Below are 55,451 nucleotides of genomic sequence, written 5' to 3' on the forward strand. Positions count from 1 at the left end.
CGCCCCTGACGTGCTCCATGCCCTTTTCTTCGATGTAATCCGCCAGGTCGCCAGCAATGTAGGACGAGCCGTTATCGCTGAGCAGTCTGGGCTTGGCGACCACGGTTGCGCTGTCGCAGCCGGAGGCGGCGAGCGCCAGGTCGAGCGTGGCGGCCACGTCCTCGGCCTTCATCGTGGTGCACAGCTTCCAGGCGATGATGTAGCGGCTGTAGTCGTCCAGGATCGTGCTGAGATAAAACCAGCCCCACCCCAGCACCTTGAGGTAGGTGAAGTCGGTCTGCCAGAGCTCGTTGGGGCGCGTTGTCTTATCCTTGAACTCATTGGCAGCCTTCATCACGATGTGCGCCGGTGCCGTGATCAGATCCTCCGCCTTCAGGATGCGGTAAACCGATGATTCAGAGACAAAATACTGTTTCTCATCGGTGTATTTAACCGCCAGCTCCCGGGGCGTCAGATCCTCATGCTCGAGCGCGAACTCGATAATGTCCGCCCGGGTTTCATCCGGAAGGCGGTTCCACACAGACCCGGGATGGGGTGCTGTATCGTCAAGCGCGTCCAGCCCGCCTTCAGACCAGCGGTCATACCAGCGATAATAGGTTGAGGTGGGAATGCCGAGCGTCGCCAGCGTCTGGCGCGCCGACAAATGCGAAGCTTCCACAGTGCGGATGATCTCCAGCTTTTCTGATGCGGCGTATCTCATGCCTCGTACTCCCCATCCCCGATCATGCTTTTTTTGAGCAGACGGTTTTCTAGGGTGAGGTCGGCAACGACTTCCTTGAGCGCCGCAGATTCCGAACGCAGTTCCTTGACCTCAGGCGATGTCGCCTGTCGGGCGGTATCCCCGGCCAAGCGTTGCTTGCCCGCTTCAAGGAATTCCTTCGACCACGTGTAATACAGGCTCTCACTGATGCCCTCACGACGGCAGAGCGCGGCAATACTCTCTTCGCCGCGCAGGCCCGCCAGCACGATCCTGATCTTCTCTTCGGCGGAATATTGTTTGCGCGTCTTGCGGCGGATGCCTTTGACCAGCTTGTCAGCCGCGTCCTTCGATGTTCCGGATTTCTTGTTCATCTTCGCTCCATATTGGCTGCGATGAACCAGAAAACCTCCGTTACGAAAACCTCAAATCTGTCCCATAGGCGCTGACGTCAGACAATTTTATCAACAAGTGCCTGAAGGTACTCCTTTTGATTCAGCACCATGTACTTTTCAGCCAACTCATCATCTAGGCTTGGGTGTACCTTGACAACAGCTTCAGACGCTTGACGGATATCTTGGTCAACTTCCTTCAATATTTCCCAGCGGCGTCGGTCAAATTGGCCATTGTCCTGATGATGCTCTTCTGACGAACCAGCAACTCTGCTTGCACTATCTCTAGTGATCGAATGACTGCTTGTAGTTGTATGGGTTTCCTGATCTTGGCTTTTCGATTTTAGTATTGCTGCAATAATCCAACCGACAGGACCAAGAATAAACCCCCAAAGAAAGCCCCGGATTCCATCGATTACCGCACCAACAGCACCAAATACTACCCAAATGATAATGATCAAAGTCATGACCGTACAGTATCCTTTATGTGATTTTTACAGTGAGGATTATGGGAGATTATACTTGCCAAATTTCCGCAAACAATGCAGTTCGCCATCTAAACTCTCCAACGATTACAGCTTCCTTCAAGCCTCTCCGATGGTGCCCTAAAGCGCAAGTCGAGTGTTGCTTGGTCGCGTGTCTATCAGGCATTGGATCAGTAACTACACTAGCTCGTTAGCCCGGAGGGCGTCGCATCGAAGATGCTCGGGGGGGGCAGTTGGAAATGGTTGGGACCCTCTGCAAAGCCAAACGCCTAGTCGCTTCCGACCTCGCACCCAAGCTGAGCCACAAATGCCGGGTTTTATCAGGCCGCTACTCGCCCTCATGGTAATATAGGTATTCGCAAATTGTTTTGTTGATCAGCCTAAGGAGCGATTCCCGGATAGCCTTGTCAGATGCCATATCGTTGTCGAATGCTCGAAGGGGCTTCCAACATCTATGCGGAATGTGTGGTAAACATGTGTGGTCAACCTGTGTGGTCGCCCCATGCCAAACTATTGATTTATATAAAAAAAGTATGGGTGGCGGAGACGAAGGGATTCGAACCCTCGAGACCCTTCCGGGCCTACTCCCTTAGCAGGGGAGCGCCTTCGACCACTCGGCCACGTCTCCGCTGGCCGGTGTATCCGGCTAGAAACCGGGGAACAAGGGGAATTTACGGGTTTGATGGCCCTTTTCTGATACGCCCTTGTTTGCAGCCTTGCGGATTGCCTTCGTCCTGCCGGGCAGGCAGGATCGCGTGAGCAGGAGGAACCTGATGAAGAATACACAAGTCATTCTGGCCAACCGCCCGGTTGGTGTCCCCAAGCCAGAGCATTTCGCGATCCGGGAGGTTGCCATTCCAGAGCTTGAGCAAGGGCAGGTTCTGATCCGGGTCAGCCATTGGTCCGTCGATCCGGCGATGCGGGGATGGGCCAATGACGTACCGAATTATTCGCCTCCCGTTGCGCTTGGCGACCCGATGCGCAGCTTTGCCGTGGGCGAGATCGTAGCCAGCCTGCACCCTGACTATGCCGAGGGCGATGTGGTAGAGGGGCTGTTGGGTTGGCAAACTCATGTCATCAGCGATGGCAGCACGATCGGCCACAAGATTACCGAAGCCGACCTGCCGCGCAGCTATGCGCTCGGGATTCTGGGGTTGAACGGGACAACCGCCTATTTTGGTTTGCTGGAATCTTGTGCCGCCAAGGCGGGGGATACGGTTGTGGTTTCAACAGCGGCGGGCGCTGTGGGATCGGCCGTAGGCCAGATCGCCAAGGTGATCGGCTGCCGCACCGTTGGCATCGCCGGAGGCCCTGAAAAGGTTCGCCAATGCCGCGAGGAATTTGGCTATGACGTGGCCATCGATTACAAGTCCGAGGACGTGGCCGAGGCGATCGCGGTGGCCTGCCCGGATGGGGTGGACTGCTATTTCGACAATACCTGCGGGCCGATTTCGGATGCGGTGATGACCAAGCTCGCGCAAGGCGCGCGGATAACGATTTGCGGAACGGCGGCGATCACGGAATGGGATCCACTGCCTGTTGGCCCCAGAATTCACCGAGAGCTTCTGGTTGCTCGGGCGCGGATGCAGGGCTTTCTGATCTTCGACTACAAGGACCGCCTGCACGAGGCCAGAACAGCTCTGGCGGGCTGGTTGAGAGATGGAAAGATCACCGTGCGGGAACATATTCTGGACGGACCAGAGGCCGCGTTGGATTCCATTGGGATGCTTTACCGGGGTGAAAACACGGGCAAACTGATCGTCAAGGTAGAATAATTCACTTTAGTTCGCGTTGAATTCCACTGGCAGGATGTCAGACCCGTAGGATCCAACATTGTCGATAGCCCAGGCTTCGCCGCCATAGGGATCATCGCCAATACGGCCAATGCCGAACTGTATTTCTTCGCTTGGGTTCTGCACGACCACTTGCACGGTATAGGCGCTTTGGGTGTTCACGTTTGACCGGACCGCCTCGTAGTTGGCGTCGCCGACCTCAGCCTCGTAATAGGCATTCGCGATCTCAAGCCGTTCAGCGGATACGTCACGATGTACGCTTTCACGCTGAATGAAGTTGTAGGACACCAGCGTTTCATCCGACCCGTCGTCATCTACCGAATTTGTGCTCCCTCCGTTCAGCCGGGTTGCGTCAATCATGACGCCATTAATGAACAGCCGCATCTGATCGGCTGCTTCCCAATTGCCGATCGTATGCAGATCGAACTCAAACATGGCGAATCCGGTGTCTGGATCGAAGCTGTAGGTATTCAGGACAACAGGGGAGCCACTCTGGTCGAAATACGGGCCGAGCATGTCAAACAGCAGTGGATCTTCATGTTCATCCGCGATTGTGATCCAGCCCTGATCACCATTGTTGAAATCGTTAAAGGCCAGTGCCACCAAGCCATCGTCACCGCCAGAGGTTCCGGTGTTGGGGTCATTCCCGCCGATCCCAGCAATAATGTCTGAGTTCAGCGAGTCACGAATGCTAAGAGCCAGGTTTTGCACCCCACCGCTGACGACTCCCGTCACCGCAAGGCCAAGCCCAACGGTCGCGCTGACAAGCGGCACCCAATCCGTGGTCACCGCTCCGTCTTCGCAAAGAACAAAGTCCTGCACAGGTTTCAGTCGCGTCATCGAAATGCACCGCCTAAGTGCCCCCGTGACATACCTAGATGGCAATCGCGCCCGAATTCCGGAGATTTTGAAGCGGTTTTGCCATAATTTGAGCGATATCAGGCGTTGAACAAGAAATGCAGAACGTCGCCATCCTTGACGGTATAGGCCTTGCCCTCGACGCGCATCTTGCCCGCTTCCTTGGCGCCGCTTTCCCCGTTGCAGGCGATGTAGTCGTCATAGGCAATGGTCTCAGCCCTGATAAAGCCACGCTCGAAATCGCCGTGGATGACGCCCGCGGCCTGCGGGGCTGCGGTGCCATGGCGGATGGTCCAGGCACGCGCCTCTTTGGGGCCGACGGTGAAATAGGTTTCCAGGTTCAGCAGGGCATAGCCCGCCCGGATCAGTCGGTCCAGACCGGCTTCTTCCAAGCCCATTTCGCCTAGAAACATTTCCGCTTCCTCGGCGTCGAGCTGGCTGATCTCTTCCTCAATCTGGGCCGAGATGATTACGGTCGCAGCCCCCTGTTCGCGGGCCATTTCCTCGACCTTGGCGGAAAACGCGTTGCCCTCAGCCGCCGAGCCTTCATCGACATTGCAGACATAAAGCACCGGCTTGGTGGTCAGCAGTTGCAGCATCTTCCAAGCCTTGGCGTCCTCGGCACTGACCTCGACCAGACGCGCTGGCTTGCCGTCTTCCAGCATCTTCTGCGCCTCGGCCAACAGCCGGTCCTGCTGCTGTGCTTCCTTGTCATTGCCTTTGAGCTTGCGCACCAGGTTGGCGCGGCGCTTCTCGATGCTTTCCAGATCGGCCAGCATCAGCTCGGTCTCGATGGTCTCGGCATCGGCAATCGGGTCGATCCGGCCATCGACATGGGTAATGTCGTCATCCTCGAAGCAGCGCAGAACCTGTGCGATGGCATCGGTTTCGCGGATATTGGCCAGGAACTGGTTGCCGAGGCCCTCGCCCTTCGACGCGCCCTTCACCAATCCCGCAATATCCACGAAGGTCATGCGCGCAGGGATGATCTGCTTGGACCCGGCAATCGCTGCCAGCTTGTCCAGCCGTGAGTCAGGCACGGCCACGTCGCCCACATTGGGCTCGATCGTGCAGAACGGGAAATTCGCCGCCTGCGCCGCTGCCGTTTTGGTCAGCGCATTAAACAGCGTGGACTTGCCCACGTTCGGCAGCCCGACAATACCCATCTTGAAGCCCATCTGGCCCTCCGCATCCTTGGTTCCGGCGCCTTCTATGCGGAAGCAGGCAGCGCTGCAACGGGCTCGTTGTCGCGAGGAGGTCAGGTATCTGATATGGCTTGCGTCGCCCCGGCAATTTCTATCGGCATCCCCTGCCCTTTATGCGGCGTAACCCACAGTTCCGAAGGGCGGCCCATTTCCTGGCCCTGCACCACGCGGAACGGCCCGGATTGGATGCCTGCATCGCGCAAATACCCAGCCAAGGCGGCAGCGGCAGCGCCGGTAGCGGGGTCTTCGTAAACGCCATGCCCGGCAAAAGCGTTCCGGGCATGGATCAGATCGGGCGCAATCCGGTGAAACAGCGTTACCGTCACGAAGCCGTGGCGCGACATGAACTCTGCGCCAGTGTCGAAATCATAGGCCATGTTGACCACGGTGTCGTCACGGGCCAGCGCCAATGCCAGGTGATCCGCCCCGCCATGCACGCGTGCAATCGGGATCAACGGGTCGAGATCATCCGCATCCAAGCCAAACAGGGCCATGACCTCTTGCTGCACATCAGGCTCTGACAGCGCATATCGGGTCGGAGGAGACACAAGCCGCGCGCCCCAGACCCCGTCCTGCTCATAAGCCTCGACCGAGATTTTGGTGTCATTCAGATGCAGCAGATAAACCGCGGCACCATGCGCCTGACCAAGCGCAGCACCAAGGGCAATCGTCGCATGGCCGCAGAACGGCACCTCCCCTTCCGGTGCGAAATAGCGCATCCGCCAGCCCGGCCCATCTGGTGCGGCAAACGCTGTTTCCGAATAGCCCACCTCTGCCGCGATCCGCTGCATGTCATCGTCGCGCGGCAGAGCGTCGGACAGCAGCACACCGGCCGGGTTCCCACCCTGCCCATTGCGAGTGAATGCGGATAATTTCTGAAGGGACATCGAACGCTCCTGGTGACATTGGTCCGCTTAAGCTGTGTCGCATTCAGGCCCGATGCAAATTCGAATGTATGACATCAGCCATTTCAGATGGTGATGTTCAGCAAGAGTCGTGGATTCAGGGCATTGATTTCCCCGCGGACATTCGCCAAACCGGGCCGGAAGACTTGCGAGGAACTGCCATGACCCGGATCGACGCCAAATTTGCCGCCCTGAAAGCCGAAGGGAAGAAGGCCTTCGTGGCCTACATCATGGCGGGGGATCCCGATTACGACACCTCGCTGGAGATCATGCAGGGCCTGCCCTCCGCCGGGGTGGATATCATCGAGCTTGGCCTGCCGTTCACCGACCCGATGGCCGATGGCCCGACCATCCAGCTTGCTGGCCAGCGCGCGCTGGAAGCCGGGCAAACCCTGCAAAAGACGCTGGATATGGCCGCCGAGTTCCGCAAATCTGACGATACGACCCCGATCGTGCTGATGGGATACTACAACCCGATCTACAGCCGGGGCGTGGATACGTTTTTGGTCGACGCCAAGGCCGCCGGGATCGACGGGCTGATCGTGGTGGACCTGCCGCCCGAAGAGGATGAGGAGCTGTGCATTCCTGCCCAGAAGGCGGGCCTCAACTTCATCCGCCTGGCAACCCCCACCACCGATGACAACCGCCTGCCCAAGGTGCTGCAGAACACGTCCGGCTTCGTTTATTACGTCTCAATTACCGGCATCACCGGCGCCGCTGCTGCCGAAGCCACCGATGTCGGCCCAGAAGTCGCGCGGATCAAATCGCAGACTGACCTGCCCGTGATCGTGGGTTTCGGCATTCGCACGCCCGAGACCTCTCAGGCCATTGCCTCTGTCGCGGACGGTGCCGTTGTGGGGTCCGCCATCGTGTCCGAGATCGCGGCGGGCAAGCCTGTGCCGGAAGTGCTGAATTTCGTGAAAGGCCTCGCGGACGGCGCGCATCGGGCCTGAACCCGATGACTGTCCTGACAGTCGGCAGCCTCGCCCCGGCGATCATCTCCGCAGCCCCCGCCACGCTCGCCTTTATTGCGACGACCGCACCCAGAACGCCATCGCTGCTGCCGGGTCTCTTGTCCATCCTATCCGTGCTTGGCTAAGGGGCTTTCCGCCTCAGGATATGCGTCGCTCGGTACTTCGCGACCTCTTCGCCGTTTTGATTATAGATCCGATATTGGATTTCTGTTCGCCCCCGATCAGGTCGTGATTGCGAGGGACTGGAACTTAGCACCTCCGCTTCGGTATGCAGCGTATCGCCCGGATAAACCGGCTTCATCCAGCGCATTTCATCGAGCCCCGGTGAACCCATTGAGGCTTCGTTCCACACATCAGCTTCCAGCGTCAGTACGAAGGCGGTCAGGATCGTATGAAAGCCGCTGGCGATAATGCCACCATAAGGCGATGCTTTCGCAGCCTCTGCATCTGTGTGGAACGGTTGCGGGTCCCACCTGCGCGCAAAGCCCACAATTTCCGCCAACGGCAGCGTTCGGGCCTGGGTCTTGAACCGGTAACCAACGGGCAGATCGTCGAAAAACATGCTTCCCCTCCATCTCTTTTCCCCTGCGGCAGAGTAACCGGAAAAAGCCCATTGTGAAAACTGTGCCACATTGGTAAGAATTTCTCACCAATCCTGGAGGAGCGCCCCATGCCCGTCATTACCAATATCGACGATCTCAAACGCATCTATAAGCGGCGCACCCCCAAGATGTTCTACGATTACGCGGAATCGGGCAGCTGGACGGAACAGACCTTCCGCGAAAACACCAGTGATTTCGACAAGTTGTACCTGCGCCAGCGCATCGCCGTAGACATGACCGGCCGCAGCACTGCGACGCAATTGGTTGGTCAGGACGTGTCCATGCCCGTGGCGCTGGCCCCGGTCGGGCTGACCGGAATGCAATGCGCGGATGGAGAGATCAAGGCCGCCCGTGCGGCCGAGAAGTTCGGCGTGCCCTTCACGCTTTCGACCATGTCGATCTGTTCGATTGAGGACGTGGCCGAGAACACGGAAAAGCCCTTCTGGTTCCAGGTCTACACGCTGAAAGACGACGATTTCATGCGGCGACTGTTTGATCGGGCCAAGGCTGCAAAATGCTCGGCACTCGTGATCACCGTAGATCTCCAGATCATGGGCCAGCGCCACAAGGACATCCGCAATGGCCTATCCGCCCCGCCCAAGCTGACCCCGAAATCGGTGGCCAACATGATGACCAAGGTTCAATGGGGCCTCGGGATGCTGGGCACCAAGCGGCGCACCTTCGGCAATGTGGTTGGACACGCCAAAGGGGTGGACGCCACCGGGTCTTTGTCTGCCTGGACAAGCCAGGCTTTCGATCATTCGCTGGACTGGGAGCGGATCAAGGAGTTCCGCAAGTGGTGGGACGGCCCGGTGATCCTCAAGGGTATTCTGGATGCCGACGACGCCAGGAAGGCGCTGGATGTGGGGGCCGATGCCATCGTCGTATCGAACCACGGCGGACGGCAGCTGGACGGGGCAATTTCCTCGATCCGGGCGCTGCCGGAAATTCTCGATGCCGTGGGCGACAAGATCGAGGTTCATCTCGACAGCGGCATCCGGTCGGGCCAGGACGTGCTAAAGGCCGTTGCAATGGGTGCCAAAGGCACCATGATCGGGCGCGCTTTTGTCTATGGTCTGGGTGCCATGGGCGAGGCTGGCGTCACAAAGGCGCTGGAGGTGATCCACAAGGAACTGGACACCACCATGGCGCTTTGCGGCGAACGCGACGTGAAGAACCTTGGGCGCCACAACCTGCTGGTTCCCAAGGGCTTTTCCGGCGAGTGGGAATAAGGGAAAGGGCGACCACAAGGGCCGCCCCCATCTTTTATGCCGCCGTATCGAGCCCTCTGCCTTTCAGCAGCGCCTCTACCCCCGGCATCCGGCCCCTAAACTGGGTGTAAAGCGCGTCGGCCTCTTCGCTGCCACCTGCCGACAGGATGAACCGTTCCAGCTTCTGGGCCGTGTCGGGATCGAACACATCGCCTGTTTCCTCGAACGCCTCGAACGCATCCGCATCCATGACCTCGGACCACATGTAGCTGTAGTAGCCAGACGAATAGCCGTCGCCCGAGAACACATGCGCAAACTGCGGTGTGGCGTGGCGCATGACGATGGCACGCGGCATCCCGATACGTGCAAGCGTTTTGGCCTGCGCCGCCATCGGGTCGGCCGGTGCGAGGCCGTCGTGGAAATCGAGATCAACCAGCGCCGAAGCCACGTATTCCACCGTCTGAAAGCCCATGTCATACGTCCGCGCCGCCAGCAGCCGGTTCAGCAGGTCCTTTGGCATGGGCTGGCCGGTTTCCGCGTGAACTGCGTGTTTTTCCAGAACCTCCGGCACGTCGAGCCAATGCTCATAAAGCTGGCTCGGCAGTTCTACGAAATCGCGCGCGACCGAGGTGCCCGATATCGATACATAGGTCACGTCCGACAGCATCTGATGGAGTGCATGGCCGAACTCATGGAAAAGCGTTCGTGCATCGTCATAGCTTAGCAAAGCGGGTGCGCCATCGGCGGGCTTGGCGAAGTTGCAGACGTTCACGACAATAGGCCGTTCCTCACCATCGAGCTTGGACTGGCTGCGCATTGCCGAACACCAAGCGCCCGACCGTTTAGACCCCCGCGCGTAATAATCACCCAGGAAAACCGCCATATGGCGACCGTTTCGCGTGACCTCCCAAGCGCGCACATCCGGGTGATACATGGGCTGATCTAGCGGTGCAAAGTCCAGTCCAAACAGCCGGTTCGCGCAGTCGAAAGCTGCCTCGATCATCCGGTCGAGCTGGAAATAGGGCTTCAGCTCTGCCTCATCCAGATTATGTTCCGCAACCCGTCGTTTTTCCGAATAATACCGCCAGTCCCACGGCTCCAGATCGCCATTGATACCCTCGGCCTGCATCATCTCGGTCAGGCGCTCCGCATCGCGTTCGGCCTGCGCCTTGGCGGGTTCCCACACCTGCATCAGCAGATCGCGCACGTTGCCCGGTTTGCCCGCCATTTCGGTGTCGAGCTTGAAGGAAGCGAAGCTGTCATAGCCCAGAAGCCGCGCCCGTTCCTCGCGCAGGGCAAGCGTCTCGGCGGCAATCGCTCGGTTATCGGTTTCGCCACCATTTGCGCCCCGCGCGGCCCAGGCCTGCATGGCCTTTTCACGCAAATCACGACGGGGCGAAAATTGCAGGAACGGCACGATGAGAGAGCGTGACAGCGTCACGACCGGGCCGTCCGAGCCCTTTTCTTTCCCCGCCGCACGAGCGGCATCAACAACGAAGCCAGGCAGACCCTCTAGATCGTCTTCGCTAAGTTCCATGAACCAGCTTCGCTCGTCAGCCAGAAGGTTCTGCGTAAACTGCGTCCCCAGAACGGCAAGACGCGACATCACATCGGTCAGACGGTCCCGGTCGGGCCCTTCCAGCGCGGCGCCTGCACGTGTGAAGCTGCGATGCGTCAGGTAGAGAACGCGCAGTTGTTCCGGGCTCAGCCGAAGCGTACCCCGCGCCCGCCAGAGCGCGTCGATCCGGGCCCAAAGCGCTCGGTTATTGGTGACCTCGGAGGAATACGCAGAGAGTTTCGGCGCCATGTCCCGCTGCAACGCCTCTCGCGCCGGGTTCGCATCGGCCCCGGCAAGGTTGTAAAACACCCCGGCCACCCGGTCGAGAAGCTGGTCGGCCCGCTCCAGCGCTTCGATTGTATTGGCGAATGTGGGCGGTTCGGGATTGTCAGCAATCGCGCTGATCGCGGCGCGACCATCCTCTAGCGCATGGTCCAGCGCCGGGGCGAAATGGGCGTCTTCAATCTGTGCGAAAGGCGGCAGGGTGAAGGGCGTGGTCCAATCCTGCAGAAGCGGGTTCGTCATCATATATCTCCTTTGGGATCAAGATAGGTGAGCCTCTCACCGCTGGCGAGGGCGAGATCCTTCAAACGGTTGAGTTTTATGTCCGCGAGATCGTGGGGGCTGCCCTTGAAGGTGAGTTCAAGCCTTCAGCAGGGTCGCGGCCCCCTGTCATGTCACGGCCCGCCCCCATGACGTGATCTGGAAATCTTTGCCGGCCGGTAGGGCGCTGGTGGTCTTGTCATCCCTCTGATCTGCGACACCACCGCACCGCTTGTCCGTGGCAGTGCGGCGCGACGGCATCACCGACGCAAGGACGGCAACCCGACCCCGGTCGACTGGAACCCACCATCGACGGCAATCACCTGGCCCGTGACGTAACTCGCCTTATCGGAACACAAGAACACGATCACATTGCCAATCTCGTCTTCGCTGCCATAGCGATTAAGCGGGATCGCGTCGTGATAGGCGTCGATGATATCTTGCGTATGCACCGCCATGGCCAGTTTCGTTGCAACAGGTCCGGGGCAGACGCAGTTTGCGCGGATGCCCCATTCGCCCCATTCCGCCGCCTGTTGTTGAGTAATTTGAATGACCCCGGCCTTCGAAGTGCCATAGGCCACTCGCAAGGTAGAGGCCCGCAACCCCGAGATTGACGCGATGTTTACAATCGTACCCTTGGCCTCTTTCAAGGCCGACGCGCAGGCTTGTGAACACAGGAACACGCCGTCCAGATTGGTTTCCATGACCCGGCGCCAGCGCTCGAAATCGGTCTCGTCGATGGGGCCGAAATCAGCAACACCCGCGTTGTTCACCAAAGCGTCGATGCGTCCGAACTTCGACTGCACCTCGGCCACCATCGCCGTGACCTGATCGGGTTGCGATACGTCGCAGACAACGGGCAAGACGTTTTCCAAAGCAGCTGCCGCTTCCAAAAGTGCAGGCACATCGCGGTCGATCATCGCTACGCGGCGACCCTCTTCCAGAAACAGTTTCGTGGTGGCCAGACCGATCCCTCGGGCGGCGCCTGTTACAATCGCGGTTTTCTGCATGGTCACACCCATTTCGCCATCGGTGGCAAGCTCATCAGCACTGCATTTGCATCATGTCCTGTCGCCAGACCGAACTTGGTGCCCCGATCATAGACAAGGTTGTATTCGGCATAGAGACCTCGGTGGACCAGTTGAGCGTCCTTGTCGGCATCCGTCCAAGGGGTATTCCGGCGCTTCTCGGTCACTGGCAGGAAGGCGGGCAGGAAAGCACGGCCAATATCCTTGGTCAGCGCGAAATCGGCTTCCCAGTCACCGCTGTTGCGGTCATCCATAAAGATACCGCCGACGCCCCGCGCACGACACCGGTGCGGCACGAAGAAATACTCATCTGCCCAAGCTTTTAGCTCCGGGTAGAGGTTTGGCCCATGCGGGTCGAGATGCTGTTTCTGCACAGAATGGAAATGCGCCGTGTCTTCGTCGTATTCGATACAAGGGTTCAGGTCCGAACCGCCCCCGAACCACCAGGCATGTGGCGTCCAGAACATGCGGGTGTTCATGTGAACGGCCGGGGAATGTGGATTTTGCATATGCGCCACAAGGGAAATACCGGACGCCCAAAAGCGCGGATCATCCTCCATCCCCGGAACGCCGCGCGCAGCCATGGCTTTTTGCGCCTGTGCGCCCAACTTACCGTAGACGGTTGAGACGTTTACGCCGACCTTCTCGAACACGCGGCCACCGCGCATGACGCTCATCAATCCGCCGCCTGCATCTGACCCATCTTCAGATGCGCGTTTGGTTTCCGTCACGTCGAAGCGCCCGGCTGGCAAGCCCGCGAATGGCCCCTCGGTCTGGCTGTCTTCCAGCGCCTCAAAGGCGGCGACAATCTGGTCCCGCAGATCTCGGAACCAGCCAGAGGCGCGGGCTTTTCTAGCGTCAAACGGGTCGCTCATGTCGGTCTCCTTCGCGGGTCGGCGGGACTGTGCCCAATCGCGCCGCCTAGGTCCAGAGCGTGACGAGCAGATGTTGCGGCCAGATCGTCGCGTGCCCCGATATATCGAATTGGACGAAATCGTATCAAAGATAGGCAAGGTTAATGATGGATTCTCCAACAAAAATCACCTAGGCTGAGGTCAAAGCCGCACCAGACGGCAAAACATGCCGCGACAGACGGCAACAGAGGCAGACAGAGCAGTTTCGTGATCCGAAGAACGCTCCTTTCGACCCTAACGGGTCTTCTTGTGCTATTGGGCACAATCCTGGCCGTGGTTTCCCCGGCACAGGCCGCGCCCTATGCGGCAATGGTTATCGATGCGCGCACCGGCGAGGTCCTGCATTCCAGGAATGCCGACACCCGGTTGCATCCCGCGTCCCTGACCAAGATGATGACGCTTTATATCGCGTTCGAGGCAATCCGGCTTGGCGAGATCACCCTTGATACGCAAGTAAGGATTTCCCGCAATGCGGCAGCGGAACCCCCTTCTCGCCTTGGGTTGCAGGCCGGCAGCACGATCCGCCTGCGCTATTTGATCCGCGCGGCTGCAATTCGGTCTGCAAATGATGCAGCAACCGCAATCGGTGAGGCAATTTCCGGCTCGGAAGCCGCCTTTGCCCGGCGCATGAACCGCACGGCCGAAGCACTTGGGATGACGCGGACGACATTTCGCAACGCCAACGGGCTGACGGAAGAGGGCCACCTGTCAACCGCCCGCGACATGACCACCATGGGGCGGCGGCTGTTCTACGACTATCCGCAATACTACAACCTGTTTTCACGGCGCACGGCGGATGCCGGGATTGCCACGGTCCGCAACACGAACCGCCGCTTTCTGGACGCCTATCGCGGGGCGGACGGGATCAAGACGGGATACACGCGCGCTGCGGGCTACAACTTGGTGGCCTCGGCAGAACGCGGCAATGTACGCATCATCGCGACTGTGTTCGGTGGACGCTCCTCTGCCAGCCGGAATGAGCGGATCATGGAACTGCTTGATATGGGCTTTGCCCGAGCTCCGGCCAATGCCACGGTCCGAAGGCCGGATTTGCCGGTCTATGGCCAGGATGACGGGCGAGCAGGGCGAACTATCAGGCCAAATGGCCTTGTCACCAGCAGCCTGCGCCCGCTGCCACGCCCCTTGCCAGCCAGAGAGCCCGAAGAGATTCCCGAAGCCTCGCCTGACCTGATCGCCGCCGTCGAAGACGCCGTTGAAGACGCGCTGGCCGATCCGCCCGAGCAGGAATTGAGCGAAGCAATCCCCGAGCCGGAAGCTCGACCTGATGAAAGCGAGACCGAGGTGCTAACGATCGCAGAGGTCGTTGAGACGGTTCTGGAAGAGGCCGAGGACGAGGTCGAACTTGCCAGCATCGCGCCAGTTCAACGACCGGAAATCGTGGCTTATGACTCCACGGAGATTGAACTCGCCGTGATTGATCCTGACCCGGAACCGCCCGTGCAGGAGATCGTGACGCGCGCGTCTTCGACCGGCAGCCGGCTTTATGGCGTGTCTCTTGGGCGCTACCCGTCGCGTTTCGCCGCCGAGCAACTGCTTCTCCGCACGGCCTTGGCAGAACTGGGCACTTTCGATGAGGCGTTGCGCAACGTGGTACAGCGCACCGGCGGGTTCGAGGCGCAATTCGCGGGCATGGGGCAGGAACAGGCGGAACGGGCCTGCGCGCGGCTTATGTCGCGAAACATCACCTGCACGACCTACGGGCCCTGAGAATCCGCTGCCGGAAGGCGAAAGAAGGATCTTGCAAGATCCTTCAAGGGTTTTTGGAAAAACCTTCCCCGGCGCCTATGTTTTCGGTTTGTCGTCGTAGTCACCGCTGAGAATGCGATTTGCATCGCCCTCTGGGTCGTCAAATTGCCCGCGCTTCAACAGCCAGAAGAACCCGGCCAACCCGATTGCCCCCAGAAACAGGGACACAGGGATCAGAATGACGAGAACGTCCATAACGGGCTTCCTTTCCGATCAGCGCAGCCGCAGCGCGTTCAGCGATACGGTTATCGAACTGGCCGACATCGCCAAGGCCGCCATCAAGGGCGTCGCAAACCCGGCAATGGCGAAGGGTACGGCGATGACGTTGTAAACCGTTGCGATCGAGAAGTTTTCCCGAATCCGCGTGCGGGCTTTGACTGAGGTCTCGAACGCATCGGCAATGGGCGCCAGGTCTTTGCCAAGCAGCACCATGTCAGACGCCACCCGCGCCGCATCCAGCGCTGTGGCCGGGGAGATCGAGACATGGGCCGCCGTCAGGGCTGCCGTATCGTTCAGCCCGTCGCCCACCATCAGCACCTTGGCACCCTCGCGGGCCAATTCCGCCACACGGGCGGCTTTTTGGTCGGGCAGCGCCTCGGCCAGTACTTCGTCGATCCCAATCTCTGCGGCAAAGCGTGTCACCGCACCTTGCGTGTCGCCGGAAATCAGGATCACCCGCAAGCCGCTGCGCTTCAGTCCCTCTACTGCCTCGGCTGCGCCGGGTCGCATGGAATCGATAAAGCTGATGGGATGGGGTGTTTCGTCTGCGATTTGAAGGAACGTCGCGGTGACGTCGGGTGCTTCGGCACCGACCCATGTGGCGCGGCCAAGGCGAACGGGTTTGCCGTTCCACCGGCCCTCAACGCCAAAACCCGGCACCTCTCGCACATCCGTCAGCGGCACCGGCAAACGGCCCATATCGCGCAACCCTCGGGCGAGGGCCTCTGCCAGCGGGTGGGCCGAGATCGTGGCCAGCGACAGAGCCACGCCCTGCGCCTCGTCTGGCAGATCAGACAGCCCCACGGGATGCGGTGCGCCCATCGTCAATGTGCCGGTCTTGTCGAAGACGACTGTATCAACCTCGGCCAGCCGTTCCATGGCGGTGCCGTCCTTGATCAGCATCCCCTTGCGGAACAGGCGACCGGAGGCAGCGGTGGTCACTGCGGGAACGGCAAGGCCAAGCGCACAGGGGCAGGTTATGATCAGAACGGCGGCCGCGATGTTCAGCGATACGCGCAGATCGAAGGTGTAAAGATACCAACCCAGAGCCGCGAGGGCCGAGAGGATATGCACGCCAGGCGCATAAAGCTTCGCCGCCTGATCGGCGAGCGACGTGTAATTGTTACGCCCCGATTCCGCGATGGCAACGAGGTCTGCGATACGGTGCAGCGCGGTGTCCTCGCCAGCCGCCGTCACTTCAACGGTAAGCGGTCCGGTCAGGTTCACTTCTCCAGCCGACACCGCAGTTCCCGGACCCGCAAAGGCGGGCAGGCTTTCACCGGTCATCAGGGCGCGGTCGATCTCAGAGGTGCCGTTGCGCACCACGCCATCCACGGGCACGCGGCCACCGGGTTTGACCAGAACGGTGTCACCTGCGATCAGCTCGGCGACGCCAACGGTTTCGGTTTCTCCATCCGCAGACAGACGCAGTGCGCGCGGCACTTCCATCGCGGCCAATTCCTGCGCGGCGGAGCGGGCAGAGGCGCGGGTGCGGTAATCCAGATAGCGGCCCGCGAGCAAGAAGAAGGTCAACGAGATTGCAGCGTCGAAATAGGCGTGCTCACCGGAATGGATCGTTTCATAGAGTGATGTCCCCACGGCGAGAAGGATCGCCAGCGTGATCGGCACATCCATGTTCAGCCGCCCATTCTTCAGAGCAGACCAAGCGTTCACGTAGAAGGGTTTGCCAGTGAAGACGATCGCTGGCAGAACGATGAACGCAGAAATCCAGTGCATCATGTCACGCGTCACGCCTTCGGCCCCGGACCAGACCGCGACCGACAGAAGCATCACGTTCATCATCGCGAAGCCCGCCACGGCCAGCCGCATCAGCAGGTCTTTGCTGGCACGGTCGGCCTCGGTCGTCGCCAGAATGCCCGGGTCGAGCTCGTGTGCCTCGTACCCCACGCGGTCCAGCACCTGCACGAGATCCTCTGCCGTCACGTCTGCTTCGGCCTCGACCATGGCACGTTTGAGCGTCAGGTTGACCCGAGCGGAATGCACGCCCGGTGCCTTGGCCAGCGCCTTCTCCACCGTCGAGATACAGGCCGCGCAATGGATACCCGGCAGCGACAGCATCAACCGCGCGTCCTTCTGCACCTCAGCCAGGGCCTCTGCCGCCGGGGTGACCGAACAGGCGGGGCAAACGGCAAGACTTGGGCGTTCGAACGTGGCGCTCATGGCAGGATTATCCCCGCACGGTGAAGGTGATGTTGTGGCGATAATCGGTGCCATCTCGGGCGGTGCCGGTCAGGCGCAGACGCCAGCGGCCCTCGGAAACCTCAACAGGCGCGTTGAAGGCACCCGCGTTGCGGGTCAGCTCCAGAAGCTGGTCTTCCTCTCGGTTGGTGGGACGGGTCAGCAGTGCCTCCAACTGGGCCGGGGCGACGGGCTGGCCACTGTCATCGACCAGATGCAGGGTCAGAACACCCGTTTGTGCATCCACCTCGACCGAGGCGTTCCAACCCAGAGCCTCCTGCGCGTCCCGGCGAATGTCAAAGTCCTGGCTGTCGGCGTAGGAGGATGAAACCTCAAGCCCCGGAAAGGTGCGCACCGCATTCACGGCCATGAAGATGTTGACGCCGATGATGATGCCGAACCCGGCGATGAAGATTATCAGAACCTTGCGGCCCGTCAGTTCCCGGCCCCCCGATTTTTGTTCTGCTTCGCTCATGTCAATTCTCCCGTCCGTTGAACACGGTGTCTTCGAAGGTACGTGTTCCGCTTGCCTGATCTTCCACCCAGAGGCGGAAATCGGTGCGGTCCTGACTGGCCGCCGGGTCGCCGGGGCGGGCCAGAACATAGACACGCTGCAACTGGGTGCTGTCAGCCGGAACGGTGACGGTCAGTTGATCGGTGCCTTCCAGCTCGATCCGCAGGATCTCGGACGAGGTCAGTGAAATGTGAAAGTCCGTCGCGTCGTGCTGCATATTGCGGATCCGCACGTCATAAGTGTTGCGGATCGTTCCATCCGACAGGGTCACATAGGTCGGGTTTCGGATCGGCGACACGGTTATGTCGATATCGGATCGGATGAACAGCATCACGGTCAGGGCCACGCCAATAGCAGACCAGAGAACGGTGTAGATCATGGTCCGCAGACGAAAGATGTGCTGCCAGATCGGTTTCTTTTCATTGCCGGCCCGTTCGTTTGCTTCGTCCGTCAGTGCCATATAGTCGATCAGGCCGCGCGGCTTGCCGATCTTGTCCATGATGTCATCGCAGGCGTCGATGCAAAGCGCACAGGTAATGCATTCCAGTTGCTGGCCATCACGGATGTCGATCCCCACGGGGCAGACATTGACGCAGGCCACGCAGTCGATGCAATCGCCCAGTTGCTCGGCATCTGCGCCCTTGCGGTGCTTGCCGCGCGGTTCGCCCCGCCATTCACGGTAGGCCACTGTGATCGTATCTTCATCCATCATCGCGGCCTGGATACGCGGCCATGGGCACATGTAGATGCAGACCTGTTCACGCATGAAACCGCCGAACACGAATGTGGTGAAGGTCAGGATGCCGATCGTAGCGTAAACCACATTGGGTGCCTGGAAGGTCACAAGCTGAACCAATAGCGTCGGCGCATCGGTGAAATAGAAAACCCACGCCCCACCCGTCGCAACGGCGATCAGGAACCAGCTTATGTATTTGATGATCCTCAGGCGGATCTTCCTGGCGTCCCACTTGGCCTTCCACAGGCGCAGGCGTGCGTTACGATCACCCTCGATCCAACGTTCGACGGTATAGAATAGGTCCGTCCAAACGGTCTGCGGACAGGCATAGCCACACCAGACCCGGCCAAGAGCCGAAGTAAACAGGAACAGGCCAAGCCCCGCCATGATCAGAAGGCCCGCGACGAAATAGAATTCGTGGGGCCAGATCTCGATCCAGAAGAAAAAGAAGCGGCGGTTCGCAAGATCCAGCAGCACCGCCTGATCAGGCAGCGAAGGGCCGCGATCCCAACGGATCCAGGGCGTTAGATAGTAGATGCCCAAGGTCACGATCATGATGATCCACTTGAGGTTCCGGAAATTGCCACTGACGCGCTTGGGAAAAACAGGTTCACGGGCGGCGTACAGCTTTTGCGTTTGGTCTGCGGAACTCATGACTGGAGCGTCCCCTTGGAGTCGGATTGCCTTGGCTTGCTTGGTGTTTAGGCGGCGAGGCCTCGGTCAACTTTGACGTGGATCAAGAAACGCCGCTGCACTGCAAAAAAGATGAGTTCGCTTCATAGGTTTTCGGCCTCCTGCGCTGAAATGCCCGCACGACATGAAAAAGCCGACCTGTGGGAAGGCCGGCTTTTCGCGTCTCGTGATACGGACAGGCTCAGGTGGGCGGATCGATAAGACCGCGCGAAATCGCTTCGTCCTGCGCGATGTAGAATTCGTCATGATAGGTGTCGATTGGATGCCCTGACCCTGCCGGCGCATCGGCGTATTGGGCCATGTTGTTCATGTGGTCGAGCAATTGCTGGTCTTCGAAGTTTGCCATCCAAGCAACGTAGGAGTCATAGATTCCTGGGTTGCTCATGTCCCACTGCCCGGCTTCCCAGGCCACGGCGGCGCTTCCGAAGCTGGCCGAGATTGTCTGTGTTTCCAATTGGCTCTGCATGTCGCCAGACAGGTCTTCGACCCCGCCCGAAACGACTGCCATCGTTGCCAGCCCAAGCCCGACCAATCCGGCCGTCAGGACCACCCAGTCAACCGTAACTGCGCCGGACTCTTCGGTCAGAAACAGCCGGGTGCTGTTTTTCAGATTGTGCATGTCCACTGTCCTCAAAGTGTTTTTCGTGGCGCCACCCTGCCGGATGACCATGCAAAGGTTAGGACCAATTCTCGTCAAATCTTTGTTCAATGAGATGAGGACGGAGGACAAGGAAGGTGTCGGTTCTGCAGGAAACGCGCGAACAGGACCAGAACCGACACCCATTCCTTCGGCCAGGAGGGGCCTCCGGATCTCTTGTCTCTTGTGGTGTCGGCCCCGTAGGAAACGCGCGAACAGGACCAGGGCCGACACCAGTCCCGCCGACCGGGAGGGGTCTTTGGGATCTCTTGTCTGTTTCGGTGCCGGCCCCTTAGGAAACGCGCGAACAGGACCAAGGCCGGCACCGTGCACCAAAGGCCGGGAGGGGCCTTTGGATCTCTTGTCAGGGATTACTCCCCGCCGCCTAACGAATGGACGTAGACGGAAACCGAGCGGATCTCTGCTTCGCTGAGACGGCCCGCTGCAGACGCCTCTGCGGACCACGGCGGCATCACGCCAAACCGGGCATACCGCACTGTCTGTTCAAGGGCAGCTTCGTCGCCACCATAGAGCCAGATGGCATCGGTCAGGTTTGGAGCGCCGAGGAACCGGTCACCGGTGCCGTCATCCATGTGGCAGGATGCGCAGTTGTTGAGGAACACCTCTTCCCCCGCAGCAGCCAACGTCGCGTCATGATCCTGGTTGGACATGTTCCGGACATATTGGACGACGCTGGTGATGTCCTCATCTGACAGGATCTCGTCAAATGCGGTCATCTCGGAATAACGGGCGTCGAAATCGTCTTCGTTCCGGATACCGTGGCTGATGGTGAAGTGGATCTCGTCGATCGAGCCACCCCACAGCCAGTCGTCGTCCAGCAGGTTGGGATAGCCAACCGCGCCAGCCGCGCCCGAGCCATGGCACTGTGCACACCAGGTACGGAAGATCGCACCGCCACCCTGGATCGCGTAGTTGTAGAGGTCGGGGTTCTCATCGGCATTGATTGCCGCAAGCTCCACCTCTTCGATCTGCGCACGGATCGGGGCGTTCATCTCTTCGAACGAGGCGATGTCGTCCGCCACTTCACCACGGGTTGAATAGCCAAGCACACCTGAGGTGGCAGAGCTCACCAGCGGCCAAGCAGGATAAAGCACGGTGTAGATCGCGCCCCAGACGATACAGGCGTAGAAGGTCCACAGCCACCAGCGTGGCAGGGGATTGTTGAACTCTTTGATCCCGTCCCAGGAATGACCGGTGGTATCCGGATCGCCCTCTTGCAGGATCTGTTCTTCGGGATGGTTTTGTTCGGTCATTGCCGCGCCTCCGTAAGATGGGCGTCCTGGGCGCCGGGCAGCGGGGCCCGGGCCGGCTTGTCGTCGTGGCGGAAGGGGATATTCGCGGTGTCCTGGTGCACCTTGCGGCTACCAGGCCGCAGGGTGAACAGGATCACGCAGACGAAGACGAGGAACATAAAGACCAGTCCCCAGCTTCCCGCAAAAACCCGCATGATGGTGTAGGTATCTTCCATCGCTCTGGCCCCCTTATCGGCTTTCGTCGGGCGTGAAGGTCGAGAAATCGACCAGCGTACCCAACATCTGCATGTAAGCGATCAGGGCATCCATCTCGGTCACAGCCGGATTTCCGTCAAAATCGCGCACCTGCGCCCCGGGATAGCGTTCCGCCACGGCGTCATCACCGAAATCGGTGGCCTGTTCGACAAAGTCATAGGCCGCCTGTTCGATCATCTCATCGGTATATGGAACTCCCACGATCCGGTGCGTCGACATCAGATCGGCGATGTAGCCCGGTTCGATCTCGGTCTCGGCGAGGTAGCCATAGGACGGCATCACCGATTCCGGCACCACCGACTGCGGATCAGAGAAGTGATCCACATGCCACTCGTCCGAGTAGCGGCCACCGACGCGGGCAAGGTCGGGCCCCGTCCGCTTTGATCCCCACTGGAACGGGTGGTCATACATGGACTCTGCCGCGAGGCTGTAGTGCCCATAGCGTTCCACCTCGTCCCGCATGGGCCGGATCATCTGGCTGTGGCAGACATAGCACCCTTCGCGAATGTAGATCTCGCGCCCGGTCAGTTCGAGCGGGGAGTAGGGGCGCATGCCCTCCACTTCCTCGATCGTATTGTCCAGGTAGAACAAGGGGGCGATCTCTACGATCCCACCGATGGTCACAACCCCAAGGCTCAGCACCAGCAGGAGGGTTGCGTTGGTCTCGATCTTCTTGTGTCCGTCGAGAAAAGCCATCTTGGTTCCCTCCTTATTCTGCGGGTGCCGCAACGGGGGCGTCTGCCTTGGCAGCACCTTTCCGCACGGTCATCCAGAGGTTGTAGGACATGATCAGCGCACCCCCGAGGAACATCGTTCCACCCAGGCCACGGACCACATACATCGGGAACTTGGCGGCAACGGTGTCGGCGAAGCTGTTCACGAGGAACCCTTGCGCATCGACTTCACGCCACATCAGACCTTCCATGATACCAGTCACCCACATGGACGCCGCGTAGAGCACGATGCCGATGGTGGCGAGCCAGTAGTGCCAGCTGACCATCCGCAGGCTATAGAGCCGCTCCTTGCCCCAAAGCTTGGGAACCAGGTAGTAGAGCATCCCGAAGGTGATCATCCCGTTCCAGCCGAGCGCACCGGAATGCACGTGGCCAATGGTCCAGTCGGTGTAGTGCGACAGCGAGTTCACCGCGCGGATCGACATCATCGGGCCTTCGAACGTGGACATCCCGTAGAAGGCCACCGAGGTCACCATCATCCGCAGGATCGGGTCGGTGCGCAGCTTGTCCCATGCGCCGGACAGCGTCATCAGACCGTTGATCATACCACCCCAGGAGGGCATCCACAGCACGACCGAGAACACCATGCCAAGGGTCGAGGCCCAATCCGGCAGCGCGGTATAGTGCAGGTGGTGCGGACCGGCCCAGATATACAGGAAGATCAGCGCCCAGAAGTGGATGATCGACAGCTTGTAGGAATAGACCGGGCGTTCGGCCTGCTTCGGGATGAAGTAGTACATCATGCCCAGGAAGCCCGCGGTCAGGAAGAAGCCCACGGCGTTATGCCCGTACCACCACTGCGTCATGGCATCCTGTACACCCGACATCAGCGAAACCGAGCGCGACCCGAAGATCGACACCGGCACAGCCAGGTTGTTGACCACGTGCAGCATGGCGACGGTCACGATGAAGCTGAGAAAGAACCAGTTGGCCACGTAAATGTGGGGTTCCTTGCGCTTCAGCAGCGTGCCAACGAAGAGCAGCAGGTATGCCACCCAGACGATTGTCAGCCACAGGTCGATATACCACTCAGGTTCAGCATATTCGCGGCCCTGCGTGCCACCCAGAACATAAGCCGTGGCGGCCAGCAGGATGAAGAACTGGTAGCCCCACAGCACGAACCAGGCCAGTCCGCCGCCCCACAGGCGCGCGGCAGAGGTCCGCTGCACGACATAGAAGGACGAGGCCAGCAGGCCGGTGCCACCGAATGCAAAAATCACCGCTGACGTGTGCAGCGGGCGCAGGCGACCGAAATTGAGATACCCTTGCGCCCATTCGAAGTTGAGCTCGGGGAAGGCCAGCTGAAACGCGATGAAGACCCCCACAAGGAAGCCCACAACGCCCCAGAAGGCGGTCAGAGCCACGCCGACCCGAACCGGACCGTCCATGTACTCTGCTTCCAGCACCGCAGCCGGTACCGGTTCATCTGTGCGGCGCAGCTGCCACAGGAAAAGCCCTGCTGCTGTCACCATGACCAGGATCATGTGGATCATGTAGATCATGTCCCGGGCATAACTGGCCGCGATTGCGGCCAGCACCGCAACCAGGCCAAGGATCAGTAGCTTTAGATAATCAAGCATCGATCGTCCCTTCGTCGCGCCCCGGTACCGACTCAACTCAAGCCATCCGGGACTGTTCCATCTGCCCCCCAAATCGCGCAGCTGCAGCATTGGGGCCTTGATCCATGTCAAGTTTGGCGAAGGTTCCTGTTGATGCAGGTCAATGTATGCCCGTGCGCCACGCGATAATGCTTACTCAGCAGCCACGGAGGACCAATCATGGCCTATAAAAGCGTTTTCACCGTCGTTACCGATCTTTCCGATGTAGGGCCGGTTCTGGAAGCCGCCCTGCCCTTCGTTCGGGCCCAAGGCGCCCATCTGGATGTGCTTTGCCTTGGCATCGACCGGACCCAGACCGGATATTACTTCGCGGGCGCCACCGCGATGATGCATGAAGAAACCCTGATGTTTGCCCAGAGCGAGGCGAAAGGCATCGAAGAAGCCGTGCGTGAACGGCTTGGCCGGACCGAAGTCAGCTGGGGTGTGGATGCCGTCGTTGCGCAAACCGCCACGGTAGCGGGCCTTGTCGCACGCCGGGCGCGGTTCGCCGATCTGGTGATGCTGCCGAAACCCTATGGACCGAACCGCACCATGGACGCCCCGGTAATCGTCGAATCCGCCATGTTCCAGGGGCAAGCGCCCGTCATGGTCCTGCCCGGAGACGCCGCGCCGGGCACTGCGCCTTCCAAGGTCGTAGTCGCCTGGAATGAAAGCGCAGAAGCGATGTCAGCCGTGCGCCGGGCCTTGCCCTTGTTGATTGCGGCGAGCGAGGTCAACATCCTGATCATCGACCCTCAGACCCACAGCACCGACAGCGCCGATCCCGGCAGCGAGCTGTGCGAAATGCTGACCAGGCATGGGGTTAAGACGGAGCTTTCCATTGTCGCAAAGACTCTGCCACGTGTTTCCGACATGATCTTGCGGCATGTCACGGACCAGAATGCGGAGCTGCTGGTGATGGGCGCCTACGGGCATTCCCGCTTCCGCGAGGCAATTCTGGGCGGGGCGACCCGCAACTTGCTGGAACAGGCTGAGGTTCCGGTGCTGATGGCTCACTAGGCTGCGTCGATCCAACGGCATCGGCGGAAGGGGCATCCAACGGGTGCCCCTTTTCCTTTGCGCAACATGCAGAAACCAAGCCGAAACAGAACTATGTGGATTACCTATTGCGTTAGTGTCATTTTGACACTATAGTGAGTCTCATAACCTCATCACCCAACCAATAGGACCAAAAGCCATGTTCTGCACCGCCCATCACCAGCCCCGCCCGCGCCCGGCCGCAGCCGATATCACCCGCAATACCGACCGCCGCGTTCGCGTTGCTGCCGAAAAGCCCCGCGCACCCGGTCAGATTTTCACCGATTTCGCCAGCATCTGATTGTTCACTGTATCCGGTCAGATATAGACGCCGCCATCCGCGTCATCGCCGGTTTCATCCATCAGCGCCTCGACATCGGGCACGATGATATGGCGCTTGCCCTTCAACTCGATCACGCCGTCGCGCTTCAGCGCAGACATCTGGCGGCTCACGGTTTCCAGCGTCAGGCCCAGATAGTCGGCCATTGCTTCGCGGGTCAGGGGCAGATCAAATGCCATCTCGGATGACGTCGCCGAATTTTTCAGGCTCGCATCACGCCGCGCAATAATCGACAGAAAGCTCGCAATTTTCTCGCGTGCGGTCTTACGTCCCAGAAGCAGCATCCATTCCCGCGCTGCATCCAGTTCATCCAACGTCATTTCTAAAAGTCGCTGACTAAGATGCGGCGTTTCCTCGATGAGACCCTGAAACGGGACACGACGGAAACAGCACAACATCACATCGGTTGCTGCGGTCACGTCATAAGCCACTGATTCGCGATTCGGACGACCCAGGAAATCGCTTGGCAAAAGCAGGCCAACCATCTGCCGGCGCCCGTCTTCCATGGTCTGCGTCAGCGATGCGACACCCTCTACCACAGAGGCCACGAAATCCATCTTGTCGCCGGCCCAGGCAATGGTCTGACCAGCCTCGAAACGCCTGTAATACTTGATCGCGTCAAGTTTTTCGAGCTCATTGGTCTCACACCGCGCACAGACCGCGCGATGCCGGATCGGGCAGTCGGCACATGCCATTTCGGGTATCGCCAACGATCGATTGGGCATTTGCGTTTCCTTGATGCCTGCTCGAGATCTCGTCATTTGATCTCGATCAAATACAGTCTGTCCTTCGCTAACTAAAGCTATCGCAATGGAAAATCTTGCGCAACTTCGTCGCCTCGGGCTGTTCGAGGCAAAAGTCCCGCGTTACACGAGCTATCCGCCTGCCACGAAGTTCTCGAATGATGTGGATTCAGGTGTGTACGCGGACTGGATCACCACAATACCCGCGGGGACGCGGGTTTCGTTGTACTTGCACGTGCCTTTCTGTCGCAGACTGTGCTGGTTCTGCGCCTGTCGCACCCAAGGCGTGCGCAGCGACGAACCCGTGCGCGCCTATCTGGAGACGTTGAAGCAGGAAATCCGCAAGGTCGGCGCAATGCTGCCCGAAGGGGTCGAGGTCGCGCGCCTGCATTGGGGCGGCGGCACACCGACACTTTTGTCAGACAGTATGATCACAGATCTGGCCGAGGAACTTGCCCGGTCCTTCCCCTATTCCGGCGACATGGAATTTTCGGTCGAGATCGATCCGAACGAGATCGACGCAGCACGCCTGGATGCACTGGCCACTGCCGGACTGAACCGAGCTTCAATCGGAGTGCAGGATTTTGACCCCGGCATTCAGAAGATCATCGGCCGAATCCAGAGCTATGAGGTGACACGCGACGCGGTGGAACAGCTGCGGGCGCATGGCATTACCTCACTCAACGCGGATATCCTCTTCGGCTTGCCAGAGCAAAGCCAGCAGCGGATTTCGGATTCAGTCCAGATGTTGCTATCGCTGTCCCCTGATCGGGTCGCCCTCTACGGCTATGCGCATGTGCCGTGGATGGCCCGCAGACAGGCGATGATCCCGACGGATTCGCTTCCCCGACCCGAGGAGCGGTTGGAGCTTTTTGAAACTGCCCGGCGCCTGTTCACGTGGGACGGATATCAGGAAATCGGTATCGACCATTTCGCCAAACCAGATGACAGGTTGGCTGTGGCCGCGCGCACCGGACATCTGCGACGCAATTTTCAGGGCTATACCGACGATACCTGTGATGTACTTATCGGGCTTGGGGCTTCAGCCATTTCCAAGTTCCCTCAGGGTTTCGCCCAGAATGCATCTGGCACTGCCGACTATCAAAAAGCCGTGCGTGCCGGGGAACTGGCGACAGGGCGCGGGCATCTGTTCAAGGGGGAAGACCAGCTGCGTGCACGCCTGATTGAGGCTTTGATGTGCGATTTTCATATCGACAGCGATGAAATTCGCGGCGCATACAGGGTCAGCAACGCTCAGTTGGAAGCGCTCTACCGGTCGGCAGAACAAGCCTTCCCCGCAATGGTCAGCTGGAACGCGCGGGGATTCGATGTGAAACCAGAGGGCCGCGCCCTTGCCCGCCTGATCGCGCGCGCATTCGACGAATACGAGATGCGGGAAGAAGGCCACAGCTCGGCCATCTAAGGCCACGCTGTCAGATCACAGAGAGGTCTGCCCAAAGGCCGCCGCCATCAATTCGCGCGTGTAGCCCGTTCTTGGGTTTCTGAAGATATCTTCATTGCTGCCAGCCTCGACGATATCGCCCTGCTTCATGACGATGACCTTGTGGCTCAGCGCGCGAACGACTTTCAAGTCGTGGCTGATGAACAGATAGGCCAGGTTGTGCCGCTTCTGGAGCCGCCGCAGCAGGTCAACGATCTGCACCTGCACCGTCATATCCAGCGCACTTGTGGGTTCGTCCAGAACAACGAGCTTCGGGTTCAGGATCATCGCGCGGGCAATGGCGATGCGCTGCCGCTGGCCGCCTGAAAACTCATGCGGATAACGGTGCATCATAGCCGGATCCAGCCCCACCTCGGTCAGGATATCGGCCACCAACTCATAGCTGTTGTGATTGCCTGCCACTTCGTGAACGCTCAAGCCCTCAGCCACGATCTGTTCGATCGTCATACGAGGAGAGAGTGACCCGTAGGGATCCTGAAACACCACCTGCATATCCTTGCGAAGCGGACGGATGCGGGACGAGTTCCACCCTTGTATGTCATTGCCGATAAAGGAAATCCGCCCCTCGGAGGACAGCAAACGCAGGATCGCCAGCGCCAGAGTTGTCTTGCCAGAACCGGATTCCCCGACGACCCCAAGGGTTTCGCCCTGCCGGACCGAGATCGACGCATCGTTGACCGCCTTCACATGCCCCACTGTCCGGCGCAGCAAGCCGCGCTGGATAGGAAACCAGACCCGCAGGTTTTCCGTGCGAACGATCTCAGTTGCATGTTCAGGTACAGGGTCGGGTTTACCTGTAGGTTCTGCCGCCAGCAGGGTCTGGGTGTAGGGATGCTGCGGGTTGGCAAAGATCGCTTCCGTGGGTCCTGCCTCCACAATCTCACCACCCTTCATGACGCAGACCTTGTCAGCGATACGGCGCACGATGCCCAGATCGTGAGTGATGAACAGCAGACTCATCCGCTCTGACGCCTTCAGATCGGAAAGCAATTCGAGGATCTGCGCCTGGATGGTCACATCCAGCGCCGTGGTAGGTTCATCCGCAACAAGCAGATCAGGACCATTGGCCAGCGCCATGGCGATCATCACCCGCTGCCGTTGCCCGCCGGATAGCTGGTGTGGATAGGCGCGCAGGCGTGTTTCAGGATCACGAATACCCACCTTGCGCAGCAGCTCCAGGATACGGGCCTCAGCCGCGGCCCCGGTCAGATTCTGGTGCAGAGCGAGGCTTTCCCCCAATTGCTTCTCAATCGTGTGGAGCGGGTTGAGCGAAGTCATCGGCTCCTGAAAGATGAAGCTGATATCGTTGCCACGCACCCGGCGCAGATCGCCCTCTGGCGCGCCGATCATCTCAGTCCCCTCGTAGCGGACCGACCCGGACACATCCGCGCTCTCAGGCAACAGAGACACCGTAGAAAGCGCCGTGACCGACTTGCCAGACCCGGACTCTCCGACAAGTGCCACGGTCTCTCCTCTGCCGACTTCGAAGCTGACATTCTTGACGGCGTCCGTCGTGGCGCCGTCCTGGGTGAAGCTCACCGACAGGTTTTTGACCTGAAGCAACGTCATTCGAAGGTCTTTCTAGGGTCGAATGCATCGCGGACGCCTTCGAAGATGAAGACAAGCAGCGACAGCATGAAAGCGAAGGCCGTGAAGGCGGTAAAGCCGAGCCACGGGGCCTGAAGGTTGTTCTTGGCCTGAAGCGTCAACTCGCCAAGCGACGGTGCGGAAGACGGCAGGCCGAAGCCCAGGAAGTCGAGCGCAGCAAGCGACCCGATGGTGCCTGTCACGATGAAGGGCAGCATTGTCAGCGTCGCCACCATCGCATTGGGCAGTACGTGGCGGAACATGATCACCTGATTGGACACGCCAAGCGCCCGCGCGGCACGGACATATTCGAAGTTCCGCGCCCTCAGGAATTCGGCCCGAACCACCCCCACGAGCGCAGTCCAACCGAAAAGCGTCATGAGGAATACAAGAAGCCAGAAATCCATTCTGAAGATCGCCGCCACGATGATGATGATGTAAAGGCTCGGGGTCGCCCCCCACAGCTCGATCACCCGTTGGAACAACAGGTCCACCAGCCCGCCGAAATAGCCCTGAACCGCACCCGCCGCGATCCCAATGACCGAGGTCAGGAAGGTCACGATCAAGGCAAAGGCCACGCTTAGCCGGAAACCGTAAATCACCCGCGCCAGCACATCGCGCGCGGTGTCGTCGGTGCCAAGCCAGTGGTCAGCGTCAGGGGCAGACGGGGCCGCCCCGCCGATATCGTTCACAGTGTTGTAGCTGTAGGGCACTGGAGGCCAGATCAGCCAGCCGCGATGGAAATCCTCTACACTTTCCTCCAGCGCACCATTACGCGCCGCCTCGATCACCGTTTCCGGGTCATCCCAGCAATCCTCGATTCCGCCAGAGATGATCAGGCATTGCACCTCGATATCTCGATACACGGCTTCGGTCCGGAAATCACCGCCAAACTCGGTCTCCGGGTAAAAGTTCAAAATCGGGGTGTAGTATTCACCGCGATACTGAACCAACAATGGACGGTCATTGGCCAACAGCTCTGCAAAGAGCGACAGGAAGAACAGAATGCCAAAGACCCAAAGTGAGAACAGAGCCCGACGATTGGCCTTGAAGTTGCGCCAGCGGCGCTTGTTGAGGGGAGAGAGACGGATCAGCGCCATGGCTCAGGTCTCTCTCGATTCAAAGTCGATCCGGGGGTCGATCCAGATATACATGAGGTCCGAGAACAGCCCCACCACCAGCCCGATCAACCCAAAGACGAAAAGCGTGCCGAAGATCACCGGGTAATCGCGGCTGACCGCCGCCTCGAACCCGAGCCGTCCAAGGCCATCGAGTGAGAAGATCGTCTCGATGATCAGTGATCCGCCGAAGAACACCGACACGAAGACCGCCGGAAAGCCCGCGATAACGATCAGCATCGCGTTGCGGAAGACATGGCCATAAAGAACGCGGCCTTCGCTTAACCCCTTGGCCTTGGCGGTCATGACATATTGTTTCTTGATCTCATCCAGAAAGCTGTTCTTGGTCAGCAGGGTCAGCGTGGCAAAAGCCGAGATGGTCGAGGCCAGGACCGGAAGCGTAATGTGCCAGAAATAGTCCAACACCCGTCCGATCAAGCTCAGCTCCTCCCAGTTATCGGAAGTCAGGCCCCTAAGCGGGAAGAACTGCCAATATGAACCGCCTGCGAACAAAACCAGCAAAAGGATCGCAAACAGGAAACCGGGGATCGCGTAGGCCACGATGATGACGCCGCTGGTTATGGTATCAAAGCGACTGCCGTCTTTTATCGCCTTGCGGATACCAAGCGGGATCGAGACGATATAGGCGATAACGGTGGACCACAGGCCAAGCGTGATACTGACCGGCATTTTTTCCAAAACCAGATCAACGACCGAGATCGAGCGGAAATAGCTTTCCCCGAAATCGAAGCGCATATAGTCCCACATCATCAAGAAAAACCGTTCGAGTGCAGGAATATCCTCGGTTGTGCATTCCGCAGCCTCGATGTCCGGCTCACCGGTAAAGCCATCCTCGCAGACGATACGGGCGAAGTGAAATTCGACCTCCAGTTCGGCTACGAAATCAGCAGGCAGTCCTCGGGCCCCAAGATATGAATCAGCGGCTCCAAGGTCCGAACTTCCGGCCTCTGACCCGCCGCCCGAGATTCCGGCGAAAACATCACCTTCGCCTTCCAGCTCGGCCATGATCTGGTCGATCGGGCCACCGGGTACGAATTGCACCAGGGCAAAGTTGATAACCATGATCCCGATCAGAGTCGGGATCATCAGCAACAGCCGTCTGAAAATATAGGCGCCCATGTTGGCTTAGAACGCTCCTGCTTCACGCAAGGCGGCTTGCGCATCGGGGTCGATCCACCAGAAATCGAGGAAGCCAAGCGAATAGGGCGGCAGGTTTTCCGGGTAGCGATACATGTCGTAATAGGCGACCCAGTGGTTCGGGTTATACCATTGCGGCACCCGGAAGCGTTCCCACCTCAGAACGCGATCCAGCGCACTGACGGCCACGTTCAGTTCTTCCTGCGTTTCTGCATCGACAACGGCCTCGACCAGCGCGTCCACCGCCGGATCGGCAATGCCCGCCGGGTTGAAGACCGAGTCATTCGCAGTCGCAGAGCCGAAATACTGGCGCAGGCCAGATCCAGGTTCATAACCCATCGGGAAGTGATCGGTGATGATATCGAAATCATAGTCCCGTTCGCGTTGGCTGAATTGGGCATTGTCGACCCGGTTCAGGCGCGCATCGACCCCAATGGCTTGCAGGTTTTCCACGTAAGGATTGATAATCCGGTCAAAGAGCGGACTGGAGTTCAGGAATTCTATCTCAAGCGTCTGGCCAGCCTCGTTGCGCAACATGCCGTCATCGCCTGGCACCCATCCCGCCTCTTCGAGCAGCGCCAATGCCTGCCGCGCCCGGCGGCGGTCGAACGAGCGGTCCGGATTGGCAGGGTCGATGGCATAGGCCGGTTCGGTCAGAACCTCGGGGCGAAGCATGTCGGACAGCGGTTCCAGCAGGGCCAGTTCTGCGTCAGACGGCAGGCCCGTCGCGGACAGGTCTGTATTTTCCCAGAACGACACATTCGGGGTGTACAACCCATAGAACAGCGTCTGGTTGGTCCATTCAAAGTTGAACATCAGCGAGATGGCCTCGCGCACGCGCACATCCTGGAACTGCGGACGACGCAGATTCATCACGAAGCTCTGGCCAGAGGAAATGGTTCCGTCCGGGATTTCTTCACGCACCACCAGGCCTTGTTCCAGCTTTGGGAAATCGTAGGCCGTGGCCCACTGAGCGGAGCTGCTTTCCTGCCGGAACGTATACTGCCCGGCGGTGAAGCCTTCGAACGCGGCGATGGAATCGCCATAGTATTCGATCCGGATGGACCCGTAGTTGTGTCGGCCCTGGTTGATCGGCAGATCATTGCCCCAATAATCCGGGTTGCGGCGGAAGATCGTGCGTTCCCCCACGTCGACCCGATCCAGGACATACGCGCCAGACCCCATCAGCGGTTCCAACCGGCTTTCGTCGAAATCCAGGCCCGATGCCTCGTGGCTGGCACGGCTGAAGACAGGCAAGCCGCCAGCACTGTCAATTCGCCCCCGCAAAGGTGCGTCGGGGTTGAAGTCGAACCGCACGCGGCGATCATCCAGAACTTCGGCCCCGGCAATGGTCAGCCCGATGGAGGCGCGGAATGACGGCAGTCCCTCGTCGCGCAGGATCTCGTAGCTGAATACCACATCATCGGCGGTTACCGGCGAGCCGTCGGAAAACCGCGCTTCGGGGCGCAGGGTGAAGATTACGTATGACCGATCCTCGGGGTATGCGATGCTTTCGCAGAGCAGGCAGTAGTAGCTGCCGACCTCATCCGCCGTGCCTTCCAGCATCGATTCGAAGAAGATCGAGGCCAGAACCGCCGGGCGGCCCTGACGGGTATAGGGATGCATCGAATCGAATGACCCTGCCCAGGCGAACGAGAACTCGCCGCCTTGGGGGGCGTCAGGGTTCACATAGTCCAGATGTTCGAAATCGGGGCCATAGCGAAGATCGCCAAAGGTCGAGACGCCATGGGTCACGATCAGGTCGTCGTCCTGCGAAAAGCCGGGGGGGGCCAGAACGGTCGCGGCCAGCAGGGGCAACGCCATCCACCAGGAAACGGTCGGTCGGGTCGCTAGGCGGGTTCGGGTCATGCTGCGCTCCACTGCGGATTTTCTGCTTTGTATAGTTATGGGTGCATCTACCCTAAGGACCAGCCCTGTCCTCGTTCAAGGTGAATTACATTTTCGTGACCCGGAAATGAAAAAGGCCGCCCCGAAGGCGGCCAAATTCTGCGCATCTGGGACGAATCAGTCGTCCAGAGAGTCGAGATAGGCGACCATGGCAGCGCGGTCTTCCACGTCACGAATACCGGAGAAGGACATGGCGGTGCCCGGTGCATAGGCGCGCGGGTTTTCGAGGAAGCCGTCCAGCGCCTCAGGCGTCCAGCTGCCCTCCATAGAGGCCAGGGTAGCGCTGTAGCTGTGGTTGGGTTCAGCCCCGATATCGCGGCCAACAACACCATAGAGCGAAGGCCCAGTGCCATCGACACCCGGTTCGATCGAATGGCAGCTGCGGCAAGCACGGAACGCGCCTTCGCCATCGGCGGGGTCGGCTGCTGCGAGGTATTCGGCGAACGGCACGGTTTCCACCTCGACTACATCCGCAGGATCATCTGCACCAGTGTCGATAACATAGCCAGCAACATGTTCGCCGTGGGCATCGTGTCCGCCACCAACGCTATAAAGGCCTTCAGAAGCCCAACCGGCGAGGAGCAGAACAAGCCAGGCAGAGCAGACGCCGCCAACGGCTTTGGTGAGGGTCATCGTGTCAAACATGGTTATCCCATCCACATTTCTCGTTGGCGCGTGTCTAGCGGCTTTCCTGCCCGGCTTGCAAGGTGTAGTCAGCGCGACAGAACGCCCTTGTTAAAAGAAAGTCAGTCAAATGACCGATCGCATCGCCTTTCAGGGAGAACCCGGAGCCTATTCTCATCAGGCTTGCCATCAGGCACGGCCGCATCTGGAGGCCCTGCCCTGTGCCACGTTTGAAGATGTGATCGAGGCCGTTCGCAGCGGCGAAGCTGTCGAAGCGATGCTGCCTGTCGAGAATTCCACCTATGGCCGGGTCGCCGACATACACCGCCTTTTGCCCGATAGTGGCCTTCATATCGTCGATGAAGCCTTCGTGCGGGTTCATATCAACCTTCTCGGTGTCCCCGGCAGTTCCATCGCCGACATTACCGACGCCTGGAGCCACCTTGTTTTGCTGCCGCAATGCGCGGGCTTCCTGCGCAAACATCAGATCAAGGGACGCGTCAGCCCCGACAATGCCCGTGCCGCGCGTGACATCGCGGAACGCGGAAATCCCACTCATGCGGCGCTGGCATCAGAGCTGGCGGGCGAGATCTACGGGTTGGACGTGCTGGCGCGCCATATCGAAGATCATGACCAGAACACCACGCGCTTTCTGATCATGTCGCAGCAGCCGGACATGACCCGCCGGGCCGACCACATGATGACGACTTTCGTCTTTCAGGTCCGCAACATCCCGGCAGCGCTTTACAAGGCCATGGGCGGCTTCGCCACGAACGGCGTCAACATGACCAAGTTGGAAAGCTACATGGTTGGCGGCAGTTTTACCGCGACTCAGTTTTATGCGGATATCGAGGGGCACCCCGAGGATGCGAACGTTCAGCTCGCGATGGACGAGCTGAAATACTTCACCTCGCATCTGCACATCCTGGGTACCTATCCCGCAGACCAGCTGCGCGACTGAGACTTAACCCCGCATCTGCTGACGGCGGTATTCGTCTTCATACTCGTTGGCCAGGGCCACGATCCGCGAATCTATTTTGCCCTGCACCTGACGGCGCGCCAACTTGACCGTCTGGAGGATCAATCGCGCCGCCAGCGTGGTCGCCTTGAGTTGAGCTGTCGCTCGCACCTGTGTTTTCTCGGGCCCCAGATCCTCGAAATACATGTCGAGATCGACGGTCATGCCGCCAACGGTGGTCTTCATCTGGGCATGTTCGGGGCGGTTTAGTCGGGTGATGACGGCCTCAACCCCGCGCGCCTTGCCGCGAACGACAGCAGAGCCGCGCCAGGAACAGCCTTCAGCGATTTCGGTGAAACCGTTCACCCGGCGGATGTCGGCCCCATATTGACGGGCAGATTGCTCATATCGGGTGAAATCGGCAAACCGGGTGAATGCGAAATCACGGGGGACATCAACATCTTCTTTGGTCTCGAAAATCATACTGGTCGTCCCTGCTACCTTCGTGAGTACATGTTTCTTTTGCCCGTCAGTCCAGCCTGTCCGCAAGCCAGTTTTCCATAAGAAACTGTGCAATTGCACCTTTTCGGGCTGGCAGGATGGTTGCGTGACGTCCGGCAAGGGCATCGGCCAGTTCTTCCCGGCTGATCCACATGGCAGCTTCCAGCTCTGCCGGGTCAATGGTTATCTCTCGGCTTAACGCCTCGCCCCGACACCCGAACATCAGCGACGAAGGGTAAGGCCAAGGCTGGCTGGCGAGATAGTCGACCTGCCCGACCTGCACCGCCGTTTCCTCGGCAACCTCACGGCGCACGGCGGCTTCCATCGTCTCGCCAGGCTCGATGAAACCGGCCAGCAGTGAGTACATTCCTTCAGGCCAACCTGGTGACCGGCCGAGAAGCAGGTCGTTGCCGTGGGTGATCAGCATGATAACGACTGGATCGGTGCGTGGAAAATGATGCGCATTACAGTCGGGGCATGTCCGTTGCCAGCCTGCCAAGGCCATCCGGCTTCCAGTGCCACAGCGGGCGCAAAAGCGGTGCGAGCGATGCCAACCGAGCATGGCCTTGGCTGTGGCTGCCAACTCCGCATCGCGCGGGGTCAGCATTGTCATTGCCAGCCTGAGTTCCCGAAAGACTTGATCATCTGATGCCGTGGGGTGTGATTGCAGGCTTTGATCGGCAAAGGAGTTCAGCTGCGAGTCGTCCAGATCCTCGGGTTGCCAGCGAGAGATATCGGCAGCGAAGCGCAATGCGCCATCATCATCCCCCAGAAACAGGCGCTCTGCAGGTGCATCGGCCAACATCGGGTGACGCGCCGGAAGCCAGACCAGCCGCAGGCCGCCCTCATGCGCTTCCATCAACGGTTTGCCGCGCCAGATCGGCAGGACAGTGCCACGCCCGTCGTCCAAAGCCGCGGCAAGGGCCGCTTCATCCCCGCGCATCAATGCTGCGCGATCGAGACCCGACCCCCCGAATGTCACTGTTTCTGCAAGCTTCATGTCCCTGCTTTCTGCCTGAATCCGTTAACCTTTTTTAAGGCCGCTATGGCAGGAATGTCGCAGATGCGGGAAACCGGCGCAAACCGGAAATCAGCTTTGGCCTGTGGCTGGCAATTTCCTGGATGAATGGTCTAGTTGGGAGGAGGACAGCACGACCAGAAAAGAAAACTCATGGGGACTCAGGCACAAAGGGTGGCCAACTCGATGACGGGGCGGCGGCTGCGGCTCGTGTTGCTGGCAACGACCGACCTGCATGCGAACTTGCGCCCGTATAACTATTACCTCGATGCCGAGGAAAATGACCCGGGACTGGCCCGCATCGCAACGCTGGTTGACCGCTTGCGTGAGGCGCACCCAAACTGCCTGCTGTTCGACAATGGCGATACGTTGCAGGGCACACCGCTTGGCGATGTCGCCCATGAACTGGGCCTCACCAATCCTCATCCTATGATCGCCGCGATGAACCTGATGGGGTACGATGCTGCGACGGTTGGCAATCATGATTTCAACTACGGCGTCACGTTTCTGGAACAGGTCACATCAGGCGCAGCGTTTCCCGTGGTGGTCGCGAATGTAGATCGGATGGACGGCACGCCCTTGCTGCCCCGGTCGGTGCTTCTGGATCGCATGTTTCAGGACGATCATGATGATAGGCAGCCTATGCGCATCGGTGTGCTTGGCCTGACACCTCCGCAGATCACAAAATGGGACAGTACCCTTCTGACCGGGCAGGTCACGTCCGGCCCGATTGTCGAAACCGCCAAGCGAGAAGCCGCAGCCCTGCGGGCCTCGGGCGCTGATCTGGTGATCGCGCTCTGCCATTCGGGACAAGGCGCCGACCAAGATACACCAGACCTTGAGAACGCCCTTGTGCCTCTTGCGGCCTCGCACGCGGTGGATGCCATTGTTGCAGGCCATACACACCGGGTTTTCCCCCGGGATGATGCCGACGGCCTGATCCACGGCATTCCTGTTGTTCAGCCGGGTTTCTTTGGCTCTCACCTTGGGCAGATCACCCTCGACTTAACCTACCGAGACGGCTGGCAGATCGAGTGCAGCGCATCCCGTGTCCATTCGGTGTTGCCAGATGGCGGACCGGTTCCGGCATCACCTGCCATTCTCAGCCTTTCGGCAAGAAGCCACGAAAAGACCCTGACCCACACGCGCCGCCCGATCGGCACAACCGACACGCCCCTGGAAAGCTATTTCGCGCTGGCGGGCAACAGCCCCACCCTTGCCTTCATGGCAGATGCAAAGTTGAGCTTCGCCCGTCTCATGCTGCAAGATCATTCCTTGGCAGAGCTGCCTTTGCTGTGTGCCGTGGCCCCGTTCAAAGGCGGCGGGCGGGCCGGGCCGGGCTATTACACGGATGTCCCCGCAGGCCCCCTGACCCTTCGCAATGCGGCAGATCTATACGCCTTTCCAAACACTCTGCAGGTTCTGCGCAGCTCAGGGGCAGACCTGCTTGACTGGCTAGAACGCGCCGCGAGTGCCTTTCAGCGTGTCGTCGCGGGCGGGAGCGGCCAAATGCTGCTGGATCCCAGCTTCTCCAGCTACAACTTCGATGTGATTTTCGGATTAACCTATTGCATCGATGTCTCGCAGCCAGCGCGATACTCCGCAGATGGAGAGCAGATCTTCCCCGGGCCCGGCCGCATTCGGGATCTGTGCTACAACGGAAGCGCCATCGACGCGGCGGACGAGTTCTTGGTTGCTACCAACAGCTATCGCGCCTCTGGTGGTGGCCACTTCCCCGCCCCCGCACGGTGCGAACCTGTGTTGCAATGCCCAACAGCGGTGCGAAAAATTCTGGCTGACCATATCGCAAAATCCTCGCCCATTGAGCCCAAGGTCCAGGACACCTGGCGTTTCGTACCATTGGGCGACACACGGGTGATCTTTGAAACCGGCCCCGGCGCAGCAAAGCACGCCGACCGTGCCCGGTCGCTTGGTTTGCGCGCACTGTCCCGTGCCCAGAACGGGTTTCTCCAATTCGAGATGACGCTTTGATGGTACCTAGAGCTGGTCAGTGCCAAAGGTGTCAAAATCCGCCACCTGGCCCGATGCGCGGCCATTCTGGAACCAACGCATCCGCTGCGCCGAGGTGCCATGGGTGAAGGTATGCGGGTTTGGCTGGCGACCGGCGCGGGCCTGAAGATAATCATCCCCGATCCGTTCCGCCGCGTTCAGCGCCTCTTCCACATCACCCGTCTCCAGCAGGTCAGAGACGTGATAGGCCCAGACACCGGACAGGCAATCTGCCTGAAGCTCCACCCTCACCTGAAGCGCGTTTGCCTCGCGCTCGGTCGCATTAGCACGCAGCTGGTGAACTTGCCCCAGAATGCCAAGCTCATTCTGGACGTGATGGGCAACCTCATGTGCGATTACGTAGGCAGCGACAAAATCGCCGCCCGCGCCCAAGCGCTCCGTCATGAAGCCGAAAAACGCAGTGTCCAGATAGGCGCGCCTGTCTGCGGGGCAATAGAATGGCCCCGATGATCCCGATGCACCGCCACAGCCACTTTGCGTTACTTCGCTGAACAGCACCAATTGCGGCTGGTTGTAGCTGCGCCCCAGCTGGTTGGGGAACACGTCGGTCCAGACGGTTTCGGTTGTGGTCAGCACCCGGGCGACAAAATCGCCGGATTGCTGTTCGGACGCTGAGAGCTCTCTTGTTTCCGATGACTGCTGCGACGGGGCGGCCTGATCCAGCAGGCCGGTTACGTCCACCCCCGCAAAATAGCCGATGACCAGCACCACCAGAAGTCCCACGCCGCCAATACCACCTGCTGCGCGGCCACCCCGACCACGCCTGTCCACAACATTGCGGCTGCGATTCACTCCTCGAAGGCGCATCGACATCTCCTCTCTGAAATACCGAGGACCAGTCTAGTGCCAAGGCGCGTCAACGGGGAAGCCCTGCCCTTGCGAAACGGCCACAGATCGCCTACATCCCGAGTCGAGAGGTTGGCGCGGGCAAGCGCCTCGCCAACCTGGTCAGGACCGGAAGGTAGCAGCCACAACGAGCCCCGCTTGGGTCGATGTCCAGCCTCTCACCCTCAACCAGCCGCCGGAGGATACATGGATATTGTAGCACCCCTCCGGGCCCGCGCTGCCTGATCCGTCAGACCAACTGACCAAGGCATCGTCTGCCCGGCCGTAAATCGAACCGCCCCTTGGGGCTTCTTTTACGCGTGTTCCGGGAACCATACCATTGAAACACCTGACTCTTGCCGACCTTGGATGGTCGAACCATTTCGCCGCGCAGATCGCAGATGATCCCGCGCAATCCAACCTTGTCTGCCGCTTGTCTTCGGTCGCACGCGATCGGCTGATGGGATTGTCGCCTGGGGCCGAGCATCTGCTGGTGCCGCCCTCTGACATGACCACCGGCCAGTTCGCCGTGGGCGATTGGGTCATCACTGATCCGACGCGCCAAAAGGTGACCCGCCGCCTGACCCCGCTGACAGAGTTGACGCGCCGTGCAGCGGGCACCGGGGCAGAACAGCAGCTGATTGCCGCCAATGTCGATACGCTTGGCATCGTCAGTTCCTGCAACGCCGATTTCAACGAGGCCCGGCTGGAACGCTACCTGGCACTTGCTGCCACCGCCGGTTGTCTGCCGCTGGTGATCCTGACCAAGGCCGATCAGGCCGACGACCCGCACAGCTATGTCCGGCGGGCAGAGCGGCTCTCGCCGCTTGTAACGGCCATCGCACTCAATGCGACCGAAGCTGAGGATGCCGCGCTATTGGCACCCTGGTGCAAGACCGGTCAGACGCTGGCTTTGGTGGGGTCTTCGGGCGTCGGCAAATCAACACTGTCCAATGCACTGACCGGCGGCGAAGTGGCGACCGCAGGCATTCGCGAAGATGATGCCAAGGGCCGCCATACCACGACTGCACGGGGCTTGCATCGGACACGCGCCTGTGGCTGGCTGATCGACACGCCCGGTATGCGTGCGTTGCGACTGTCAGGCGCGCGCGAGGGCGTAGACGCGGTTTTTGCCGATCTCGACGAGCTGGCGAAGGCATGCCGATTTTCCGATTGCAGCCATGAAGCCGAGCCGGGCTGCGCCATCCATGCGGCAATCGAAACCGGACAGGTTGACCCCGACAGGTTGCGCCGCTGGCGTAAGCTTCAGGCCGAGGATGCGCGCAATTCCGAGACGCTGGCCCAAGCGCGCGCGCGGGACAAAAGCTTTGGCAAACTTGTCCGGTCAGTGATGAAGGACAAGGACCGATACCGGCGCTGATACCCAGTTGGATCAGCGCACATTGGCAGAGGTTGCAAGGAACAGCGACAGGATCGCCAAAACTTGCGCCCCAGCCACAAGGGCCGGCACCATCGCAACCCAGCGAAGGGGTCGGCCCGGTTCCACTCGGGCCCGCAGAAACAAACAAATCAACGCGACTACCAATCCGGCAATCTGCCATCCGAGGAAGACCATTATCCGATTCAGCCCCCGCGTAAACCCGTCGCCGGATGCCTCGGTCAGGATGTAACCAAAAATGGAGATCCCCATGATGGCCACCCAGGCCAGCAGAATGATTTTCAAAGCAATATGACGGCCAGCTTGGGTCATATGGATAGCCTAGCGCATCCGATGCCCAACAGCCCAGCGAATCTGCGCGTCCGTTTCAACAGCACAGGGGCGCACTGCGCGAAGCCGGGTCAACGCCGCAGGCCCTGCCTCTCCCGCCTCGACCATCAGCCGAAGCAGAGCCATCCCAGATCGTCCACAGCCGCCATAACAATGCGCCAGAACCCGCCCACCCCGCGCCAGCAAAGGTTGCAGATCTGGCCAGGCCGCCTGAACCTCCTCCGTCGGCGTGCCGAAATCCGAAACCGGCAGAGGGTGCCAGACAATGCCCTGGCTGATCAGATCCTGCCCCAATCGATCCGCCCCGTGCCGTGTCATCTCTGGCAGGGTCGTCATGGTCAACACGACGTCAGGCCGCCATTGCAGCACCGCATCCAGATCTTCGGAATAAGCCCTGAAGCGTCCCGGCAGGGGGCAGATGCCAAGCATCCCGCCCCCTGCCGCCAGCTCGGAAATGGTAAATTCTTCCACGCTTCAGAATGCCCCTTGTTCCACCACCGAGCCGGGATGATCCTCGGCCCATCCAGCCAGAAACTCCGCGATACTATCGTCATTGGCAAACGCGATAGCCGCCCTTGGCAAAGCAACACCATGTTCCAGCACAAGCCGCAGGCAACTGACATAGTCACGCTCTGCCCGTTCGGGGCAATTGTCAGCCCCGTGCAGAATGGTTGACAGCAATGTGCCCCCGTAGCCATTCACATGCGTCAAGTCCGGCTTAAGCGACAGCAGGTAGCCCATGACATCGGGCAACCCCACCCATCCTGCGACCTGAACCGGTGTCAGCCCTTCACCGTCAGGGCGATCAAATTCCACGCCCATTGCCACCAGTCGTTTCACATGCTCCAGCTTTCCCGGAAGATGCAGGATCTGGCGGATGATGTTGCGATACGCTTCGGGCAGGTTCGCCGGATCGATGAACACACCTGGCGGCACCTCACCATCAGCCGCCATCGCCAGAAGTCGTTCTTCCCCTGTCAGATCCGGCACCACACCCCGCGCCTCGATGGCCCGTGCCAGATCGGAATTGCCAAAAACGCGAGCATAGCCATAGGCAGTGCATCCCTCAAATTTACGGCTCGGATCGGCTCCGGCCTCCAGCAACAAGTCGATCATCTCTGCATCGCACATGCGCCGTGCGGCCTGATGCAGGGCAGGTACGACCCAAGGCGCCTCTCCTCCCACATGGTTGTCATCGAAATCATCTGCCCTCGCACCGTGATCCAAGAGCATTCGCACCGCATGGTGATCGTCGAAGTCCATAGCTCTCAACAGGGCATTGGTGCCTGTGGGATTCGCCCCGGCCTCGAGCAGCATTCGCAACCCTTCATGATGCCCAAGCTCGGTCGCATGATAGAGCGACTCGCCATCATTCGGGTCAGCCCCATGATCCAGAAGCCAGCGCCCCAGCACCATGTTGTCGGCATGGCCAATGGCGCCATAAAGCACCGAAAGGCGATGCTCGCTGTCAGGGCTGACAGGACGACCATCATTCACATCTGCGCCATGCGCCAACAGCATCTCGGCGATGGCCAGCATATCCGCCTCCTTCTCCGGTTCCGCCTTCAAGCGCTTGGAAAAGGCAAGAAAGCACAGCGGTGACTGATGTGCCACGACACGCGTTGCGCGGCCCGGATCTTCGGCCAGCATCTGCTCTACAGCCTCACGGTGCAGCAGCGCCACCTGCAAGCCAAAAACGCCATCAGCCAAATCCGGCGTGTCTGCCAGCAAGCGATCCACCCGGGCATTCTGCCCATGTGCAAGGGCAATCTTGAGCTTCTGCAGCTTCGTGGCGCGATCCAACCCCTGCATCTCCTGCGCCTCTTTCAACGCGGGCCAGCTGACAAAGCCGGACTCACGGGCGATGACATGCAGGTAATCGGCATGTTTGAGTTCCGTGCCATCGCTGCGGGGCGGATGGACTTTGAGCCGCTGCAGGGCAAGAGCATCATTGGCCTTATGGGCCTTTCGCAGTGCCTTGGCGTCACGGCGCAACTGGTCGAGGGTTTTCATCGTCGGTTTCCTCACGATAGCGCCCGCCGGTTCGCTGATCCGGGCATGAGAAATCCGATATGCTCGGTCTTCTGATGTGACAGGGGTGCCGATGACGGCCTTCCGCGAACCTGGATACCGCCCCTCGCGGCGGGTGAATATTATCGCATGAATTCCCATCCTCCAAGCCCCGGAAGCCTCGGTTAAGAATCCCTTGTCCCATACCCAGTCCCCATAGCGCGCGCGCCCTTTCCTCTTGGCAAAAACATGTTCGCCAGAGGCGACCTGACCTCTCAGCACGCGCAAGGCTCAACTCGGCTGTTCACCCCCCGGTCAAAACCCACTAACCTGCCCCTGATCAACGCGACGCGAGGCACCATGTCCGAGACCAAAGACAAAGGCTATCAGGTACTGGCCCGCAAATATCGGCCCGCCAGTTTTGCTGACCTGATCGGCCAAGAGGCCATGGTGCGCACCCTGAAAAACGCGTTCGCGGCGGACCGGATCGCGCAGGCCTTCATCCTCACCGGCATCCGGGGAACAGGCAAAACCACCACCGCCCGGATCGTCGCCAAAGGGCTGAACTGCGTTGGCCCCGACGGAACCGGCACCCCTACCACCGATCCTTGCGGCACCTGCGAACATTGCAAGGCCATTGCCGAAGGCCGTCATGTCGATGTGATCGAGATGGACGCAGCCAGTCATACCGGCGTCAACGACATCCGCGACATCATCGAAAGTGTCCACTACCGGGCGGCCTCGGCCCGCTACAAGGTCTACATCATCGACGAAGTTCACATGCTGTCGAACAGCGCCTTCAACGCGCTGCTCAAGACGCTGGAGGAACCGCCAGCGCATGTGAAGTTCATCTTCGCCACGACCGAGATCCGCAAAGTGCCCGTTACGGTTCTGTCCCGCTGCCAGCGGTTCGACCTGCGGCGGATCGAGCCCGAGGTGATGATCGCCCATCTTCAGGGGGTTGCGGCAAAGGAAGGCGCCGAGATCAACGAGGATGCGTTGGCGCTGATCACCCGCGCCGCCGAAGGGTCGGTCCGCGATGCAATGAGCCTGATGGACCAAGCGATTTCCCATGGCGCGGGCGAAACCACCGCCGATCAGGTGCGCGCGATGCTTGGACTGGCCGATCGGGGCCGGGTCATGGACCTCTTTGAAAAGGTCATGTCTGGCGATGCGGCAGGCGCACTGGATGAGTTGGGTGCGCAATATGCCGACGGGGCCGACCCGATGGCAGTGCTGCGCGATCTGGCGGAACTCACCCATTGGCTCTCTGTCATCAACATCACGCCCGAGGCGGCAAACGATCCCACGATCGGCCCCGATGAACGCACGCGCGGGCAGGCGCTGGCCGCGAAGCTGTCGATGCGGGTGCTGGCGCGGGCCTGGCAGATGTTGTTGAAGGCGCTGGAAGAGGTTTCGCTGGCTCCGAACGCGATGATGGCCGCTGAAATGGCGATCATTCGGCTGACCCATGTGGCCGATCTGCCGCCGCCGGAGGATCTGGTTCGCAAGCTCAAGGACATGACCCCGCCCCCTGCCGGCAACGGTAGCGGTGGTGGTGGTGCCCATGCACCATCCCCACAGGGTGGCCCCTCTCCTCGCGCCTCTGCCCCCCGTGGCCCGTCCGGCGGTGCCGCAACAGCATTGGCAGAGGCCCCTGAAACCGCTCTCGCCCACTACCACAACTTCGACACCGTCGTGGCGCTGATCGAATCGAATCGCGACATTAAGCTGCTGATCGAGGTGAAGACCTGCGTCCGCATCGTGTCCTATGCACCCGGGCGCATCACCTTCCAACCCACGGATCGCGCGCCAAGGGATCTCGCACCCCGGTTGGCGCAAAGCCTCAAGAACTGGACCGGTGTGCGCTGGACGGTGACGCTGGCCAATGAGGGCGGTGGCGAGACCATCGAAGAGGTGGAGACTGCCAAGGTCCGTGAACTGGAAGACGAGGCGCGGCAACATCCTATGATGCAGGCTGTTCTCGCTGCCTTCCCGCAGGCAAAAATCACCGAGATCCGTAGCCGTGCCGAGTTGGACGCCGAAGCGGAATTGCAGGCGCTGCCTGAGGTCGAAGACGAATGGGATCCGTTCGAAGAGGACTGATCCCCTAGTATAGCCGCGTCTCCCCGTCGCGTTTCACAATCTCTTCTACCTCTTCGACCGGATCCGGCAGGTCCGAATGGGCCACCATCATCTCTGCCAGCGTTGGCACGCCTGACCTGTCGGGCCAGTGATCGGGCTGCCAGATGCGCCCCCTGACGAAGGCCTTCGGGCAATGTGACAGAACCCTTTCGACCCGAATTAGGGTCACATAGGCTGCAGGTCGTCCGCTGATAGCGAGCCTTTCCCCGAGGGCCGCATCCCGCACGACTTTGGCCTTGCCGCTAACCCGCAGCGTGTCGCCATGGCCAGGAATGACGAAGATCAGTGCCGCCTCTCCGGTTTCAAGGATGTTCTCGAATGCATCCATGCGGAAATTTCCAGGTCTGTCCGGAAGGGCCAGGGTTTTCTCATCGAGAATATGCACAAACCCCGCCGGATCGCCACGCGGGGTCATGTCCAGCCCCCCATCGGGCCGTCGCGTCGCCAGAAACGCCAGCGGCGAGGCCGCGATAAATCGTGCGGCCAGCGCGTCGATATGGTCGATCACTTTGTTATTGACGAAGCGAGAAGCGGCCTTGGCCTCTTCTCTCAGGTCCGCGACCGACCCAAAGGCCCGGTCCACCTCTATCCCGAATACTGTATCCATCGCGTCTATCCCTTTCCCCAATTCCCCCAGCATAGCACGCCCCCTGGCGCATTGTTCCTTGTTTCGAACGGGCACGACCCGTATCTAGCGGATGAACCGCCACACGTGCGAGACAAACGGAGAGAACACATGCTGAAAGGACTGGGCCAGCTTGGCGACATGGCCAAGATCATGAAACAGGCGCAGGAAATGCAGGGCAAGATGGCCGAGATGCAGGAAGCCCTCGCCACCATGACCGTGGAAGGCGAATCGGGCGCGGGTCTGGTGCGCGCGACGGCCACCTGCAAGGGCGAGCTAACGGCGCTGAATATCGACCCGACGATTTTTGACCCCAATGAGAAAGAGGTGGTTGAGGACCTGATCCTTGCCGCGATCAAGGATGCACAGGCCAAGGCCGCCGACCGCAGCCAACGGGAAATGGCCAAGCTGACCGAGGGCCTGAACCTTCCCGAAGGTATGAAGCTGCCCTTCTGAGGGCAGTTCCTCTCGCATGGCGGGCGGCACCGAAGATATCGAGGCCCTGATCGACATCATGGCCAAGCTCCCGGGGTTGGGGCCCCGATCGGCGCGGCGTGCCGTTTTGCACCTGATCAAGAAGCGAGCCCTGCTGATGCATCCGCTTGCCAACGCCATGACCAATGTGGCGGCCACCGCGCGCGAGTGCCTGACCTGCGGAAATATCGGAACATCTGATACATGCTCGATCTGCTCGAACGCTGAACGCTCCAACGGACAGATCTGCGTGGTTGAGGACGTGGCGGACCTGTGGGCAATGGAGCGCGGTCATGCCTTCAAGGGGCGCTATCACGTGCTCGGCGGAACCCTGTCAGCGCTGGATGACGTGGGCCCGGAAGAGTTGCGCATTCCCAAACTGCTCGACCGCATCCATAGCGACGGTGTGAACGAGATCATCCTCGCTCTGAACGCTACCGTGGATGGCCAGACCACGGCCCACTACATTGCCGGAGAGCTGGAGGGCACCGGCGTGACCGTGTCCTCGTTGGCGCAAGGCGTTCCTGTGGGCGGTGAGCTGGATTACCTAGACGATGGGACAATCTCTGCTGCGCTGCGGGCACGGAAGGCATTTTGAGCTCACAGCTTACCCACGATTGCCGAAAACGCAGATTCTGACTGGCCCTTAATTTCGACGGGCCTGCAATCGAACCAAGTTCAACCACCCCAAAGTCACCGGCCGAAAGGCGTCAGGATGGACCTTTGAAAGAGGTTGAATTAACAGATCAGCTGATCGGAACCTTCATCGGCAAAGACGGTCATCTGGCGCTTTGCAGAGGTCGCGAACAGGAACGAATGAATGTCAATCAGTAGCAAAATGTGGAAGCTGAGGCGAGAGATCGCGCGCTTTGGCAAGCAGATTGGCAGTCCAACCAGATTGTTGGGTGGTCATCTGCGTCGCATGCGGCATGACGCCAATCCAGACAACGTGACCGTGAGCGAAGGCGCATTGGAGTTCGGGCAGGATGTCGCCATTGTTTTGATCTATCAACCCGACGGTCTTCTTCCATCGCTGCAACTTACGCTGGATCATCTCATCGAAAATGGCGTGACACCGGTTGTCGTGTCCAATCACCCTGTCTCGGCGAGTGACCGAGCCCTTTTGAACGGGCGCTGCGCGCTGATCGTGGAACGCCCCAATATCGGATATGATTTCGGTGGCTATCGCGACGGAATTCTAACGTTGAAGCGTCTTGGTGTGCAGGTCGAACGACTGATCGTCATGAATGACAGCACATGGATTCCGATCCGTCCCGAGTCACGGTTTATCGAAACAGCATTGAACGCCCCCGAGGATGTGTATGGGATTTTCTTCAACACGAAGAACAAGAAAGTCAGTCATCGCCACTTGCAGTCCTATTTCTACAGGTTCGGGCCCGCAATTCTGCGGGATGAGCGCTTTTGGGATTTCTGGCGCCGGATGCCGCTATACGGTCAGAAATGGCTTGTCGTGCGCCGTCTTGAAGTTCGGGTTAGCGGAACGATGTCGGCCTTGGGCTACAGCATTGGTTCCTTCATAAATCCCGATGATATTCTTGCGGCTCTGGAAAAGCTCAGCGATTCCGAAGTCCTCGATGTTGCCCGTTATCACTCGGAGAACACGGAACGTGGGCGTTCTATTTTTGGCGACGTGCTGGCAGCCGGAGGCGACGACAGCGACCTGACCGCCAAGCTTCGCGAGAAGATGCGAAACAGTCGGATGAGATTCTACTTCATCGACGCCCATCCGAGGGTTTTTCTTGGAATGCTGAATTCACCCTTCATCAAGAAGAGCCGCGAACCTCACTACGCAGCGCAACGTGAATTGATACGCACAGGCGGCTATCTTGAAACCATTGATCCGATCATACGTGCGGAGATCGAAACATGGGACAGCAACCTGTCAGGCAGATAGCACCGGATCAATCGGCCTCTCTTGATGTCTGCGCGATTTTCTCGATCTGCGCTCCAAGATCGTCTGGAAGTTCTTTATAGGTCCCGTGCACGAGATAATCCGTCCAGAGGTAGCTTAGGAATGCCCGGCGTAGCGGCTCATCTGGCTGCCAATCAAGATCCGACAGGACGGCGTCAAGAGCTTCAGCATCAGGTGCATGTCGAACCAACCCTTCGATGTTGTAGCAAGCATCTCCGAGTGTGATCACCTGTTTGCCTGCCAGAAGGCCTTCGATCCCAACGGTTGAGTTCAGTGTCACGACACAGCGGGCATTCTGGATCAATGTGGAGGTCACATTGCCATTTGCAAAAATGACACGGGGATGATCAGCACGTTGGCCGATCACAGATCTTTTGAAACTGGGGTGTTCCTTGATCACAAACCGCAGATCCGAATGTTTGTCTGCGGCCGCTATAATCGCATCGAGAAACTGCTCCATGCTCCTGATCCACGGAGAATGAACAGTCACCTGCATGTCCGAGGGAACCTGAAACGGAACAAACACATAGCCGGGATCCAGATCAATCGCCGCGAACCGGGCCTTGGAGGGGCGATTGTTCACCAGCTTGGGAAGGTCTCCCTCAGCCAGCTCTGGCCTGGCGCGATAGTAGCCCGGGTTGCGCGGCACCGAATTGGCCGCGTTCAAACCGACCGGATCAATCTGCAGCGTCCCCGGAAAGAAACCGGCTTCGACAAATACCCTCGGGCGATCCGTCGTCACTGCGGCGAGCACACTTTCCGGAAAGAGGGACCCGTTATAGACAATCGCAATCATATCCAATGCCGCAGACTGGTTGAGCTCGATGCGCAAAAGTTCATGCAGAAGCCGGGCCTGCGATGCTTTGATCTTTCCATATATCGACGAAACCAGGCGACGCTCGAAGACTGCCGGTAGCCTGATCCGCTTTCGGTCGACATTGCCCGCGACCAGAACCTGCATCTGTTCATTTCGTGTAAACAGCGCTCGCGCCAGAATACGTAATGTGGCTGCTAGACCGGCTCGACGACGCAGCCGGACCAGCATCGATACCGGAGCTGTCGAAACAGTATCGACATCCGGCCCCAAGGCTGCGTCGAACCCACTGATAACCCCTGTATCAAGCTTTAAGAACCGCGCCACTTCCTGCCCCTATCCTAGCTCTGCTCCGCCACAAACGGGGCGGTCTCTTCGGGCAGAAGCTCTTGGTAGACCTCCTCGATCTCCGCCGCTTCCCGTTCGATATTAAAGCGCTCTAAAACATCTGCGCGGGCATTCTGCCCCATTACCCTCAGCCGATCACGATCTGCTGCGGCGACGCGAATGGCAGTGCTCAGCGCTTCGGGCGTCATCGGATCAAGGATATGTCCGGTTTCCCCCTCGATCACCATCTCCGAGAAAGCGCCTGCCGTGCTGGCCAGCACCGGAACGCCTGACGCCATTGCTTCAATCGGTGTCAATCCAAACCCTTCCCAGCGCTGTGGCGCGATAAATAGATCCAGCGATGCGAAGAACGACGGCAACTTGGCGTCGGGCTGTTCCCCCAGAAACAATATCCTGTCCTCCAGACCCGCGTTTTGCACCCGCGCGCGCAACTCTTCCAGGAAGGGTTCGTTGTTCGATGTCGTCTGGCCAATGACAATGCCAACCAGGTCTGGGTGATCCCGAGCAGCCTCGATTAACGCCTGCACAAAGATATCGGTGCCCTTCTGTTCACGCACACGCCCGAAACAGCCGATCAGAAAGGCATTCTCGGGCAAATCGAGATCCGCCCGCACGGACGCTCGATCGGATGCCGGAACAAAACGGGTGCAATCAATGCCATGCATGATGACACGGGACGGAACGTCCAGAAAACTGGCAGAGCCCTTCGAGGTGGCAATCACACGTTCCATCTGCCGTATCAGCCAGCGCGTATACCCGGTGTGATGGCGTTGTGCCGCCGAGGTGAAAACAAGCGCAAGGTTCTTTCGGAAAATGCGACGCAAGATGATTCCGACCAACATCTCGATATTGCGACGGGCGTGCCAGACACGTCGCTTCCGGCGTGGCAGCATCAAAAGCGTTGACCACGAGATCTGCGGCAAATCAGCAGGAAGACCTGGTCCAACGCATACGATCGCCAGCCGACGTGCCTGCAACGGCAACAACCTGAAAATCGTCGACGTCACGCCTGACCACCGCCGCTTTAGGTTTGGTGCAATCACGAGCACCGGCAGGTTCTTGCGTGACATTGTTACTCCGCTCAAGAAAGCCAAGCCATGGCTTGGGATGCCGTCGATTTCGCTTTGACCCGTTAGGCTCGCAAAACACGAAAGATGCCGTATGGCCTGCGAACTAGTCTTACCAGCGTTTTTGTTGAGCAACCAGAGAACGGTACATCGGACTCATCCTGAGCCATGTTCGCGGTTTCGGAAGCAGCCTTTCTACTTTTCTTGTCGGCTTTTCTATAGGGTCCATTTTGCTTGGGGCGACCAACAGGATCGCTTGCTACGGCAGCAAACCTGGCGCTGAAATGGTCGGCAGCATTAAAGGGCCACCCTAAAGTGTGCTCCCGGAAACGCGCTTCATGCAGATGAAACACAAAGGCCTATACAGAGCACAGCAGGTCGAATGCAGGGCTTGTGGGCGAGTATTTAGGGAGAAGTGGCGCGCTGGGGAGGATTCGAACCCCCGACCCCTTGATTCGTAGTCAAGTACTCTATCCAACTGAGCTACCAGCGCGTGAGGGCGGTGTTTAGACATGTCCTCGGACCGGTGCAAGTGCGAAATCAGACTTTTTGTCCGGCAGGCAGAAGGATTTCGAAGACGGTCCCTTCCGGGCCGGTCTGCTTCAATTCCAACCTGCCGCCATGGCCCCGGATCAACTCGGCGGCGATGGCCAGCCCAAGCCCGCTGCCACCTTTGCGCGTGCCGCCTTGAAACGGTTGAAACAGGTGGTCCAGCGCCCGCTTGGGCAGGCCCGGCCCAGTGTCGCTTATGCGGATCACCCAGCCTTCAGCGTCCTCGCACGCGGCCAGTGTGATCTGCCCCGGCTGACCCGTGGCGGCAATCGCCTGCCGGGCGTTACGCACAAGGTTCCCTAGCACGCGATACAGCTGTTCCGGGTCGCCGCGAATACTCAGGCCGGGTGGACAGCTTGCAGCAATCTGAACGGGGTCATCCCCGGCGGCCAGTTGTTCCTGCTCTGCCACGTCCTCCAACAAGGGGGACAGGTCAAAGCGGGTCAGCGCGGGCGGCGGCTCTTCCGCCCGGCCAAATGCAAGCGTGCCTTCACAGAGGTTCACGGCCCGCGATAGCGATGAAAGAAGTTTGGGCGCCGTGCGTTGAACGGCCGGGTCTTCCGACCCTTCGAGACGGTCGGCCATCAACGTTGCCACCGTCAGGATATTGCGCAGGTCGTGGCTGATCTTGGCCACTGCCTCGCCCAGTTGCGCCAACCGTTCTCGCTGCTTCAGCGAAGCAGTAAGCTGCGTTTGAAGCGTTTGAAGGGTTTCTTCCGCAGTATGAAGCTCTGTCACCCCGGCAGAGGGCTGGATGATCCGCGTGGCATCATCCGGCTTCTCGGAATAGGCACGCATGGAATCGATCACCCGCTGAATCGGCATGACAATGGCATGGCGGGCCGCAAAAAACAGCAGCATTGCAGTGATGACTGAGATCACGGCTGACAGAAGCAGGATGCGCAATCCATAGTCGATCATCGCATCGCGCATGGGCCTTGTATGCAGCGTGACGTCGATCAACATGCCCGCGTCCTGCACCGGGTTGCCGTAGACGCGGATCACCTGGTCCTCTGGCTCTGCCAGACGCAACATCGCATCCCGGATCAGCGTCCAGGCAGAGGCATCGCGCAAATCATACTGGCCAGAGATCGGCGGAATGCGGTCAACCGACAGGATAAGCTGACTGACAGCATCGCGGCGTAGAACCACGTTCAGGACGCCCGCATTGTCCAACAGCTCCTGTTCCAGCGCCTCGTCGATCATCATCGCGTCATCGGCCAGAAGGGCGAGCGAGGCGATCTGTGCCCGCTCAATCCGCGCCAGCAGGTAGTCTTCGCGGAACCGCGCGATGGAAGGCACGAAAATCATGATTTCTGCCAGCATCACGAAGATGACGGTCAGGATCAGCAATCGGCCTGAAAGCGAGTTGAGCACGCGGTTTATCTACCTTCCCTCGTCCCGGGACCTAGAACCGCTGCACGAGGCGCACGATCCGCTTGATCCACGGGCTGTCAAACAGTTTGGGGCTAAAATAGGCGCCCGCGGCCCGTTTGTTAATCTCCCCCAGTGTCGGATAGGGAGCGACCATCGCGGCAATAGCACCCATTTTGAGCTTGTTGGCAATGGCAAGTGCCCAGATCTGGATCAGCTCTCCCGCTTGCGCTCCGACGATGGAGGCTCCGACAGGCCGCCCTTTGACCACCATCACCTTGATCATCCCCTTGGTCTGGCCGGTGGCAATCGCGCGGTCATTGCCGGAATAGGGGAAGCGCACCACAGTCAGCTTGTCGCCATGAACCTCACGGGCTTGTGCCTCGGTCAGGCCGACCTGGGCGATCTCGGGGTCCGTATAGGTGGCCCAAGGGATATGGTCGGTCCGTGCCTTCGCTGGCAGGCCCATCAACATCTGCCGGATGATCACGCCCGCATGGTACCCCGCCACATGGGTGAATTGCAGGCCGCCCGCAGCGTCGCCGATGGCATAGACCCTGCGGTTTGTGGGCGACCGAAGCGCGGAGTCCACCTTCACGCCGCTGCGGGTGCGTTCCACCCCGGCTTTGTGCAGGTCAAGCGTGTCGATATTAACGGTGCGCCCAACCGCAACCAGCAGGTGAGTGCCGTTGTAAACGGTCCCGTCTTCGGCTGTCACCGCGATGTCGCCTTCTCCACCGGACACGCTGGACACCATCGCGCCCTCGATGATCCGGATACCTTCCGCGCGGAGGTTTTCCAATGCAATGGCCGCAATCTCCGGGTCGTCCTTGCCTAGTGCCTTAGCCCCTTCCAACACAGTCACCTCGCACCCCAACCGCCGATGCGCCTGCGCCATTTCAAGCCCGATGGGGCCGCCGCCTATGACGATCAGGTGGCCGGGCTTTTCGCGCAACTCGAAGATCGTCTCGTTGGTCAGGTATGGCGTGTCCTCCAGTCCCGGAATCGGCGGCACGAAAGGACGGGAGCCCGTGGCGATCACAAAACGGCGCGCGGTGATCTCTGTGTCGCCTGCCTGAACGGTATCATGACTGGTGAAACGTCCGAATTCCCGTATGACCCGAACGCCAAGCCCCTCAAACCGCTCCTGGCTGTCATGGGGTTCAATGGCGGCGATCGTGGCGGCCACATGATCCTTTGCGGCGGCATAGTCGGTCGAAACCTCACCACCCTTGACGCCAAACGCCCCTTGCCCCATCGCATGGGCCTTATGCCCGGCCGCCAACAGCGCTTTTGACGGCACACAGCCATAGTTCAGGCAATCGCCGCCCATTTTGTGGCCTTCCAGCAGAACCACATCCGCCCCCATCTGGACAGCGCCCGCCGCCACAGACAGCCCGCCGCTGCCTGCCCCGATCACGCAGATATCGGTCTTGATCCGGTTCATGGGTCAAAGCCCTTTCTGGCCACGAAGGGCCTTGATGAGGATGGGAAGCGCCGCAAGGGCACAAAGGGCGAGGATGGGGCCCAGAATGGCAGGCTCGAAAATAATCGACAGGTTGGGGGTTTCGCCCTGGGCAAAAACCTCGCCCAGACCAGCGCCCACCCACGTATAAACCGCCGTGCCCGGCATGATCCCGAAGAAGGTCGTAAACACGTAGCGGTGCAGGCTGACACCGACCAGCGCGGGCAAAAGGTTGGCCACGAAGAACGGCACAACGGGCACCAGCCGGATCAGGAACAGCATCGACAGTTCGTTTTGATGAATGCCCTCGCTGATCCGCCGGACAAGGCCGGATGATGCATCCATGCGCGCTGACAACGTGCTGCCGAAGCCAAGCCGAGCCGCGAGGAAAATAATCGTCGCGCCAGTGGTTGCAGACAGAAGAACAAAGATCACACCGGGGAAGAGACCAAAAAGAAACCCACCCGCCAACGTTGCGGGCGAGGCGCCGGGCAGCGAAAAGGCCACGACTAGGACGTAGATCACCATGTAGCCGGCCACCATAGCCACGTAATGCGAATCGCGGAAGACAAGCAGCGCCTCTCGATTGTCGCGCAAGGCCTCGAAACTCAGATAGTCGCTGAAGAAAAAGAGCCCCGCCGCGAATCCGAGGATCAGGATGAGAATGGGCAGAAGGCGGCTGGCCTTCGATCCGGGTTCTGTTGTGACTTGGCTCATATCCTGTCCGATCGCCTGGGTTGACCACAACATGCGTGCAAGCCTTGCGCAGCAACAGCCCCCTCACGCGGCGTTGATCACACGTGACGGAAACGGGGGAAATATGTCATGATCGGGGGTGGCTTGAAGGAATCTGCGCCCGGGATGTTTCAAACCGGGATTTCAGGGCTTCGGGCTTGTTGACATGGGGGGCATGAGGGCCTATTGCCCGGGCCTCATACGGATTCTCCGGCTGTCGATGCTTGGGTTCACCCCGCATCCGGCCTTGATGACAAGGAAACGAGACAGATGAAACGCACCTACCAGCCGTCGAACCTGGTCCGCAAGCGTCGCCACGGCTTTCGCGCCCGCATGGCCACCAAAGCCGGCCGCAAGATCCTGAACGCCCGCCGCGCCCGCGGCCGGAAGTCGCTCAGCGCATAATCGCGTGATGCAGGGCCGGGCCTTGCTGCCCGGTTGATGAGCCCCCTTCGGCCCCACGGCCCCGGGGGCTTTTCGTGTTTGAGAGACCGTCCGTGCCAACCGTCGAGACCCTGACCAAGCGCCCCGATTTTCTGCGTGCCGCCCGCGCAGCGCGCGCGCCCACGCCCGCGTTTTTGGTACAGGCCCGATTGCGCCGCAACGATGAAGGCGTATCGCCCGATCTGGTGCGCGTGGGCTTCACCTGTTCCAAGAAGGTTGGCAATGCCGTCGCCCGCAACCGCGCCAAACGCCGTTTGCGAGAGATCGCCCGCGCCATCCTGCCGCTTGAAGGGCGGCCCGGCTGGGACTACGTGTTGATTGGCAAAGCCAATGACACCGCCGCCCGTCCGATTGAGGATATGGTCAAGGACCTGTCCCGCGCCCTTAGGAAAATCCACAAGTGACCCCGCTGGCCCATCTCTTCGCCCTGCCCGTCCGGGCCTACCGGCTGATCTTCAGCCCCTGGGTTGGGTTCAACTGCCGCTATCAGCCCACATGTTCCGCATACGCCTTGGAGGCACTGCAAAAACACGGGGCCATCAAGGGCGCGTGGCTCGCTGCCAGGCGGATCGGACGCTGCCATCCCTGGGGTTCTGACGGCTATGACCCTGTGCCTGGTTGCGAGCATGATCAC

53 protein-coding genes, 2 tRNA genes, 1 other RNA gene and 1 pseudogene (1 of these 57 running past the window's edge) are annotated in these 55,451 nt (G+C 59.8%); 19 read left to right on the forward strand and 38 right to left on the reverse strand.

Annotation, left to right across the window (positions count from 1 at the left end; all coding sequences use genetic code 11):
• From ACROHD_RS01500 to ACROHD_RS01510, 3 genes and pseudogenes are all read right to left on the reverse strand, one after another.
• Positions 1-1,071 (reverse strand): annotated as a pseudogene (locus tag ACROHD_RS01500) (IS3 family transposase); the annotation flags it as partial.
• 77 nt (positions 1,072-1,148) lie between these two features.
• Positions 1,149-1,556, reverse strand: a complete 408-nt coding sequence (locus ACROHD_RS01505) for a hypothetical protein (protein WP_432675511.1) — start codon at positions 1,554-1,556, stop codon at positions 1,149-1,151.
• 556 nt (positions 1,557-2,112) lie between these two features.
• Positions 2,113-2,202, reverse strand: a tRNA-Ser gene (locus ACROHD_RS01510).
• Positions 2,203-2,347: 145 nt separating this feature from the next.
• Here ACROHD_RS01510 and ACROHD_RS01515 point away from each other — a divergent pair.
• Positions 2,348-3,349 carry an NADP-dependent oxidoreductase gene (locus ACROHD_RS01515; protein WP_432675512.1) on the forward strand — a complete coding sequence of 334 codons (1,002 nt, stop codon included), beginning with the start codon at positions 2,348-2,350 and terminating at the stop codon, positions 3,347-3,349.
• A gap of 6 nt (positions 3,350-3,355) precedes the next feature.
• On the opposite strand, the gene ACROHD_RS01520 is transcribed toward ACROHD_RS01515, so the two are convergent.
• The 3 genes from ACROHD_RS01520 to ACROHD_RS01530 form a co-directional block, all read right to left on the reverse strand.
• A complete protein-coding gene (locus tag ACROHD_RS01520; protein WP_432675513.1) occupies positions 3,356-4,207 on the reverse strand; it encodes a hypothetical protein in 852 nt (283 codons plus the stop codon).
• A 98-nt stretch (positions 4,208-4,305) separates the two neighbouring features.
• On the reverse strand, positions 4,306-5,403 hold the full coding sequence (gene ychF, locus ACROHD_RS01525) for a redox-regulated ATPase YchF (protein WP_432675514.1): 1,098 nt from the start codon (positions 5,401-5,403) through the stop codon (positions 4,306-4,308).
• Between the two features lie 80 nt (positions 5,404-5,483).
• Entirely contained in the window at positions 5,484-6,317 is an 834-nt protein-coding gene (locus tag ACROHD_RS01530) for a PhzF family phenazine biosynthesis protein (RefSeq protein ID WP_432675515.1), read from the reverse strand.
• 179 nt (positions 6,318-6,496) lie between these two features.
• On the opposite strand from ACROHD_RS01530, the gene trpA reads away from it, so the two are divergent.
• Both trpA and ACROHD_RS01540 read left to right on the forward strand, forming a co-directional pair.
• Positions 6,497-7,288 carry a tryptophan synthase subunit alpha gene (gene trpA, locus ACROHD_RS01535; protein WP_432675516.1) on the forward strand — a complete coding sequence of 264 codons (792 nt, stop codon included), beginning with the start codon at positions 6,497-6,499 and terminating at the stop codon, positions 7,286-7,288.
• 5 nt (positions 7,289-7,293) lie between these two features.
• Positions 7,294-7,434 (forward strand): hypothetical protein, encoded by a 141-nt coding sequence (locus ACROHD_RS01540; RefSeq protein ID WP_432675517.1) that lies wholly within the window; start codon positions 7,294-7,296, stop codon positions 7,432-7,434.
• On the opposite strand, the gene ACROHD_RS01545 is transcribed toward ACROHD_RS01540, so the two are convergent.
• Positions 7,431-7,871 (reverse strand): MaoC family dehydratase, encoded by a 441-nt coding sequence (locus ACROHD_RS01545; protein ID WP_432675518.1) that lies wholly within the window; start codon positions 7,869-7,871, stop codon positions 7,431-7,433. The genes ACROHD_RS01540 and ACROHD_RS01545 overlap by 4 nt on opposite strands.
• Before the next feature lie 108 nt (positions 7,872-7,979).
• On the opposite strand from ACROHD_RS01545, the gene ACROHD_RS01550 reads away from it, so the two are divergent.
• Complete coding sequence (locus tag ACROHD_RS01550) at positions 7,980-9,143, forward strand: alpha-hydroxy acid oxidase (protein WP_432675519.1); 1,164 nt, start codon at positions 7,980-7,982, stop codon at positions 9,141-9,143.
• A 34-nt stretch (positions 9,144-9,177) separates the two neighbouring features.
• On the opposite strand, the gene ACROHD_RS01555 is transcribed toward ACROHD_RS01550, so the two are convergent.
• The 3 genes from ACROHD_RS01555 to hemF form a co-directional block, all read right to left on the reverse strand.
• Entirely contained in the window at positions 9,178-11,205 is a 2,028-nt protein-coding gene (locus ACROHD_RS01555; RefSeq protein ID WP_432675520.1) for a M3 family metallopeptidase, read from the reverse strand.
• Between the two features lie 278 nt (positions 11,206-11,483).
• Complete coding sequence (locus ACROHD_RS01560) at positions 11,484-12,233, reverse strand: SDR family NAD(P)-dependent oxidoreductase (RefSeq protein ID WP_432675522.1); 750 nt, start codon at positions 12,231-12,233, stop codon at positions 11,484-11,486.
• Between the two features lie 2 nt (positions 12,234-12,235).
• Complete coding sequence (gene hemF / locus ACROHD_RS01565) at positions 12,236-13,126, reverse strand: oxygen-dependent coproporphyrinogen oxidase (protein ID WP_432675524.1); 891 nt, start codon at positions 13,124-13,126, stop codon at positions 12,236-12,238.
• A 246-nt stretch (positions 13,127-13,372) separates the two neighbouring features.
• On the opposite strand from hemF, the gene ACROHD_RS01570 reads away from it, so the two are divergent.
• Positions 13,373-14,893: a D-alanyl-D-alanine carboxypeptidase family protein gene (locus ACROHD_RS01570; protein ID WP_432675525.1), complete on the forward strand. Its 1,521-nt coding sequence runs from the start codon at positions 13,373-13,375 to the stop codon at positions 14,891-14,893.
• Positions 14,894-14,968: 75 nt separating this feature from the next.
• Here ACROHD_RS01570 and ccoS read toward each other — a convergent pair whose 3' ends face one another.
• The 9 genes from ccoS to ccoN form a co-directional block, all read right to left on the reverse strand.
• Positions 14,969-15,127, reverse strand: a complete 159-nt coding sequence (ccoS, locus tag ACROHD_RS01575) for a cbb3-type cytochrome oxidase assembly protein CcoS (RefSeq protein WP_432675527.1) — start codon at positions 15,125-15,127, stop codon at positions 14,969-14,971.
• 18 nt (positions 15,128-15,145) lie between these two features.
• Positions 15,146-17,332: a heavy metal translocating P-type ATPase gene (locus tag ACROHD_RS01580; RefSeq protein ID WP_432675528.1), complete on the reverse strand. Its 2,187-nt coding sequence runs from the start codon at positions 17,330-17,332 to the stop codon at positions 15,146-15,148.
• 7 nt (positions 17,333-17,339) lie between these two features.
• A complete protein-coding gene (locus tag ACROHD_RS01585) occupies positions 17,340-17,825 on the reverse strand; it encodes a FixH family protein (RefSeq protein ID WP_432675529.1) in 486 nt (161 codons plus the stop codon).
• A gap of 1 nt (position 17,826) precedes the next feature.
• The gene (ccoG, locus tag ACROHD_RS01590) at positions 17,827-19,254 is read right to left on the reverse strand and encodes a cytochrome c oxidase accessory protein CcoG (RefSeq protein ID WP_432675530.1); all 1,428 of its coding nucleotides are present in this window, start codon (positions 19,252-19,254) and stop codon (positions 17,827-17,829) included.
• 220 nt (positions 19,255-19,474) lie between these two features.
• Complete coding sequence (locus ACROHD_RS01595; protein ID WP_432675531.1) at positions 19,475-19,912, reverse strand: hypothetical protein; 438 nt, start codon at positions 19,910-19,912, stop codon at positions 19,475-19,477.
• 389 nt (positions 19,913-20,301) lie between these two features.
• Positions 20,302-21,204, reverse strand: a complete 903-nt coding sequence (gene ccoP, locus ACROHD_RS01600) for a cytochrome-c oxidase, cbb3-type subunit III (protein ID WP_432675532.1) — start codon at positions 21,202-21,204, stop codon at positions 20,302-20,304.
• On the reverse strand, positions 21,201-21,419 hold the full coding sequence (locus ACROHD_RS01605) for a cbb3-type cytochrome c oxidase subunit 3 (RefSeq protein ID WP_432675533.1): 219 nt from the start codon (positions 21,417-21,419) through the stop codon (positions 21,201-21,203). The genes ccoP and ACROHD_RS01605 overlap by 4 nt, the downstream gene beginning before the upstream one ends.
• A 13-nt stretch (positions 21,420-21,432) precedes the next feature.
• The gene (gene ccoO, locus ACROHD_RS01610) at positions 21,433-22,155 is read right to left on the reverse strand and encodes a cytochrome-c oxidase, cbb3-type subunit II (RefSeq protein ID WP_432675534.1); all 723 of its coding nucleotides are present in this window, start codon (positions 22,153-22,155) and stop codon (positions 21,433-21,435) included.
• A gap of 13 nt (positions 22,156-22,168) precedes the next feature.
• On the reverse strand, positions 22,169-23,773 hold the full coding sequence (ccoN, locus tag ACROHD_RS01615; RefSeq protein ID WP_432675535.1) for a cytochrome-c oxidase, cbb3-type subunit I: 1,605 nt from the start codon (positions 23,771-23,773) through the stop codon (positions 22,169-22,171).
• 198 nt (positions 23,774-23,971) lie between these two features.
• Here ccoN and ACROHD_RS01620 point away from each other — a divergent pair, with 198 nt between their 5' ends.
• Together ACROHD_RS01620 and ACROHD_RS01625 are read left to right on the forward strand one after the other, a co-directional pair.
• Positions 23,972-24,811: a universal stress protein gene (locus tag ACROHD_RS01620; protein ID WP_432675536.1), complete on the forward strand. Its 840-nt coding sequence runs from the start codon at positions 23,972-23,974 to the stop codon at positions 24,809-24,811.
• A 178-nt stretch (positions 24,812-24,989) separates the two neighbouring features.
• The gene (locus ACROHD_RS01625; protein ID WP_432675537.1) at positions 24,990-25,130 is read left to right on the forward strand and encodes a hypothetical protein; all 141 of its coding nucleotides are present in this window, start codon (positions 24,990-24,992) and stop codon (positions 25,128-25,130) included.
• Positions 25,131-25,147: 17 nt separating this feature from the next.
• Here ACROHD_RS01625 and fnrL read toward each other — a convergent pair whose 3' ends face one another.
• Positions 25,148-25,894, reverse strand: a complete 747-nt coding sequence (gene fnrL / locus ACROHD_RS01630; RefSeq protein ID WP_432675538.1) for a transcriptional regulator FnrL — start codon at positions 25,892-25,894, stop codon at positions 25,148-25,150.
• A gap of 85 nt (positions 25,895-25,979) precedes the next feature.
• Here fnrL and hemN point away from each other — a divergent pair, with 85 nt between their 5' ends.
• Complete coding sequence (hemN, locus tag ACROHD_RS01635) at positions 25,980-27,335, forward strand: oxygen-independent coproporphyrinogen III oxidase (protein WP_432675539.1); 1,356 nt, start codon at positions 25,980-25,982, stop codon at positions 27,333-27,335.
• Between the two features lie 15 nt (positions 27,336-27,350).
• On the opposite strand, the gene ACROHD_RS01640 is transcribed toward hemN, so the two are convergent.
• From ACROHD_RS01640 to ACROHD_RS01660, 5 genes are all read right to left on the reverse strand, one after another.
• Positions 27,351-28,943: an ABC transporter ATP-binding protein gene (locus ACROHD_RS01640; protein WP_432675540.1), complete on the reverse strand. Its 1,593-nt coding sequence runs from the start codon at positions 28,941-28,943 to the stop codon at positions 27,351-27,353.
• Positions 28,940-30,052 carry an ABC transporter permease gene (locus ACROHD_RS01645; RefSeq protein ID WP_432675817.1) on the reverse strand — a complete coding sequence of 371 codons (1,113 nt, stop codon included), beginning with the start codon at positions 30,050-30,052 and terminating at the stop codon, positions 28,940-28,942. Before ACROHD_RS01645 ends, ACROHD_RS01640 begins: the two co-directional genes overlap by 4 nt.
• Before the next feature lie 12 nt (positions 30,053-30,064).
• Complete coding sequence (locus tag ACROHD_RS01650; protein WP_432675541.1) at positions 30,065-31,219, reverse strand: microcin C ABC transporter permease YejB; 1,155 nt, start codon at positions 31,217-31,219, stop codon at positions 30,065-30,067.
• 6 nt (positions 31,220-31,225) lie between these two features.
• Positions 31,226-33,106: an extracellular solute-binding protein gene (locus tag ACROHD_RS01655; protein WP_432675542.1), complete on the reverse strand. Its 1,881-nt coding sequence runs from the start codon at positions 33,104-33,106 to the stop codon at positions 31,226-31,228.
• A 156-nt stretch (positions 33,107-33,262) separates the two neighbouring features.
• A complete protein-coding gene (locus ACROHD_RS01660) occupies positions 33,263-33,778 on the reverse strand; it encodes a c-type cytochrome (RefSeq protein WP_432675543.1) in 516 nt (171 codons plus the stop codon).
• A gap of 121 nt (positions 33,779-33,899) precedes the next feature.
• Here ACROHD_RS01660 and ACROHD_RS01665 point away from each other — a divergent pair, with 121 nt between their 5' ends.
• Positions 33,900-34,730, forward strand: a complete 831-nt coding sequence (locus tag ACROHD_RS01665) for a prephenate dehydratase (RefSeq protein WP_432675545.1) — start codon at positions 33,900-33,902, stop codon at positions 34,728-34,730.
• Positions 34,731-34,733: 3 nt separating this feature from the next.
• On the opposite strand, the gene ACROHD_RS01670 is transcribed toward ACROHD_RS01665, so the two are convergent.
• Positions 34,734-35,210: a hypothetical protein gene (locus tag ACROHD_RS01670; protein ID WP_432675546.1), complete on the reverse strand. Its 477-nt coding sequence runs from the start codon at positions 35,208-35,210 to the stop codon at positions 34,734-34,736.
• Positions 35,211-35,256: 46 nt separating this feature from the next.
• A complete protein-coding gene (nudC, locus tag ACROHD_RS01675) occupies positions 35,257-36,228 on the reverse strand; it encodes an NAD(+) diphosphatase (RefSeq protein ID WP_432675547.1) in 972 nt (323 codons plus the stop codon).
• 171 nt (positions 36,229-36,399) lie between these two features.
• Between nudC and ACROHD_RS01680 the strand changes: the two genes are divergently transcribed.
• Positions 36,400-38,238 carry a bifunctional 2',3'-cyclic-nucleotide 2'-phosphodiesterase/3'-nucleotidase gene (locus tag ACROHD_RS01680; RefSeq protein WP_432675548.1) on the forward strand — a complete coding sequence of 613 codons (1,839 nt, stop codon included), beginning with the start codon at positions 36,400-36,402 and terminating at the stop codon, positions 38,236-38,238.
• A 6-nt stretch (positions 38,239-38,244) separates the two neighbouring features.
• On the opposite strand, the gene ypfJ is transcribed toward ACROHD_RS01680, so the two are convergent.
• A complete protein-coding gene (ypfJ, locus tag ACROHD_RS01685) occupies positions 38,245-39,084 on the reverse strand; it encodes a KPN_02809 family neutral zinc metallopeptidase (protein ID WP_432675549.1) in 840 nt (279 codons plus the stop codon).
• A gap of 104 nt (positions 39,085-39,188) precedes the next feature.
• Between ypfJ and ffs the strand changes: the two genes are divergently transcribed.
• Both ffs and rsgA read left to right on the forward strand, forming a co-directional pair.
• An RNA gene (gene ffs / locus ACROHD_RS01690) (signal recognition particle sRNA small type) lies at positions 39,189-39,287 on the forward strand.
• A gap of 155 nt (positions 39,288-39,442) precedes the next feature.
• Positions 39,443-40,483 (forward strand): ribosome small subunit-dependent GTPase A, encoded by a 1,041-nt coding sequence (rsgA, locus tag ACROHD_RS01695; protein WP_432675550.1) that lies wholly within the window; start codon positions 39,443-39,445, stop codon positions 40,481-40,483.
• Between the two features lie 12 nt (positions 40,484-40,495).
• On the opposite strand, the gene ACROHD_RS01700 is transcribed toward rsgA, so the two are convergent.
• The 3 genes from ACROHD_RS01700 to ACROHD_RS01710 are packed head-to-tail and all read right to left on the reverse strand — an operon-like array spanning position 40,496 to position 42,844.
• Entirely contained in the window at positions 40,496-40,813 is a 318-nt protein-coding gene (locus ACROHD_RS01700) for a hypothetical protein (RefSeq protein ID WP_432675551.1), read from the reverse strand.
• A gap of 9 nt (positions 40,814-40,822) precedes the next feature.
• Entirely contained in the window at positions 40,823-41,302 is a 480-nt protein-coding gene (locus ACROHD_RS01705; protein ID WP_432675552.1) for a phosphatase domain-containing putative toxin, read from the reverse strand.
• 3 nt (positions 41,303-41,305) lie between these two features.
• Positions 41,306-42,844, reverse strand: a complete 1,539-nt coding sequence (locus tag ACROHD_RS01710; RefSeq protein ID WP_432675553.1) for an ankyrin repeat domain-containing protein — start codon at positions 42,842-42,844, stop codon at positions 41,306-41,308.
• 357 nt (positions 42,845-43,201) lie between these two features.
• Here ACROHD_RS01710 and ACROHD_RS01715 point away from each other — a divergent pair, with 357 nt between their 5' ends.
• Positions 43,202-44,947, forward strand: coding sequence for a DNA polymerase III subunit gamma/tau (locus ACROHD_RS01715; RefSeq protein WP_432675818.1), 1,746 nt, complete (start codon positions 43,202-43,204; stop codon positions 44,945-44,947).
• A gap of 4 nt (positions 44,948-44,951) precedes the next feature.
• On the opposite strand, the gene ACROHD_RS01720 is transcribed toward ACROHD_RS01715, so the two are convergent.
• Positions 44,952-45,593, reverse strand: coding sequence for an MSMEG_1061 family FMN-dependent PPOX-type flavoprotein (locus tag ACROHD_RS01720; protein ID WP_432675554.1), 642 nt, complete (start codon positions 45,591-45,593; stop codon positions 44,952-44,954).
• A gap of 129 nt (positions 45,594-45,722) precedes the next feature.
• Between ACROHD_RS01720 and ACROHD_RS01725 the strand changes: the two genes are divergently transcribed.
• The 3 genes from ACROHD_RS01725 to ACROHD_RS01735 all read left to right on the forward strand — a co-directional run bounded on the left by ACROHD_RS01725 (position 45,723) and on the right by ACROHD_RS01735 (position 48,000).
• Positions 45,723-46,067, forward strand: a complete 345-nt coding sequence (locus ACROHD_RS01725; protein WP_432675556.1) for a YbaB/EbfC family nucleoid-associated protein — start codon at positions 45,723-45,725, stop codon at positions 46,065-46,067.
• Positions 46,068-46,083: 16 nt separating this feature from the next.
• Positions 46,084-46,683: a recombination mediator RecR gene (recR, locus tag ACROHD_RS01730; protein WP_432675557.1), complete on the forward strand. Its 600-nt coding sequence runs from the start codon at positions 46,084-46,086 to the stop codon at positions 46,681-46,683.
• A 222-nt stretch (positions 46,684-46,905) separates the two neighbouring features.
• Positions 46,906-48,000, forward strand: coding sequence for a rhamnan synthesis F family protein (locus tag ACROHD_RS01735; RefSeq protein WP_432675558.1), 1,095 nt, complete (start codon positions 46,906-46,908; stop codon positions 47,998-48,000).
• Between the two features lie 7 nt (positions 48,001-48,007).
• Here ACROHD_RS01735 and ACROHD_RS01740 read toward each other — a convergent pair whose 3' ends face one another.
• The 6 genes from ACROHD_RS01740 to ACROHD_RS01765 form a co-directional block, all read right to left on the reverse strand.
• Positions 48,008-49,159, reverse strand: a complete 1,152-nt coding sequence (locus ACROHD_RS01740; RefSeq protein WP_432675559.1) for a capsular polysaccharide export protein, LipB/KpsS family — start codon at positions 49,157-49,159, stop codon at positions 48,008-48,010.
• Positions 49,160-49,173: 14 nt separating this feature from the next.
• A complete protein-coding gene (locus ACROHD_RS01745) occupies positions 49,174-50,073 on the reverse strand; it encodes a glycosyltransferase family 4 protein (RefSeq protein WP_432675560.1) in 900 nt (299 codons plus the stop codon).
• A gap of 590 nt (positions 50,074-50,663) precedes the next feature.
• Positions 50,664-50,740: transfer RNA gene (locus tag ACROHD_RS01750), tRNA-Arg, on the reverse strand.
• 47 nt (positions 50,741-50,787) lie between these two features.
• Positions 50,788-52,176: a sensor histidine kinase gene (locus ACROHD_RS01755; RefSeq protein WP_432675561.1), complete on the reverse strand. Its 1,389-nt coding sequence runs from the start codon at positions 52,174-52,176 to the stop codon at positions 50,788-50,790.
• Positions 52,177-52,207: 31 nt separating this feature from the next.
• Positions 52,208-53,620 (reverse strand): dihydrolipoyl dehydrogenase family protein, encoded by a 1,413-nt coding sequence (locus ACROHD_RS01760; protein ID WP_432675562.1) that lies wholly within the window; start codon positions 53,618-53,620, stop codon positions 52,208-52,210.
• Between the two features lie 3 nt (positions 53,621-53,623).
• Positions 53,624-54,355 carry a TVP38/TMEM64 family protein gene (locus ACROHD_RS01765; protein ID WP_432675563.1) on the reverse strand — a complete coding sequence of 244 codons (732 nt, stop codon included), beginning with the start codon at positions 54,353-54,355 and terminating at the stop codon, positions 53,624-53,626.
• A 288-nt stretch (positions 54,356-54,643) separates the two neighbouring features.
• On the opposite strand from ACROHD_RS01765, the gene rpmH reads away from it, so the two are divergent.
• From rpmH to yidD, 3 genes are all read left to right on the forward strand, one after another.
• Positions 54,644-54,778, forward strand: coding sequence for a 50S ribosomal protein L34 (rpmH, locus tag ACROHD_RS01770; protein ID WP_005980833.1), 135 nt, complete (start codon positions 54,644-54,646; stop codon positions 54,776-54,778).
• 74 nt (positions 54,779-54,852) lie between these two features.
• Positions 54,853-55,221, forward strand: coding sequence for a ribonuclease P protein component (gene rnpA, locus ACROHD_RS01775; protein WP_432675564.1), 369 nt, complete (start codon positions 54,853-54,855; stop codon positions 55,219-55,221).
• Positions 55,218-55,451 carry the 5' portion of a membrane protein insertion efficiency factor YidD gene (gene yidD / locus ACROHD_RS01780; protein ID WP_432675565.1) on the forward strand. The gene runs 36 nt beyond the window's last position, so 234 of the gene's 270 nt are visible here — the first part of the coding sequence; it begins with the start codon at positions 55,218-55,220; its stop codon lies off the right edge, out of view. Before rnpA ends, yidD begins: the two co-directional genes overlap by 4 nt.

The organism is Nioella aestuarii (genome assembly GCF_050896395.1).
GTDB lineage: Bacteria > Pseudomonadota > Alphaproteobacteria > Rhodobacterales > Rhodobacteraceae > Nioella > Nioella aestuarii.

What these genes read in the sequence shown, in the direction of transcription:
- ACROHD_RS01505 (WP_432675511.1), bottom strand. Translation starts at nt 1,556, where the DNA reads ATGACTTTGATCATTATCATTTGGGTAGTATTTGGTGCTGTTGGTGCG.
- ACROHD_RS01515 (WP_432675512.1), top strand. Translation starts at nt 2,348, where the DNA reads ATGAAGAATACACAAGTCATTCTGGCCAACCGCCCGGTTGGTGTCCCC.
- ACROHD_RS01520 (WP_432675513.1), bottom strand. Translation starts at nt 4,207, where the DNA reads ATGACGCGACTGAAACCTGTGCAGGACTTTGTTCTTTGCGAAGACGGA.
- ychF (WP_432675514.1), bottom strand. Translation starts at nt 5,403, where the DNA reads ATGGGCTTCAAGATGGGTATTGTCGGGCTGCCGAACGTGGGCAAGTCC.
- ACROHD_RS01530 (WP_432675515.1), bottom strand. Translation starts at nt 6,317, where the DNA reads ATGTCCCTTCAGAAATTATCCGCATTCACTCGCAATGGGCAGGGTGGG.
- trpA (WP_432675516.1), top strand. Translation starts at nt 6,497, where the DNA reads ATGACCCGGATCGACGCCAAATTTGCCGCCCTGAAAGCCGAAGGGAAG.
- ACROHD_RS01540 (WP_432675517.1), top strand. Translation starts at nt 7,294, where the DNA reads ATGACTGTCCTGACAGTCGGCAGCCTCGCCCCGGCGATCATCTCCGCA.
- ACROHD_RS01545 (WP_432675518.1), bottom strand. Translation starts at nt 7,871, where the DNA reads ATGTTTTTCGACGATCTGCCCGTTGGTTACCGGTTCAAGACCCAGGCC.
- ACROHD_RS01550 (WP_432675519.1), top strand. Translation starts at nt 7,980, where the DNA reads ATGCCCGTCATTACCAATATCGACGATCTCAAACGCATCTATAAGCGG.
- ACROHD_RS01555 (WP_432675520.1), bottom strand. Translation starts at nt 11,205, where the DNA reads ATGACGAACCCGCTTCTGCAGGATTGGACCACGCCCTTCACCCTGCCG.
- ACROHD_RS01560 (WP_432675522.1), bottom strand. Translation starts at nt 12,233, where the DNA reads ATGCAGAAAACCGCGATTGTAACAGGCGCCGCCCGAGGGATCGGTCTG.
- hemF (WP_432675524.1), bottom strand. Translation starts at nt 13,126, where the DNA reads ATGAGCGACCCGTTTGACGCTAGAAAAGCCCGCGCCTCTGGCTGGTTC.
- ccoS (WP_432675527.1), bottom strand. Translation starts at nt 15,127, where the DNA reads ATGGACGTTCTCGTCATTCTGATCCCTGTGTCCCTGTTTCTGGGGGCA.
- ACROHD_RS01580 (WP_432675528.1), bottom strand. Translation starts at nt 17,332, where the DNA reads ATGAGCGCCACGTTCGAACGCCCAAGTCTTGCCGTTTGCCCCGCCTGT.
- ACROHD_RS01585 (WP_432675529.1), bottom strand. Translation starts at nt 17,825, where the DNA reads ATGAGCGAAGCAGAACAAAAATCGGGGGGCCGGGAACTGACGGGCCGC.
- ccoG (WP_432675530.1), bottom strand. Translation starts at nt 19,254, where the DNA reads ATGAGTTCCGCAGACCAAACGCAAAAGCTGTACGCCGCCCGTGAACCT.
- ACROHD_RS01595 (WP_432675531.1), bottom strand. Translation starts at nt 19,912, where the DNA reads ATGCACAATCTGAAAAACAGCACCCGGCTGTTTCTGACCGAAGAGTCC.
- ccoP (WP_432675532.1), bottom strand. Translation starts at nt 21,204, where the DNA reads ATGACCGAACAAAACCATCCCGAAGAACAGATCCTGCAAGAGGGCGAT.
- ACROHD_RS01605 (WP_432675533.1), bottom strand. Translation starts at nt 21,419, where the DNA reads ATGGAAGATACCTACACCATCATGCGGGTTTTTGCGGGAAGCTGGGGA.
- ccoO (WP_432675534.1), bottom strand. Translation starts at nt 22,155, where the DNA reads ATGGCTTTTCTCGACGGACACAAGAAGATCGAGACCAACGCAACCCTC.
- ccoN (WP_432675535.1), bottom strand. Translation starts at nt 23,773, where the DNA reads ATGCTTGATTATCTAAAGCTACTGATCCTTGGCCTGGTTGCGGTGCTG.
- ACROHD_RS01620 (WP_432675536.1), top strand. Translation starts at nt 23,972, where the DNA reads ATGGCCTATAAAAGCGTTTTCACCGTCGTTACCGATCTTTCCGATGTA.
- ACROHD_RS01625 (WP_432675537.1), top strand. Translation starts at nt 24,990, where the DNA reads ATGTTCTGCACCGCCCATCACCAGCCCCGCCCGCGCCCGGCCGCAGCC.
- fnrL (WP_432675538.1), bottom strand. Translation starts at nt 25,894, where the DNA reads ATGCCCAATCGATCGTTGGCGATACCCGAAATGGCATGTGCCGACTGC.
- hemN (WP_432675539.1), top strand. Translation starts at nt 25,980, where the DNA reads ATGGAAAATCTTGCGCAACTTCGTCGCCTCGGGCTGTTCGAGGCAAAA.
- ACROHD_RS01640 (WP_432675540.1), bottom strand. Translation starts at nt 28,943, where the DNA reads ATGACGTTGCTTCAGGTCAAAAACCTGTCGGTGAGCTTCACCCAGGAC.
- ACROHD_RS01650 (WP_432675541.1), bottom strand. Translation starts at nt 31,219, where the DNA reads ATGGGCGCCTATATTTTCAGACGGCTGTTGCTGATGATCCCGACTCTG.
- ACROHD_RS01655 (WP_432675542.1), bottom strand. Translation starts at nt 33,106, where the DNA reads ATGACCCGAACCCGCCTAGCGACCCGACCGACCGTTTCCTGGTGGATG.
- ACROHD_RS01660 (WP_432675543.1), bottom strand. Translation starts at nt 33,778, where the DNA reads ATGACCCTCACCAAAGCCGTTGGCGGCGTCTGCTCTGCCTGGCTTGTT.
- ACROHD_RS01665 (WP_432675545.1), top strand. Translation starts at nt 33,900, where the DNA reads ATGACCGATCGCATCGCCTTTCAGGGAGAACCCGGAGCCTATTCTCAT.
- ACROHD_RS01670 (WP_432675546.1), bottom strand. Translation starts at nt 35,210, where the DNA reads ATGATTTTCGAGACCAAAGAAGATGTTGATGTCCCCCGTGATTTCGCA.
- nudC (WP_432675547.1), bottom strand. Translation starts at nt 36,228, where the DNA reads ATGAAGCTTGCAGAAACAGTGACATTCGGGGGGTCGGGTCTCGATCGC.
- ACROHD_RS01680 (WP_432675548.1), top strand. Translation starts at nt 36,400, where the DNA reads ATGGGGACTCAGGCACAAAGGGTGGCCAACTCGATGACGGGGCGGCGG.
- ypfJ (WP_432675549.1), bottom strand. Translation starts at nt 39,084, where the DNA reads ATGCGCCTTCGAGGAGTGAATCGCAGCCGCAATGTTGTGGACAGGCGT.
- ACROHD_RS01700 (WP_432675551.1), bottom strand. Translation starts at nt 40,813, where the DNA reads ATGACCCAAGCTGGCCGTCATATTGCTTTGAAAATCATTCTGCTGGCC.
- ACROHD_RS01710 (WP_432675553.1), bottom strand. Translation starts at nt 42,844, where the DNA reads ATGAAAACCCTCGACCAGTTGCGCCGTGACGCCAAGGCACTGCGAAAG.
- ACROHD_RS01715 (WP_432675818.1), top strand. Translation starts at nt 43,202, where the DNA reads ATGTCCGAGACCAAAGACAAAGGCTATCAGGTACTGGCCCGCAAATAT.
- ACROHD_RS01720 (WP_432675554.1), bottom strand. Translation starts at nt 45,593, where the DNA reads ATGGATACAGTATTCGGGATAGAGGTGGACCGGGCCTTTGGGTCGGTC.
- ACROHD_RS01725 (WP_432675556.1), top strand. Translation starts at nt 45,723, where the DNA reads ATGCTGAAAGGACTGGGCCAGCTTGGCGACATGGCCAAGATCATGAAA.
- recR (WP_432675557.1), top strand. Translation starts at nt 46,084, where the DNA reads ATGGCGGGCGGCACCGAAGATATCGAGGCCCTGATCGACATCATGGCC.
- ACROHD_RS01735 (WP_432675558.1), top strand. Translation starts at nt 46,906, where the DNA reads ATGTCAATCAGTAGCAAAATGTGGAAGCTGAGGCGAGAGATCGCGCGC.
- ACROHD_RS01745 (WP_432675560.1), bottom strand. Translation starts at nt 50,073, where the DNA reads ATGCTGCCACGCCGGAAGCGACGTGTCTGGCACGCCCGTCGCAATATC.
- ACROHD_RS01760 (WP_432675562.1), bottom strand. Translation starts at nt 53,620, where the DNA reads ATGAACCGGATCAAGACCGATATCTGCGTGATCGGGGCAGGCAGCGGC.
- ACROHD_RS01765 (WP_432675563.1), bottom strand. Translation starts at nt 54,355, where the DNA reads ATGAGCCAAGTCACAACAGAACCCGGATCGAAGGCCAGCCGCCTTCTG.
- rpmH (WP_005980833.1), top strand. Translation starts at nt 54,644, where the DNA reads ATGAAACGCACCTACCAGCCGTCGAACCTGGTCCGCAAGCGTCGCCAC.